Annotated in this window: 37 protein-coding genes and 1 pseudogene; 11 read left to right on the top strand and 27 right to left on the bottom strand. The window is 61.6% G+C overall.

What is annotated here, in order from left to right:
* Both QZ307_RS02930 and QZ307_RS02925 read right to left on the bottom strand, forming a co-directional pair.
* On the bottom strand, window positions 1–2,045 hold a 2,045-nt coding region (locus QZ307_RS02930; protein WP_295995596.1), incomplete at its 3' end, for an ABC transporter permease.
* A complete protein-coding gene (locus tag QZ307_RS02925; RefSeq protein WP_295995602.1) occupies window positions 2,035–2,793 on the bottom strand; it encodes an ABC transporter ATP-binding protein in 759 nt (252 codons plus the stop codon). The genes QZ307_RS02925 and QZ307_RS02930, both read right to left, overlap by 11 nt.
* Window positions 2,794–3,283: 490 nt before the next feature.
* Here QZ307_RS02925 and QZ307_RS02920 point away from each other — a divergent pair, with 490 nt between their 5' ends.
* Window positions 3,284–3,727 carry a GatB/YqeY domain-containing protein gene (locus tag QZ307_RS02920; RefSeq protein WP_295995590.1) on the top strand — a complete coding sequence of 148 codons (444 nt, stop codon included), beginning with the start codon at window positions 3,284–3,286 and terminating at the stop codon, window positions 3,725–3,727.
* 91 nt (window positions 3,728–3,818) lie between these two features.
* On the opposite strand, the gene QZ307_RS02915 is transcribed toward QZ307_RS02920, so the two are convergent.
* The 5 genes from QZ307_RS02915 to QZ307_RS02895 form a co-directional block, all read right to left on the bottom strand.
* Entirely contained in the window at window positions 3,819–4,691 is an 873-nt protein-coding gene (locus QZ307_RS02915; RefSeq protein ID WP_295995587.1) for a DmsC/YnfH family molybdoenzyme membrane anchor subunit, read from the bottom strand.
* Window positions 4,692–4,695: 4 nt separating this feature from the next.
* A complete protein-coding gene (locus QZ307_RS02910) occupies window positions 4,696–5,358 on the bottom strand; it encodes a 4Fe-4S dicluster domain-containing protein (RefSeq protein WP_295995584.1) in 663 nt (220 codons plus the stop codon).
* A 1-nt stretch (window position 5,359) separates the two neighbouring features.
* Window positions 5,360–8,878 carry a molybdopterin dinucleotide binding domain-containing protein gene (locus tag QZ307_RS02905; protein WP_295995582.1) on the bottom strand — a complete coding sequence of 1,173 codons (3,519 nt, stop codon included), beginning with the start codon at window positions 8,876–8,878 and terminating at the stop codon, window positions 5,360–5,362.
* Window positions 8,879–9,174: 296 nt separating this feature from the next.
* The gene (locus QZ307_RS02900) at window positions 9,175–10,911 is read right to left on the bottom strand and encodes a helix-turn-helix transcriptional regulator (protein ID WP_295995579.1); all 1,737 of its coding nucleotides are present in this window, start codon (window positions 10,909–10,911) and stop codon (window positions 9,175–9,177) included.
* 152 nt (window positions 10,912–11,063) lie between these two features.
* The gene (locus QZ307_RS02895; protein WP_295995576.1) at window positions 11,064–12,257 is read right to left on the bottom strand and encodes a 4Fe-4S binding protein; all 1,194 of its coding nucleotides are present in this window, start codon (window positions 12,255–12,257) and stop codon (window positions 11,064–11,066) included.
* Between the two features lie 146 nt (window positions 12,258–12,403).
* Between QZ307_RS02895 and QZ307_RS02890 the strand changes: the two genes are divergently transcribed.
* The 7 genes from QZ307_RS02890 to QZ307_RS02860 all read left to right on the top strand — a co-directional run bounded on the left by QZ307_RS02890 (window position 12,404) and on the right by QZ307_RS02860 (window position 19,062).
* Window positions 12,404–13,249 carry a hypothetical protein gene (locus QZ307_RS02890; RefSeq protein WP_295995573.1) on the top strand — a complete coding sequence of 282 codons (846 nt, stop codon included), beginning with the start codon at window positions 12,404–12,406 and terminating at the stop codon, window positions 13,247–13,249.
* A 10-nt stretch (window positions 13,250–13,259) separates the two neighbouring features.
* Window positions 13,260–13,901, top strand: coding sequence for a hypothetical protein (locus tag QZ307_RS02885; protein WP_295995570.1), 642 nt, complete (start codon window positions 13,260–13,262; stop codon window positions 13,899–13,901).
* Between the two features lie 12 nt (window positions 13,902–13,913).
* A complete protein-coding gene (locus tag QZ307_RS02880; protein ID WP_295995569.1) occupies window positions 13,914–14,825 on the top strand; it encodes a hypothetical protein in 912 nt (303 codons plus the stop codon).
* Between the two features lie 11 nt (window positions 14,826–14,836).
* Window positions 14,837–15,547: a molecular chaperone gene (locus QZ307_RS02875; protein WP_295995566.1), complete on the top strand. Its 711-nt coding sequence runs from the start codon at window positions 14,837–14,839 to the stop codon at window positions 15,545–15,547.
* A gap of 21 nt (window positions 15,548–15,568) precedes the next feature.
* A complete protein-coding gene (locus tag QZ307_RS02870; RefSeq protein WP_295995563.1) occupies window positions 15,569–16,207 on the top strand; it encodes a 4Fe-4S dicluster domain-containing protein in 639 nt (212 codons plus the stop codon).
* Window positions 16,208–16,210: 3 nt separating this feature from the next.
* The gene (locus QZ307_RS02865; RefSeq protein WP_295995557.1) at window positions 16,211–17,167 is read left to right on the top strand and encodes a 4Fe-4S binding protein; all 957 of its coding nucleotides are present in this window, start codon (window positions 16,211–16,213) and stop codon (window positions 17,165–17,167) included.
* 179 nt (window positions 17,168–17,346) lie between these two features.
* Window positions 17,347–19,062 carry a hypothetical protein gene (locus QZ307_RS02860; RefSeq protein ID WP_295995553.1) on the top strand — a complete coding sequence of 572 codons (1,716 nt, stop codon included), beginning with the start codon at window positions 17,347–17,349 and terminating at the stop codon, window positions 19,060–19,062.
* On the opposite strand, the gene QZ307_RS02855 is transcribed toward QZ307_RS02860, so the two are convergent.
* The 12 genes from QZ307_RS02855 to QZ307_RS02800 form a co-directional block, all read right to left on the bottom strand.
* Window positions 19,045–19,350, bottom strand: a complete 306-nt coding sequence (locus tag QZ307_RS02855) for a GIY-YIG nuclease family protein (RefSeq protein ID WP_295995550.1) — start codon at window positions 19,348–19,350, stop codon at window positions 19,045–19,047. The two genes, QZ307_RS02860 and QZ307_RS02855, sit on opposite strands and share 18 nt — an antisense overlap.
* 1 nt (window position 19,351) lies before the next feature.
* Window positions 19,352–20,374, bottom strand: coding sequence for an Rpn family recombination-promoting nuclease/putative transposase (locus QZ307_RS02850; RefSeq protein WP_295995546.1), 1,023 nt, complete (start codon window positions 20,372–20,374; stop codon window positions 19,352–19,354).
* A gap of 159 nt (window positions 20,375–20,533) precedes the next feature.
* Window positions 20,534–21,625 (bottom strand): hydrogenase formation protein HypD, encoded by a 1,092-nt coding sequence (gene hypD, locus QZ307_RS02845; RefSeq protein WP_295995543.1) that lies wholly within the window; start codon window positions 21,623–21,625, stop codon window positions 20,534–20,536.
* Between the two features lie 3 nt (window positions 21,626–21,628).
* The gene (locus tag QZ307_RS02840) at window positions 21,629–21,871 is read right to left on the bottom strand and encodes a HypC/HybG/HupF family hydrogenase formation chaperone (protein WP_295995542.1); all 243 of its coding nucleotides are present in this window, start codon (window positions 21,869–21,871) and stop codon (window positions 21,629–21,631) included.
* Between the two features lie 73 nt (window positions 21,872–21,944).
* Complete coding sequence (locus QZ307_RS02835) at window positions 21,945–24,560, bottom strand: carbamoyltransferase HypF (protein WP_295995539.1); 2,616 nt, start codon at window positions 24,558–24,560, stop codon at window positions 21,945–21,947.
* Window positions 24,561–24,976: 416 nt separating this feature from the next.
* Window positions 24,977–26,866, bottom strand: a complete 1,890-nt coding sequence (locus tag QZ307_RS02830; protein ID WP_295995535.1) for a glucose-6-phosphate isomerase — start codon at window positions 26,864–26,866, stop codon at window positions 24,977–24,979.
* Window positions 26,867–27,082: 216 nt separating this feature from the next.
* Complete coding sequence (locus QZ307_RS02825; protein WP_275205890.1) at window positions 27,083–27,796, bottom strand: LytTR family DNA-binding domain-containing protein; 714 nt, start codon at window positions 27,794–27,796, stop codon at window positions 27,083–27,085.
* 162 nt (window positions 27,797–27,958) lie between these two features.
* Entirely contained in the window at window positions 27,959–29,371 is a 1,413-nt protein-coding gene (locus QZ307_RS02820; protein ID WP_295995530.1) for a Sapep family Mn(2+)-dependent dipeptidase, read from the bottom strand.
* Window positions 29,372–29,539: 168 nt separating this feature from the next.
* Window positions 29,540–31,387 carry a transglutaminase domain-containing protein gene (locus tag QZ307_RS02815; RefSeq protein ID WP_295995527.1) on the bottom strand — a complete coding sequence of 616 codons (1,848 nt, stop codon included), beginning with the start codon at window positions 31,385–31,387 and terminating at the stop codon, window positions 29,540–29,542.
* A gap of 108 nt (window positions 31,388–31,495) precedes the next feature.
* Window positions 31,496–33,853 carry a YDG domain-containing protein gene (locus tag QZ307_RS02810; protein WP_295995524.1) on the bottom strand — a complete coding sequence of 786 codons (2,358 nt, stop codon included), beginning with the start codon at window positions 33,851–33,853 and terminating at the stop codon, window positions 31,496–31,498.
* Between the two features lie 180 nt (window positions 33,854–34,033).
* Window positions 34,034–35,443, bottom strand: a complete 1,410-nt coding sequence (locus QZ307_RS02805; RefSeq protein ID WP_295995521.1) for an O-antigen ligase family protein — start codon at window positions 35,441–35,443, stop codon at window positions 34,034–34,036.
* Between the two features lie 42 nt (window positions 35,444–35,485).
* Entirely contained in the window at window positions 35,486–37,492 is a 2,007-nt protein-coding gene (locus QZ307_RS02800; RefSeq protein WP_295995518.1) for a leucine-rich repeat domain-containing protein, read from the bottom strand.
* Window positions 37,493–37,717: 225 nt separating this feature from the next.
* On the opposite strand from QZ307_RS02800, the gene QZ307_RS02795 reads away from it, so the two are divergent.
* Window positions 37,718–38,044 (top strand): hypothetical protein, encoded by a 327-nt coding sequence (locus QZ307_RS02795; protein ID WP_295995515.1) that lies wholly within the window; start codon window positions 37,718–37,720, stop codon window positions 38,042–38,044.
* A gap of 221 nt (window positions 38,045–38,265) precedes the next feature.
* Entirely contained in the window at window positions 38,266–39,588 is a 1,323-nt protein-coding gene (locus tag QZ307_RS02790) for a dicarboxylate/amino acid:cation symporter (RefSeq protein ID WP_295995513.1), read from the top strand.
* 268 nt (window positions 39,589–39,856) lie between these two features.
* Here the strand turns inward: QZ307_RS02790 and QZ307_RS02785 are convergent, their stop codons facing one another.
* From QZ307_RS02785 to QZ307_RS02775, 3 genes are all read right to left on the bottom strand, one after another.
* Window positions 39,857–40,075, bottom strand: a complete 219-nt coding sequence (locus QZ307_RS02785) for a hypothetical protein (RefSeq protein ID WP_295995510.1) — start codon at window positions 40,073–40,075, stop codon at window positions 39,857–39,859.
* A gap of 74 nt (window positions 40,076–40,149) precedes the next feature.
* Entirely contained in the window at window positions 40,150–41,661 is a 1,512-nt protein-coding gene (locus QZ307_RS02780) for a SurA N-terminal domain-containing protein (protein ID WP_295995507.1), read from the bottom strand.
* Between the two features lie 10 nt (window positions 41,662–41,671).
* Window positions 41,672–43,015: an Ig-like domain-containing protein gene (locus QZ307_RS02775; RefSeq protein ID WP_295995503.1), complete on the bottom strand. Its 1,344-nt coding sequence runs from the start codon at window positions 43,013–43,015 to the stop codon at window positions 41,672–41,674.
* A gap of 131 nt (window positions 43,016–43,146) precedes the next feature.
* On the opposite strand from QZ307_RS02775, the gene QZ307_RS02770 reads away from it, so the two are divergent.
* The gene (locus QZ307_RS02770; RefSeq protein ID WP_295995500.1) at window positions 43,147–43,359 is read left to right on the top strand and encodes a helix-turn-helix transcriptional regulator; all 213 of its coding nucleotides are present in this window, start codon (window positions 43,147–43,149) and stop codon (window positions 43,357–43,359) included.
* Between the two features lie 814 nt (window positions 43,360–44,173).
* On the opposite strand, the pseudogene QZ307_RS02765 reads toward QZ307_RS02770, so the two are convergent.
* The 5 genes and pseudogenes from QZ307_RS02765 to QZ307_RS02745 form a co-directional block, all read right to left on the bottom strand.
* Window positions 44,174–46,774 (bottom strand): annotated as a pseudogene (locus QZ307_RS02765) (AAA family ATPase); the annotation flags it as partial.
* A gap of 61 nt (window positions 46,775–46,835) precedes the next feature.
* The gene (locus tag QZ307_RS02760) at window positions 46,836–47,213 is read right to left on the bottom strand and encodes a MerR family transcriptional regulator (RefSeq protein ID WP_295995494.1); all 378 of its coding nucleotides are present in this window, start codon (window positions 47,211–47,213) and stop codon (window positions 46,836–46,838) included.
* Window positions 47,204–48,163 carry a DnaJ C-terminal domain-containing protein gene (locus QZ307_RS02755; protein ID WP_295995599.1) on the bottom strand — a complete coding sequence of 320 codons (960 nt, stop codon included), beginning with the start codon at window positions 48,161–48,163 and terminating at the stop codon, window positions 47,204–47,206. The genes QZ307_RS02760 and QZ307_RS02755 overlap by 10 nt, the downstream gene beginning before the upstream one ends.
* 71 nt (window positions 48,164–48,234) lie before the next feature.
* Window positions 48,235–48,933 (bottom strand): nucleotide exchange factor GrpE, encoded by a 699-nt coding sequence (locus tag QZ307_RS02750; RefSeq protein WP_295995491.1) that lies wholly within the window; start codon window positions 48,931–48,933, stop codon window positions 48,235–48,237.
* A gap of 5 nt (window positions 48,934–48,938) precedes the next feature.
* A partial coding sequence (locus tag QZ307_RS02745; RefSeq protein ID WP_295995488.1) for an Hsp70 family protein occupies window positions 48,939–50,187 on the bottom strand: 1,249 nt, incomplete at its 5' end.

Raw genomic sequence — 50,187 nt, 5'->3', positions numbered from 1 at the left:
GCGCAGGTGACGTGGCACACCGCCAGCCCCAAAGGCACGAGGAAGTACACGAGCACCTGGGCCAGCAGCGAGCGGAACACCATGCGGCGATCGCAGCCCAACTTCCACAGGGTACGGTAGCGCTGGCTGGAATCGGAGGCCTGGGACAGCTGCTGGATAGCCAGGATGGCCGCCGTAGACACGAGAAAGATGAACCCGATGTAGAGCGCCAGATAGGTGATCATCAGGCGCAAGCCCGCAGCCTGAACAATCATCTCATTGGCGGTGATGATGCGGGTGACCGGCCACAACAGGCTGGCCCACTCGTCATCGGCGCCCGCAGCGCCCTGCTCGAAGCCACCCATGGAGGCCGGTTGAGCCGCCGCCACGATAGCGGCCAGCGCGGCGTCGTTCTCTTCCACCGTCTTGCCGTTGTCAGCGTAGTTCACGTTCAGCAGCGAACGCGAAGGGATAAGACCCTCGTCCACCAGCGAATCCACCACCGCATCGGGCACAACGAGGACGAGCCCCACGGCGGTCATGGCGTTGTCTTCCAACTGGGTGTCCAGCACCTCTCCCGTCGGCGTCAAGGTCTGCCCCAGCACGTCCACCGAAGGCGCGGCCTTCGCGACGGCGCGGGCCAACGCGGCCGAGAGCTCCATGTTGTTGGCCAGCGCATACTGATCCTCTCCCAGGGCAACGGGCTCCTGACCCTGCAGGGTGCGCGCGCCGTTGAAGTCCGACAGCCCCACGACGCCGATCTCGGTCGTGCGAATGCTCTCCAGGTCGTCCAGGCGCAGGTTGGCGTCCGGGGCCGCCTCCTCAGCCGGCACAATCAGCTCGTCGTAGGTCGAATCAGGCACTAGGTACTCGTCCACCTGGGCATACTTGCCGATCGTCTCGGCCCACAGCTCGGGCGCGGCCTCTTGCAGCGGCAACGCCATATCCCAGTTCGCCGCCTCGGCTGCCTCCAGCCGTTCGGGGGCCTCGGCCGCCATCTCGTCGTGGCGAGCCGCGCTGCCCGCCGAGGCCCGCGGGTCGCCGTCGGGCCCGTACCACACCGCCGCCGAAAGCGTAGCGGAATAGGGGTTCGCCTTCTCGATGCCGCCCACGAACACCTCCACGAAGCCCATGCCCGTAGAGAACACCGTGATAGAGAAGAACAGCAGCACGCATACCGCCCACAGCGACAGGAATGCCGTGTTGATCTTGCTGGCAATCTGGCGCACGGTGAACATACGCAGCCCCCGCAGGTACACGTTGCGCAACCGCGTAACCACCGCCACCACGAACCCAGCCAGCGACCAGAAGAACAGCAGCGACCCCACCAGCATAGCCACCGTGGCCCGGAAGAACCGCGGGTCGTCCAGCATGACCAGGCCGCTCTCAATGAGCTGCTGGTAGGCATAGGCCAGAACACCCAGCGACGCTACGAAGACCACGAGGCACACCCAGGGGTTGCGCACGCCCACGCGCTGGTTCTGCGCCTCGGCATGCAGTAGGTTGATCAGCTTCTGACGGCTGACCGTAAGGGTGTTGAACAGGGCCACCACCACGTAAATGGCGGCGAAGCAGGCCAGCGTCGTGAAGAACGCGTCCTGGGAGAACACGAACTGGTAGTTGCTCATGGTGGTACCGAACAGCATTGCTGTCAGGAAGCTGAGGCCCTGGGACAGCAGCACGCCCGTCACCAGGCCCACGGCCAGCGACACGAGGCCCACCATCACCGTCTCGTACAGCACGATGCGCGACACGCGCCCCGGGCTCATGCCCAGCACCAGGTAGGTGCCGAATTCCCGCTTGCGCCGACGGATGAGGAACTGATTCGCGTACAGAATGAGGAAGCCCAGCACAAAGGCCACCACCACCGAAAACATGCCGAGGAACTGAGCCGTTGTCTCGAACTGCCGCTCGGAGGTGGACGACTGCAGGTCGAACAGAATCTGCTGGCTGCCGATGGAGTTGAAGGCGTAGAACACGGCCACGCCGAACAGCAGCGTGACGAAGTAGATGGCGTAATCGCGCACCGAGCGGCGCACGTTGCGCAGGGCTAGCTTAAGATACATGGCCCGCCTCGCCTCCCAGGAAGGCCACCACTTCCATGATGCGACCGAAGAACGCGTCGCGGGTCTCGTCGCCGCGGCGCAGCTCGTTGAAGACGGCGCCGTCTTTGATGAACAGCACGCGGTTCGTGTAGCTGGCGGCGAAGGCGTCGTGGGTGACCATCATGATGGTGGCGCCCAGCTGCTGGTTCATCATTTCCATGATCTCTAACATGACAGCGGCACTACGCGAGTCGAGCGCGCCGGTGGGCTCGTCGGCCAAAATGAGCTTCGGATCGGTGACCATGGCGCGAGCCGCAGCGATGCGCTGGCGCTGACCGCCGGACATCTGGTAGGGGTACTTCTGCAACACGGCATCGACCCCCAAGCGCGCGGCCATGGCGTTCACCTTGCCGGGAATGGCGCGGGCCGGCTCGCCCTTGATGCTAAGCGCCAGCGAGATGTTCTCGAAGCCCGTAAGCGTGTCGAGCAGGTTCGAATCCTGAAAGATGAAGCCCAAATCGTCGCGGCGGAATTTCGCCAGTTGGCGGCGCGAGAGCGTGGTGATGTCGCGACCGCCCACAAGGATATGCCCGCTCGTGACGGTGTCGATGGTAGACACGCAGTTCAGCAACGTCGATTTGCCGGACCCGGATGGCCCCATGATGCCCACGAACTCGCCGGCCGCCACATCAAAGGACACACCCGCAAGCGCCCGAGTGACCGAATCGCGGCTGCCGAACATCTTCTCGACATTGCGCACCGAAAGCATGGGGGCACCGCCGGGGGCCGCACCAGCCGGCTGCGGCACGATACGCCCATGGGCGCCGTACTGTTCGCGCGCGAAGGCGTCGATCGGCGGTGTGCCTGTCGGAGAAGCTGCGGGGAACGGCTCGGTGTACACTTCGGCCATTAGTAGCTCCTCTCGATCTTTGGCAGCTGACCCAGCGCCACCACTCTCACAGCCCCCACCACCACTAACGCGATGATAACTTTACCCACAGTCTTCACAACAGTCCTTTCTCTCGACGGACAGGCTTTTCTTACCTATTCCATCCTAGAGAGGGGCCTGAACGCGTTCCATCGATTGAACTTACCGTTGCCTTACGAAGCTGAAAGGTTCAAAAGCATCATGCCGTTTCTAGGCACGCCGCCACGGCGCTCCCCCTGGTCCCCAAACCAAGAACGACCTTGCATCAGGGACAATAGCGGCGGTATTGGAGTATCATGAAAATCAAAAGGCCTACCACGAAAGGATCGCCATGGAATACCAGCAGCTGCAGGACGAGATCAAAAACGCTATGAAGGCGCGCGACAATGCACGCCGCGACATTTTGCGCCAGGTGCACACCGAGCTGAAGAGCATCGAGGTAAACGAGCGCCGCGAGGTCACCGAGGCTGATGTGGACGCCATGCTGAAGCGCACCATCAAGCAGACGAAGGAGACCCTGGACGGCTCCATCAAGGCCGGCAACAACCAGGAGCGCACCGACACGCTCACCGAGCAGGTGGCCATTCTGGAAGAGTACCTGCCAAAGCAAGTGGAGGGCGAAGAGCTGGTGGCCCTCATTGACGTGGTGCTGGCCGACACCGGTGCCTCCACGAAGAAGGACATGGGTCGCGTCATGGGCGAGCTCACCAAGCGCACCGGCGGCAACTTCGACAAGGCAGCCGCCGCGAAGGAACTGGGCGGGAAGCTAAGCTAACCTACCCCAACATCAAAACGTAAAGAAAGCCTCCCGCGGGAGGCTTTCTTTCTGTCATGATCCGCCCGTCCCGCAGGGCGGGCGGAACTCGTTAGAAGAACGGGTAGATGGACACGCCGGTCATGTAGAACACGGTGCGCAGGCACAGTGCGCTGATCAGGACGCACACCACGCCGATGGCACCCCACACTTTCCAGTCGCCCTTGGCTTTGCCGGCCAGGGCCGAACCCACGCCCGCGGCGGCCGCAATCATGGCCACCACCGACCACACCATCGAGGCACCGGCGAAGGGCTCGGTGGAGCCGTCGCCCGCGATATCCTGGGTGGGGCTCGTCGGGTCGAACCAGAACTCTACGGAGGTGTAGGCCGTCGCCGTCATCTGCATGGCAATGAGGTAAGCCACCACCAGTACCAGGTTCACGATCTGACCGATGAGGTTCACCTTGGCGTTGTAGTCGAGCGACTCGTCCTTCAGCGCCGTCAGGATGGCCATGGTAGCCGGGCCGAAGCCGCAGGCCGCGCCCAAAAGCGAGCCGATCTGCATGACGGAGTCCCATGCGGGCAGCGAGGCCATCATGTAGCTGTGGCCCATTACCGCCACCAGCACCACGGACAGCACGATACCGACAATCGCCAGCCATGCAGGCACCTTCGCCTCGTCACCCGAGCGGCGCAGGTAGACGAAGTACACCACCATCACGATGAACAGCACCACGATGGCAATCAGCTCCTGGGTGATACCCGAGGTCACATGGCCGAAGCCATTGAAGATGCGCTCCCAGTGCTCCAGGTGGAAGAACACCGCGATACCGCCCACGGCCAGCAGCACCACCGACACGATGAGCGCCGGCATCTGGGCCTTCTTGCCCTGGCCGCGCAGCAGGTAGAGGCACTGAGCGCCGAACACACCCGCCGACCACGCCAGCAGCGTCGTAAACAAAATAAGGGGCCATTGCAATTCCATAGTGCTACTCCTTTCCCTGCCACTTACGGTTACGCAGGATGTAGCAGTGCTTCGGATCGTTGCCGGCGTTGGTGAGGTGATAGACGTCGGCCTCGGTATAGGGCTCCACCCAATCCTTCAGCGTCGTGCGGCTGGCCAGCATATCCTCATAGGAGGTGGACAGGTCGTGAGTGGGTGCCGGGGCCATGAAGGAATCGATGCCCTCGTCAAGGTCGCCGAAGAAGCGAGCACGGGAACCGCACTGGGTGACGCACTGGGGCAGCTCGCCCTGGGCCGTCTTCTGCTGGCACAAGGTGCACTTCTCCACCACGCGCTCTTCCTCGTTCAGATAGCGCACACCGTAGGGGCAGGCCATGGCGCAGAACTGGCAGCCGATGCACTTCGACTTGTCGATCTGCACGGTGCCGTCCTCGGTCACGTGAGACGCCTGGGTCGGGCACACCTTCACGCACTCGGGGTTCTCGCAGTGCTGGCACTGGATGGGAAGGAAGTACATCTCCACGTCGGGCCAGTCGCCGGAGCCGCCCTCCTTGGGGGTCGGGCCGATACGCAGGGTCTTGATCCAGAAGTTGCCGGGCTGCACGCCGTTGACGGTCTTGCAAGCGGCCGAGCAGGCCTGGCAGCCCACGCAGCGGTTCAGGTCGGTCACAATTGCATAGCGGGCCATGCTACATCACACTCCCATCCCATTCGGGCTCGCCCTGGAAGCGGGCACGGACGCCCTTTCCGGTGGGAACCCATTCGCGCAAGCGCGGGTCGGAGGCGTCGTGGATGCACTCCACGCCATTCGGGTCGCAGGGAACCGGGTTGCCGAACGGGGAGTTCTCCGCCGTCGCCTTGTAAACAATCGTCGGGGTGGAGCGCATGGTGGCGCAGCCGCCGACGGTATCCTGTCCGTAGGGGTCGTTCACCACGTTGATGCCGACGAGCTCGAAGCCATGGGAGGCCGTGTCGAACTCGGGGAACCACCAGGCGTGGTTGGCGTTCACGACGCCCTGGGAAATGCCATAGTACAGGTCGAGCACCTCGCGGACCTTGCCCCAGGGGGTCTCGATCCACACCCAGTCGCCCTGCTTGAGGCCCAGACGCTCGGCGTCCTTGGGGTTCATCTCGATGCGGGGAGACGGCCACACCTCGCGGCACCAGGGCAGCTGGCGATGCTCGGAGTGGAAGTAGGTGGGCTGGCGGGAACCCGTGGTCATCAGGAAGATGTTGTCGGGCATGGCCTTCAGCGTGTCCTTGTACTTATGGTTCATGAAGTACGTGTCGTCGGCCTGATCGATAAGCTCAGGATCGTAGAGCTCCGGCTTCGCCACCGGCGAGTCGGTGGGCTCGCGGTAGATGGGGAAGCGGTCGTCGTCGCCCTGGAACTGCGGCAGGTCGGAGTGGGCCCACTTGTCGGAGTCCTCCGGCACCTCGCCCATGTTGCAGATGTAGGCCTCGCACACGAGCGACCAGATCTCCACCAGGCCGGAAGCGGTCATGAAGCCGGGGTGGAAGTCCACGAGCGGGAACAGGTTGAAGCCGCCCTGCTGACGACGCCAGCCCATCTCGTGACGACGGAAGGTGCCCCAGCGCTCGGGATGCCACTCGCGGCAGTCCATCCAACCGTGATCGGTGAACCACTGCTTGGCCTCGGCCCACGTCGGGCCCTCGGGGAACTCGGCCGTGCACCACTTGTCCACATTGTCCTTGAGCACGCGGTCATGGTCGGGCCACAGATAGCTCGGCGCACCGGAGGCGTCGTAGTCGGCGCCCAGCTGCTCGGACCATTTGTCGATGAAGGTCTGGCACTGCGGAGCGTAGTTGAGGTTCTCGGCGGGAGCGGCATCCGGGTCTTTCGTGTTCCACGGCACGCCCATGGCCTTGTACATGCCCACGTTCCAGTCGGGGTCGTAGATGGTCTCTCCCGGAGGCTCGATGGCCGCGCAGCAGCAGCCGAAGAAGCCGCCGGAACCCTGGGAGACGCGGGTGGAGTCGAGCTCCATCCAGTGCTGGCAGGGGAAGATGATGTCCGCGTTGCCGTTGTTCGGGCAGAACCACATGTTGATGTCGACGAAGAAGTCGAGCTGCGTGGTGGCGTCCCAGGCGCGGGCGATGTTGCCCATGTTCATGATATCGCCGGACTGGCACACGCCGCCGTGGAGGGCGTAGAGCGTCTCCTTGACGTTGTAGCCCACTTCCTTGTTCTCGTTCTCCATGCACAGCGACCAGTCCGGATCCTGCAGGCAGGCGTCCCAGATGGCGTTCGCGTCAGCCCAGCGCGCCCAGAAGCGGTTGAGCGGGAAGCGGTCGGCATCCACCTGACCGGCCTGGCGCATGAAGATGGTGTTCGGATTCGGCCAGTTCTGCGAGGGAAGCATAGCGCCGCCCATACGCTTGGCGATGATGATGGCCTCCTCGTCGCTGGGCACCTTGTTGCCGTAGCGCTCGGCCAGGGGAGAGTCCTCGTCGATGAGGTACTGGACGAAGTCCTGCATGTGCTTGGCCACTTCCTCCAGGGAGTAGTCGCGGCCGGCCCACACCTTGGCCTCGTCGCCGTAGGGCGCCGCCGCCTGCATGTTGGAACGACCGGGGTTGCCGTCGAACTGGCTCTTGCAGGAGCCGCGGTTGCCGGCGGGCTCGTCGGAGTTGCCCGTCACGCAGGAGAGCATCTGCAGCACGCGACAGTTCTGGATGGAGTTGCCGTTCTGGTCGGTGGCCAGCTGGAAGTGGATGCCGCCGTTGCCGTGGCGCGGGTCGACGCGGGTGGTCCAGGTGCGCACGGCCTCTTCGGCCTTGTCGCCGGGCACGCCGGTGATCTCCTCCACCTTGTCCCAGGTGTACTGGCACGTCAGATCATGGAAGCCGTCCCATACGGTGCGGCACTTATAGGTCTTGCCGTCCTTCAGCGTAACCTCGACCTCGCCGGGGAACAGCGCGGGCTTCTTGGGCAGGCCGGCGGGATTGGTGGTCTTGCCCTTCTCGTTGCCCTTGTCCCAGTAGGCGTCGAACTTCGCATCCGCCGGATCGCACCAGACCGAGGGATCAGGCAGCCAGCCGGCGGCCACCAGGCCCGTCAGCGGGTGGTCGATGAACGAGCCCGTGGTCGGGATCTTGTGCATCTCGCCTTCCCACTTGCCCTCCTGAGCGTCCCAGTAGGTGAGGCGGTTGTTGTTCTCGTCCCACACCATGAAGCGATGGTACTTGCCGCCCTCGATGATGTCGGCCTCAGTGATGAGCTTCGTGCGCATGTTGATGCCGCCATTGCCCTCGACGAGCCAGCCCTCGGTCTTCCAGGGCTTCTCCTCGCAGAACAAGAACGGCGCGTTGGACCAACGGCGCACCATGGTGTCGTCGTAGGCCTCGTTCTCGATGATCCAGTTGAACCAACCAAGCGCCAGGGCACCGTCAGTGCCGGGACGCAGGGGCAGCCAGATATCGGCCTCCTTGGACAGCGGCGTCACGCGCGGATCGACGCAGATGTGCGCCGTGGCATGCGGGGCTACGTCGGAAATGGTGCGGTTGGTGGTGTCGTAGTTGGAGTACTCGACAGCGGTGCCCCACTGCACGTAGACCTTCGGCTCGGCCTCCACTTCCATCCAGGGGGAGCCCATCTCGTCGGTCATAATGCCGGCCCAGTGGCGCGGGCCCTTGCACACCTGATAGGCCAAGTGCGCGTTCGGGGTGCCGAACAGCTGCTTCATGCCCTGATAGGGACCGAGCGACCACACGCGGGACGTGCCGCACATCACGAAGATGGACTGTCCGCCGTACTTGTCCACTACCTCGCCCAGGCCCTGGCCGGACAGCTCGAAGGCCTCGTCCAGCGTAATGCGCACCCAGCCCGGATCGTCCGAGCCCTTGGGGTTGGTGCGCTTCACCGGGTAGCGCAGGCGATCGGGATGGTAGGCCGCCTGCATGGAAGACTGCGATTTGGCGCAGCAATGGCCACGGCTCTGGGGAGCGGACTCGTCGCCCTCGACCTTGATGGCCTTGCCATCCTGAACCGTCACCCAAACGCCGCACTCCACCTTGCCGCAGGCACGGCAGCACGTGCGAACGTGCTTCACCTCACCCGCGGAGGCGTTGGCGTCTTCGGCCAGAGCTCGCAGGGGCGCGACCGCCGAGGAACTTACTGCTGCAGCTGCACCGGTAATAGCCATCGTCTTCATGAAGTTGCGACGCGACATGGTTAGCTGTGCCATAAAATCCCCACCTCTCTCTCTCTTTCTTTCTCCCTCTTGCATCTCCACCGTGCCTTGGGCGGCTTGTCCCCCGCGCGGCAGCTGCTCGGCTGCGGCGCGGTTTCCCCGGGACGCGGAAGACCGGTGCCTTACGGGCGCAATTCTACGGAGAGAACGCGGTTGAACCTTCATAGGGGGCATATGATTAGGGCTATTATTTCTGAATTTTCCCGTCATATGACCGGAATTGACCAGGGAAAACGCTGAGGCAATCCCCCAGAGGCGGCTCTGCAGAGCCGCCGTGCATCGGGCTTCGGTTAATCGAGCTCCATGGACTCGACTAGCTCGATAAGCTCGTGCTGCGAGTGCACGTCGAGCTTGCGATAGATATGACGCATATGGGTATTGGCGGTACCGGCCGAGATGTAGAGGCTCTCCTGGATGGCGGCGGAGTTGCGGCCCTTGGCCAGAAGGAACAGCACCTCGGTCTCCTTCCGCGACAGCAGAAACGTATCGGCCACCACGGCGCACTTGCGCTTGAAGCGACCCAGCTGCTGCGCCTGCTGCTCGGCCTGCTGCCCGGGTGTTGCGGGCGCGGAAAGCTCGACGGCCTTCACGGAAGCGTCTTCCTCGGCCGACGACTCGGGCGCCGACACGACGGCCTCTTCCGCCTCTTCGCCAAGCCGGGGCGCGCTCGGTTCCGCATCGGGAACGACGGCACCGGCTTGCGCTTCGGTCGTGGCGGGCGCGGGTGCATCGCCCACCAAATCGGCCAGATCCTCGAACACCGCCGGACACCGGCGACCGCGCAGAAGCGTGCTGCGAATTTCGGCGGCGTTGGGCAGCACCGCCACGCCCAGGGTCAACGTGATGAGGCCCACCACGACCAATCCCACAGGATTGAACAGCACCGGCTCCAAGATGCCGCCGGTCTGCAGGGCCAAGAATCCTACCAGGGAGCCAGCAGAGAGAAAGCCGTGGCCGAAGCCAAAGGTGGTGAAGGCACTCACGCGGTACGTTTGGGCCACGTCCGCGTACATCACCCAGAGGCACATTTCCAGCATGAAATAGCTGCCGAACAGGGCAAAGCAATGGAAGAAGGGATCCTCGCCCCAGTCAGAGCACAGCAGGGCCAGCAGCACGCCAATAAGCGGCACCAGAACACGGAAGGTGAAGTAGCGCGATTTGCGCAGGGCCAGCATGGCCACGATAAGCGAGAGGCAGGTCATCAGCGCCGCCGTGAACACAGCCGAGGAAAATAAATTCGCCGTCACGCCGTCGGCCGCAAAGGGATTGTCCAAGGTGCCGGCCAGGGCACAGGTGCGCAGCACCCCCAGCAGCAACCCGAACACCACACTCGGCACGCCGATACGACCGGCGAACATCGCGGTCCGCACCGGCATAGTGAGATAGGCGAACTCCAACTTGTCCACCAAGTCGGCAGAGCAGCGATTCAGACAGAACAGCTCGGCGAAGGGCAACACCAAAAACGCGAGCACCGCCAAGAGGGGAAGCACCAGGCCCACCATGATGATCCCCGAGAAAACCAACGCGCTTACCACCACGGAGAGGGCTGTGCACAGGGCGATCGTGGGCAAGTCGCACACGCTGAATGACACGCCGAAACTCATAAGAAGCACCGCCGACCCAATGCCGCTCACAGCTCCGGCGATGAAGAAGCACGCCCCGGCGATGAAGCTGCCCGCCAGGACGTTGCCGACCAGGCACAGCGCCGTGGCGGCGGCGATCATAATGGCGGCCGCGAGACGGTTGAAGCGGATGCGCTGCGGCGTGCCAAAAAGCAGGCGGGCTTGCTTGAGGAAAAGCGCGTAGGCCAGAAGCGCGAGCGCATGGAAAGCGCCCGACGTGGTCGACAGCACAAGCTGCATCGACCCCAAAGCAGGAAAGAGCACGTATTGGCCATTGAACATGAACAGGTACACCCAGGCCCAATGCAGCCCGAACCCGGCGATGAGCGCCGGTGACATTTTGCCCGGCGCGCCCGTGTCTTCCTCGCGATATTCGACTTCAACCTTAATGTGCGGCAGCTTCATGGGACCCCCACTTGGGGCGCACGTCTTCCAACGACCTGCGCCGACCCTCCGTTGTGTTATGACGCTGCTCCCCCATATGTCCGCAGCTGAAGTGTTCGGTTATTCTAACACGCCGTCAATGATGCTGAGGAAAATCACTGATATACAGGAGCTTAGCGCTCGTAGACCTGATCAGTCGCCATCATGGTCTGCGCCGTGCGCCAGATAGTGTGGGGGGTGCCGTGCTTGATGGGGCGCCCCTTCATGACGTAGCGATCGGTCACGCCGGCCATCAGGTCGCGGGCGAACACCTCTTCCGAGATCTCGATGGCGTCGGCGGGGCAGATGGCCTCGCACGTTCGGCATTTCACGCAGTCGGCGGGACGGTGATCCACGCCCATGGTGCCATCGGGCTCCTCGAACTTGGTCAGGGCCGCCGTGGGGCAGAATGTCGCGCACATCTGGCAGGAAAGGCACCGCTCCGTGTCGATGATCACATGGCCCCAAAGGCGCGTGTCCACCATCACGTCGGCAGGCTCGCCCAAGTCAGCAAGAAAGTCGAGAAGGCGCTCGCGGCGATCCGGAACGAAATGAGGCAGCGTTCCGTCATCCATCACCTTGGTATAGCGGGGCAACGGCGCTTCCTCGCCGCCCTGCTCTCCCAGAGCGTCGGCCACAGTCTCCTCCACAACCAGCGCGCCGGCCCGCGCCGCCCGGCGTCCCCCCTCGGCGAAGAGGGCGCGGCGCCCGGCGTCGTGGTCGGCCCCCTCCAAGCGCTTGGCGGCCGCCGGCAGCTTCGTCGTAAGGCGCAGCTCAAGAGGGGTGCGCCATGCCTCCATGAGCACCCGCTCGGTCGAGCACACCTCCTCGACGCACGCCCGACCCGTGCCGTAGGCACAGGAGGCGCAGTCGCCGTGAATAAGCGTCACTTCGCGGGCTCCCTGGGTGGCGCAGAACGTGAGCAGCGACTCGTCGACGCGGCCAAGGCACTCCACGCGGACGATCTTCTCCTCGTCGTAGCGGCCCGCAGCCTGATCGAGCAACTGTCCGCAGCCGATGGGCACCACGCCCTCCATTAAGGCCCCGGCCTGCTGGCAGGCGGCCAGCAGCGCGGCGTCGCCGGGGTGATGGGCCTCCAGGGCGCAGGTAGGGCACACCGTCGCGCAAGTGCCGCAGCCAATACAGCGCTCGGGGCTGACCGTAAGGCTCTCGCCGTCGTAGGCGATGCAGCCCGCGGTACATGCCTGGGCGCAGCGCAGGCAGTCGGCATTGCCGTTGCGTACCAGCACGCACCGTTCCTGGTGCACGGTAATCTTCGGGCTTTGAAGCTTAGAGATAAGCCCCAGCATATCGGTGAGACGTGCCATGATGATCCCCCTATTCGTCCTGATGGGCCCCATCATAGCGGCCTTTTCATAGGCGAAATCATAGGCATCATATTATTTGGCCTATGAAAGCCCTCCTATACTTCGCCGTGTACTGGGGAATCGAGAAAACGAAGAGGAGGGGACCTATGGCTCTTTTGAGACCATCTCTCACGCTGGTGCTCGACCTGGACGAGCGAGCCGCCAGCCAGCAAACGGTTCTGGAAATCAACCGCAGCTACGCCCACATCACCACACCGATCATTCGCACCCATGCCGCGGAGTCCGAGGACGCTCCCGTGCGCAACACCGCGCGCCTGTTGGTGAACATGGGCACCTACCAGTATCTTGACGCCGGGGCCGAGGGCGCCGACGAGCGCTGGAACACCATCGTCGCCCCCTGGATCGGCAACATCCTGCATAAGGTGGGCAACAACATGAAGGTCTTCAACGACCGCCAGCGCAAGATCGGCCTTCCCGAAGTGGCCTTCGACACGCTCGACATCGAACTGCAGGGGGGCGCCCTCGTGGTAGGCCTGCGCCCCGAACCCAACGGTTTCGTCGATCCGGCAACGGCTGAGATCGTCGACCGCGTTCGCCAGCTGAAAAACGAGGGGCCGTTCGCCGCCGTCGTGCGCGTCGAGGCCCCTACCGCTGCAACGTGGACTGCCCAGCGCAACGAGGCCTGGGACCAGTGGGTTGCCGAACATCCCGAGGCCCTGGAAGCCGTCGCCCCGAAAGTCGAAGAGACTTCGGAGGCCCCGGCGCCCGAGAAAACCCGCGAGCAGCAGCTGGCCGAGGACATCGAGGCGAAGAGCTACGAAAATACGGCCGTCCCTCCCACGGACGCCCCGGACCTTCCGCGTCCGGCCCGCCAAGAGGAAGACGAGCCCGATCCCTTCACCTTCCCCGTCGACTACCGCCTTTGGGCCGTCACGACGACCGAGGGCGCGGCCCGCACCTTCGATAGCGCCGCGGGCACCTTTGCGGACTAGGACGGCTCCCATGGCAAGCCGTCCCATCCCTTCGAGCTCCCCGACCGCTTCCCAGCGCGTTATCGCCCCGTGGCTTCCCGAGCATGCGGTGGTGAAGTGGGAAAGCCCCGCCAGCGAGCTGGTCGGGCTCGCCCGCATCGCCATGGCCCTCGTGCAGCGCGGACATACCCAGCCGCCGCGCATCGGCTTCGCGGTGCCCAACCGTACCTGGGGGCTGCAGCTCCACCGCGCCTGTACCGCCGAGAGCCTGCCGGCCCTTCTGACGACAACGCCCCTGGAGCGCGGTATGCGTCAGGCCACCATCATGGACTTTCGCACCGCGTGGCGTTCCTTCGAGGTGCTGCTCGTGGTGGGTTGTGTGGAGGGGCTCATTCCCACGGCCGCGGCCCTGGACGACCCCGAGGAGGCGCACCGCCAGGAAGAGGCCTTTCTTGCTCTGGCCCAGGCTCCCTGCACCGTGGTGCTCTCCACGTTCGCCGCTCTGGAGCAGGCCGTGGCCGATCGCATCCGCGTGCCCTACCGCCGCACCGCCGTCCGCAACGGCCAGCCGTGGGCCCGCGTGTCCCCCACCGCCTTCATCGACGCCCTGGGCGCTGCGCGCCCCAACAGCCTTTCCGGCCAGCAGCTCCTGCGCAATGCCGGCTTGAACTAGAGAGGAGATTCCATGAGCACCTTGGATCTTTCCACTTTTGATTTCAGCTTCGACCCAACCCTCGACACTTGGGCCGCCCAGGAACCCGACGAGCAGGACTCGTCGGAGATCTTCCTGCCCAACACCGAGGGTACTTCCGAGTTCCTGCCCCCGGACCCCGATAAAATTCCCGTGATCGAGGCCTCGGTCAACCAGGACGATCCCTCCTATGCCGCGCGCCCCGCCGAAGAGCGCACCCGCGAGCTGTTCGGCCAGATGCGCCCCCATCGCGCCACCATGCTCGGCATTCTCGAGGCCGCCCGCGAGCCGCTCAGCACGGCCGCTGTTCGCAAGGCCCTCGAAAGCAGCGGCCGCACGAAGTTCTCGGTATACACCCCTTCCAATTTCTGCACCATGCTGGAAGTGGCCGGCGCCCTGGAGCGCGTGACCGCCGAGGGCGCGCCCTACGGCGAAGCACGGCCCGAGCCTGCCATTGTCGTTGTCGACGGCCAGGAATTCTACGAGCCCACCGAGCCGCCTATCGTGTGCTGGAAAACCACCGAGGCGGGCAGCACCATCGTGGCCGAGGACGATCCGGCCGAACGCATCGCCCGTCTCTTCGAACGCGAGCCCGAGTACCTGCCCGTCTACAAGCGCGTGCTGCTCATGGGCCAGAACCCCGAGGGTACTTCCATGGGCCTTATGTCCGTGGCCGTGGATACCGACCCCTTCGTCGCCGAGAATCGCCGCTTCTATGTGCAGCACTTCGTCGAAAGCCTCGAGCGCGCCGGTGCCTTCGCCTGGGAAGACAAGGCCTGGCGCACAACGGAGGCCGGCGCGGCGGCCCTGGACGGGGCCCTGGCGGCCGTCGTTGATTCCTATGAAATTCCCGCTCTCGAGGACGTCGTTGAGATGCCGACGACCACCGATGGCGTTCGCTGGTAAAGGAGCCGATCATGACTGAGACCATCATTGCCGAGGATCTGGGCGCGACCGAGACGGTCAGCGCCGCCGAGCTCATCGCGTTGTTCAAGCAGCGGGCCACCACCTACGGCTTGCTAAGCCGCCTGTACGGCCGCGAGGTGGACGAGGCCCTTCTCCAAGAGCTTCACGACTCGCGCTACCCCGTGCACACGGGCAACGACTTGGCCGACGAAGGCAACCGCCTCATCGCCACGTACTTGAGCGGGCTCTGGGAGAACACCCTCACCGAGCTGGCCGCCGACTACATGCGCGTCTTCTTCGGCCACGGCTACTCGGGCCATGCGGCCGCCTACCCCTTCGAAAGCGTTTACACCTCGGAAAAGCGCCTGCTCATGCAGAGTGCCCGCGATGAGGTGCTGGCCCTGTACCGCGCCGCCGGCCTTTCCAAACAGGAGCGTTGGAAGGAAGGCGAAGACCACATCGCCCTTGAGCTCGAGTACCTGCAGATTCTCTCGACGCGCGTCGTCGAAGCGCTGTGCAAGGGCGACAGCGAGCAGGCACTCGCGTGGATCAAGAGCTCCTACAACTTCATCGACGTGCACCTGGCGGGCTGGGTGCCGCTGTTCACGGCCGAGGTGGACAAATTCGCCAAGACCGATTTCTACCGCGGACTCGCCTTCCTCACCGAAGGCTTTCTCGAGACCGACCGAGAGCTTCTGGAAGACCTGCTCTCGGAAGACTAGCAGCACAGAAGAGGAGAGAACATGGGAGACGAGAAGAAGAGGCCCGGCGCCGGCATGTCGCGCCGCACCTTCGCCCTGGGGGTGGGCGGCGGATGCGCCCTTTTGGCCCTGGGAGCCCTGAAGGCCGTACCGGCCGAAGCTCAAGTGCGGCCGCCGGGCGGTCAGGACGAGGCTGCCCTCATTGCCGCTTGCATCCGCTGCGAGCGCTGCGTGGAGGCCTGCCCGAAAAATGCCCTGCGGCCGGCCCATCTGGAAGACGGCATCGTCACGGTTCGCACCCCCACCGCCAACTTCAACGAGGGCTGGTGCGATTACTGCGAGGAGGCCAACAACGGCGTTCCGCTGTGCGTGGCCTCGTGCCCCACGGAAGCGCTGCGCCTGCCCCTGGACGCCACCCCCGAGACCGTCATCCTCGGCAAGGCGACGCTCATTCGCGACTGGTGCCTGGCCTGGGATAAAAACAACGGCTGCAAGTTCTGCTATGACGCCTGCCCCTACGAGGCCATCGAGCTGGACGAGTACGGGCGCCCCGTGGTGCTGCCCGAGAAATGCAACGGTTGCGGTGCCTGCCAGAACGTCTGCGTTTCCCAAAAAGAAGGCTCCTACGCCGTCGGCGCCACCTCGCGCGCCATCATCGTCGTTCCCGAGAGCGAGGCCTAGACCATGAAGAACCAGAAACTCCGCGTGATCATACCCTTGGGCCTGTTGGCCGTGGCGGGCGTTGCCTATGCGGCGCACGCCAGCGTCGGCACCCTGTCTGCCTTTGGTTGGGAATCCATCTCCCTCATCTGCCCCATCGGCGCCCTGGGCACCATGCTTGCCAGCAAAACCCTCGTGCCGCGCGCCGTCATCTCGGTGGTGCTGGCCATCGCCGCCATCCTAATTCTGGGTCGCGCCTTCTGCGGATGGCTGTGCCCGGTTCCCGTCTGGCAGAAGCTGCGCGGCCTGCTCAAAAAGCAGGACGCCGCGAAGGAGGCTGCACCGAACGGTAAAAGCCCGCAGGCCCCTCTGACGGCGGCCGAGAAGAAGGCCCTGTCCCAGGGCTGCGCCGGATCCTGCGCCTCCTGCGCCGATCGGAAGCCCGCCGACTCGCGGCACTTCATCTTGGGCGGTACCTTACTGTCGGCGGCCCTGTTCGGATTTCCCGTGTTCTGCCTGGTATGCCCCGTGGGACTTTCCTTCGCGCTGGTGTTTTTGCTCATCGCCTTGTTCGGCAATGGCGACGTTACCTGGTCGGTGGTGCTGATCCCCCTGTTGCTTCTGGCCGAGGTGGTGTTCTTCCGCAAGTGGTGCTCGCACCTCTGCCCTATCTCTTCGTTTATGAGCCTCGTGGCGAAGGCCAACCGCACCTTCCTGCCGGCCATCGACGACGAGCAGTGCCTGGAAACCGCCCACGGAGCCACCTGCGGCCGCTGTGCGGAGGTGTGCGAGGTGGCCATCAACCCGCGCCACCCCGAACTGGGCACCACGTGGAACGAGTGCACCCGCTGTCGCGCCTGCGTGGACGCCTGCCCGGGCAACGCCATCACGATGCCCTTCCGGGCGAAACAGCACGTTCCGGGCGCGCTTCCGCAGCTAAGCCCCGACGAGCTGGACGAGGCTACTGACGCCCTCTCCTAGTCCTTCCAGGAAGCGCTGGGCGAAGCTTCTCCTCTCCTTCGTCCAGCCTCCCCCTGATCGGCCTTTCACCCCCCTTCCCCCTCCCTCCTTCCAGAAAGGCCGATCAGGGGGAGCTCGATGGTCTCGATTCCCCAATGTCCTCGAACCGTCGGGCTTCCCCAATCCGAAAAGGAGCCGCCATGAACCACGATCCTCTCGCCGAGGCGCTCTGCATTGTCGGAGGACCGCGCTCGGGCAAAACCTCTGCTCTGATCGATCGAGCACGAGCCTGGTGCTCGCCGAGCCTGGGCCCCGATGCACCGAGCCCGAGCGGCACCGAGCCCTGCGCCCTTCTGTTCTGCGCAACGCCTGCCGCCGCCCAGTCCCTCGAGAAGCGGCGGGGTGGCGTCGGGGGCGCGGCCCTGAGGGTGACCACGCCGCTTGAGTGCGCCCTGAGCATCTTAGAGGACCCTCGGGCCGCTCGCGTGTCCGGCCGCGTACCGCGCGTGATGGACCGCGACGACGAGGCAGTGTTCTTCGAAGACCTCAAGACGAGCGGCCTGAAACAGCGACGGCTCCGAGAGCTGTGGGGCTTCCTCTTGTGTGGCCTCGCCAATCTCGATGACGATAATCTCGCTTGGATCCAAACCACCGAGGAGCGGGCCCAGTTGGCATTGGCCCACGACATTCTCGCCTTCGACGAAGCCCTGTTGGCAGGAGAGGCCGTGAACCTTGCCGTCCACGCCCTGCGCGCTGTCCCCTCCTTGAGAGCCTCGTTCGGGGCGGCCGTGGTGCTGGCCGACGACTATCCGCTTATGAGCCGCGCGAGCCAAGAGATGATCGCTCTTTTGGCCCGTGAGAGGCTGGCCGTGGCCGGCAGCGAGACGCTGTTGCCCGCTGCGTTCGAGCCGTGGCCCGCGCGCGACGGCCTTAAGCGCTTCGCCGCCGAGCATCGGCCCTGCGAGCGCGTGGTGCTTGATGAGCCCTTCCCAAGCCTGCAGACAACGTGGCATTCAACGGAAACGCCCTCCGAGGAGATGGCCGCTGTGGTTGACGAGGTTTCTCGCGCCCTAGCCGCGGGTATCCCTCCCGCGCGCATCGCCGTCGTCGCCACCAATGGCACCTGGCGCGCGAATGCGCTAAGAGCCTTGCAGAGCTGCGGGGTGGCCGCCACCCCCCTGAAGGCGCCAAGATGCAGCCCTCTGGGACACCGGCGCTGGACCGCGACGGAGGGAGACCGCCAGCGCCTTCTCGAGAGACTGGCTCGAAACCCTCACGACTCGCTTGCGTGGCGCCAGTGGCTTGCCCTCGGCGACCCGCTAGCCCGCAGCGCCGCGGTCTCGGAGCTGCGCACGGCATCCCCTGGCCTGCCCCTCGCCGAGGCGTTACGTCGTTTGGCAGATAACGCCCTCGAAGGCCTCCCCGCCGACAGTCCTTTCGCCCAAAGCCTTCTCGGCCCCTATCGCGAGGCCCTCGCCTTGATCGAGCAGGGGGACCGGGCGCCTGTTCGCGGTCGCAAGGAATGCGAGGCAGCTGCCGAAGCGGGCGAGCCTGCGGCTGTACGCGTGGGACACCCTGCCGACTTGGTCGATCATACCTTCGATCGGGTAATTTTCGGCGGCTTCGTCAATGGCTTCATCCCCACGCGATCAATGGTCGATGAAGGAACCTTGGTGGGATCAGCCCGCGAACGGGCGCTGAACGACGACCGCTCTCTCTTGCGCCTCGTGAGGGAGCGAACCGCCGAGCGCCTGGTGCTTACCGGCTTTGCAACCTGCCCCCTCGAAGCAGCCGAACAGCTTAAGCTGGCCATCGCCCGCATTCAGCTGAAAAACGGGCAGCGGCTGTGCACCATAGAGCCGAGTATCTACCTTCCCGAGATGCTAGGCCCCACTAGCTCAGCGACCATCGAGTAGAGGCCGCAGCGCTGCCTCAAAACTTGTGCGCGACGCCGCGGCGAGAAGCCCGTCTTTCTCGTCGCGGGTGAGCTGCTTGAATACATACTCCGCGTGCATGGCGTCGTGCTTGGTTTCGAACGAGGCGTAGGCCAAAAGACTGACGGGCAAGCGCGCCCGCGTGTACTTCGCCCCTTTGCCGGCGTTGTGCACGGCCAAGCGCGCATGAACATCCACCGCGTAGCCGGTGTAGAGCGAGCCATCAGCACACTCAAGAACGTACATGTAGTGAGACCGGGAAGAGCTCATGCTAACAGCGAGGCTCCTGAAGGCCCAGCTCATCGATAAGGGAAGCACGGTAGGCTTCATCTTGCGTTGCCCGTAGCAAATCTTCTTGACGGCCCGCCGTCAGAAGGGCCTCGACCAGGCGACCATAGAGCGCCTCGCCCTCAGCACGACCTTCCTCTCGCCCTTCGGCGAGTCCCAACTCACGGCCCAGTTCGCGGCCCTCGGCAAGGCCCTCTTCTCGGCCTTCGGCGAGTCCCAGCTCGCGGCCCTCTTCTCGGCCCTCTTCGCGACCTTCTTCGCGACCTTCCTCGCGACCCTCCTCGCGACCCTCCTCCAGGCCGAGCCGTCTCCCTTCTTCGGAGTAATACTGGCGGTAGTACCGCTTCGCCATCCGCACGCGACGTTCGGCGTTCTCTTCCACTGTGCTTACGGAGATCATCTTGCTCATCACCTTCTCGTCGGCATTGGCCTCTGACACCACTTGATCGATCATCGAAACGAGTGGATCGGACGCTGTCACCGTCCCCTCCTCGATATATTGTAGCAAGGAGCGCATTGGCCTGTCCCCCTCTCGTTCCCAAGATTCACCGTTCAAAACAATCCAGCGCATACGGCAGTTAGCGTCCACCTCGTCGCTCTCGTAGCAGCGAGGCTCCAGAGTGTAGACGGGCAGGCCTGCTTGGAAGGGATCATGAACACACAGAAAGATAATGAAGCACCAGGGAAGGTCATCGTAATCATCCCCCTTCTTGAGAAGATCAGTGTCGATGGCTGCCTGGTAGTACCGAAAACGCAGACCGAGCCAGTATTCGTCCTGTGATTGCATCTCCACATCGAAAGCCGTCGTTGAATTCTTGGCGTAAGCGTCAAGGCGGACCCCGCGACCCTCCCTATTAGGATCGATCTCATGTTCGACTGAGATATAGTCGATGCGCTCGATATCCATTTTCAGAACGCGCTCGAGAAGCGATCGACAGATCTCCTCTCGACTCATCACGTAATTGAACATCTGGGCATTGGAGAATTCGATTCGCTGAGCGCCCACGGCGCCTCCCTTCTCGCGGTACATTGGGGCGAGAAGGCTACACCTGCTGGTTCGCAGGTCGTTCGCGTTGGATTCTCTATTGTTTCACAACTTATTCTCAACCGGGGCGCCGTCTAATCGCAACGACGCCCCCGTTCGTTTCAATGTGCTGGTCAGTCCCTAGTAATATCGATAGTAGGCGGCGCAGCTGCCCTCGCTCGACACCATGCAGGGGCCCACGGGGTTTTCGGGGGTGCACACCGTGCGGAACAGCGGGCAGTCGCTGGGTGCCATGATGCCGCGCAGCACATCGCCGCAGCGGCAGCCCTTGGGCTCCACCGTGGGCTCGATGGGTGGGTCGAAGCGGCGCATGGCGTCGAACTCGGCGAATTCCTCGCGGATGCGGTAGCCCGAACCGGGAATTTCACCCAGGCCGCGCCAAGTGGCGGCACAGGTCTCAAAGACCTCATCGATAGCAGCCAGGGCTACGGGGTTGCCCTCGGGCATGACGCCGCGGGCATAGGCAATCTCGATGTCGGCGCGGCCCTCGTGCAGCTGCCGCATGATCATGGCGATGCCCTGCAGCACATCCACGGGCTCGAATCCGGTAATAACGCCAGGAATGCCATACTTCTCGGCCAAGAACCGATAGGGCTCGGCCCCGATGATGGTAGACACATGGCCTGGCAGAATGAGGGCGCTCACCTGCACACCAGGATCGTTGACGATAACCTCTAACGCACCGGGCATGTTCTTGTGCGCGCCGTACACGCTGAAGTTCTTCAGGCCCATGGCCTTCGCGCGCTTGATGGCCATGGCCACCAGCGGCGTGGTGGTCTCGAAGCCCACCCCTACGAACACAATCTGGCGATCGGGGTTTTCTGCGGCCAGCTTTAGGGCGTCGAGCGGCGAGTAGACGATCTCCACCGAGCGGCCTGCGGCCTGCTCGGCCAATAGGCTGGAGGAGGAACCGGGCACGCGGGTCATATCACCGAAGGTGGCAATCGTCACTTCGGGCACGCGGGCCAGAGCAATAACCTTGTCGATATCGTGGTTGCTAGTCACGCACACCGGGCAGCCCGGCCCCGAGGCCAGACGCGTGCCCTCGGGCATGAGGCCGCGAATGCCGTTGCGGGCGATGGCCACCGTATGGGTGCCGCACACCTCCATAAGCGTGGCTGATTCGGGGGCCAGCGCCTGGATAGACTCGATGAGGCCGCGGGCCAGCTTAGGGTCCTTGAAGGCCCGCAGCTCTTCTTGCATCTGATCCATGACCTAGGCCGCCGCAGTGTCGAGATCGGCCAGCTCGGGAAACTGTTTGATAAGGTCGATGGTTTCCTGGGCGAACCGCTCGTCCACCACCTCGATGGCAAAGCCAGCGTGCACCAGCACGTAATCGCCCACCTGGGCCTGAGGAGTCAGATCCACGGAAATCTCGCGGGTTACTCCCAGAATATCAACCGTGGCCAAGTTGCCCTCTTCGAGCTTCGCCACCTTAGCGGGAATTGCCAAGCACATAAGCTCCTCCGTTCAGCGAGCGTCTTTTCTCCTATTGTCTCAAGTTGTCCCGCGCGCGGAGGCGAGGATTCGGCTAGTCTACCTGCTCTGCAGAACGAGCGGAGCACACCACCGCCTGACCATAGGAAATACACCCGTCATTGGGGGGCAGATCGCGATTGATAGCCGCGGTGAAGCCCGCCTCGGCCAAAGCCGGCAAGACATGCTCAACCAGGTAGCGATTCATGAAGACGCCGCCAGAAAGCACCACGGTGGCAATGCCGTACATAGCGCGCACCAATTCGGCTCCCATAACCACGGCCGACACCAAGGCATCATGGAAGCGGCGCGCGATAACAGCGACGGGGACACCAGCCGCCATGTCGTCCAACAACGCGCGGAAGGTGCCCTCGGCGTCGAACAGCACCACCGAGGTATCTTCGGCCGTGCTCGTTTCGGTGGCCGTGTTCTTCACCACCGTGACGGCATAGCGCTCCTTGGCCGTCAGCTCATCTTCGGGAATGACGCCCGCGGCCTCTTCCTGAGCTGCGGCTGCCGGCGCGGCCGCCCCGGCAGCTTCCATAGCCGCCTCTAGCAAGATGGCCCCTTCCCCCTCATAGGACGGCTCAGTGCACACGCCCAGCAACGCGCTAGCGGCATCGAACAGCCGCCCAACCGAGGAGGTCATAGGGGTGTTCAACCCCCGATCGATCATCTTCTCGCACAGCGCGGCCTCCTCGCCCAAAGGAGCCAGGGCCCGCTGCGCGGCCGGATGATCGAGCAAATCGTAGGCCCACAGCACGCCATAGGCCATGCGCAGCGGATGCTTGATAGCAGCCGCGCCGCCCGGCATGGGAACGTAAGCGAAGTTGGCGAAGCGCTCGAAAGCCTGGCGGTTCGAAAGCAGCACCTCACCGCCCCAAATGGCCCCGTCGACGCCATAGCCCGTACCGTCGAAGGCAATGCCGCACACCGCATCGGCAAGACCGTGCTCGGCCATAACCGAGACGATGTGGGCGTGATGATGCTGCACCTCGGTTACGGGCAGCTCCTGATGGTGGGCCCACTTCGAAGTGAGGTATTCGGGATGCAAATCGCACACCACCTGGGTCGGCGTCATTTCGAAGAGACTCTCGAAGCGGTCTTTTGCTGCCAGCCATGCGTCGTAGGTCTCGGCATTCTCAACATCGCCGATATGCTGGGACACAAAAGCGTCGGTTCCGCGCAGCAGCGTGAAGGTGTTCTTCTGCTCAGGACCGGCGGCGAAGATGACGCCGTCCGAGGAAGGGTTGCTGGCCGCTTCGGGCTGAGCCTCGGCCTGCACCTGCGCCTCAGCCTCGGCTTCCGCTACCACGCCGGCCTCGTGCTCGGCCCCTTGGGCCGCTTCGTTCTCGACCACCGCTGCTGCGTTCGCAGCCGTGGAGATCGGCACCGGCGCAAAGCCGCGAGCGCGACGCAGGAACTGCACGGCATAGTCGGGACGCCCCTCAACCTCTCCCACACGCACCAAGCGGACGACGGTGTCGTCGAAACGCGTCAAAATGGGACGGTTATTGCCCAGGAAGGCATCGGCAATGCCGGCCAGTTTCTCCCGAGCCTCCTCATCGGTAATGCAAATGGGCTCGTCGTGGACGTTGCCCGATGTCATCACCAGCAGGGGCACGGCCTGGCCAGGAACCGCCTCGCACGACTCCGTATTCCCCGCCTGGCGCTGCCAGACTTCGGCGAAATCGTGCATGAGCAAATGCTGCACCGGCGTGTAGGGCAGCATGACACCCAGCTCCGTCAGCTTATCCGCTACACCGGCGCCAATGGCGCCATCGGGGCGTTTGCGCAGCAGCACGATAGGCCGCACCGACCCCGTCAGCACTGCTTCCTCTTCCTCGGACACGCTGCACAGGCAGCGCGCGTCCGCCACCGAGGAAGCCATGACCGCAAAAGCCTTGCCGTCGCGCCGCTTGCGACGGCGTAATTCGGCCACCGCTTCTGCGTTATTCGCATCGCACACTAAGTGGAAGCCACCCAGGCCCTTTACAGCCAGAATCTTGCCTGCCATCAGCATATCCACGGCGGCTGCAAAGATGGCGTCCGACTCCTCGCGCGTCTTGCCAATGGACTCTTCTCCGTCAGCACCCACACACCACGTCACCGAGGGGCCGCATTCGAAGCAGGCATCGGGCTGGGCGTGGAAACGGCGGTCGAGGGGATCGGCGTACTCGGCCGCGCAGCGCTGGCACATGGGGAAAGCCGCCATCGAGGTGGCCGCGCGGTCATAGGGCAAATGATCGATGATCGTGAAGCGCGGTCCGCAGTTCGTGCAGTTGATGAAGGGGTAGCGATAGCGGCGGTCGTTCGGGTTGAAGAGCTCCGTCACACAGTCCTCACAGGTGGCAAGGTCGGGCGAGACCAGCGTGGTCTCAGCCACGTCCTCGTCGTCGGAGAAGCGAATCTCGAAGGAGTCGAACTGCTCGAGCGGCACCTCCTTGATGTCGATTTCCTCCACCTTGGCGGCCGCCGGCGCGTGGTCCGAAAGCTCCATGATGAACTCGTCAACCAGCTTGCTTTCGCCCTCGGCATGAATGTGCACGCCGTCGGTAGCGTTCAGCACCCACCCGTTAATCAGGTACTTTTTCGCCATACGATAAACGAAGGGGCGGAATCCCACCCCTTGCACAATGCCCTTAACCCAAATATCAACCGCATCGATCATGATGGCTCCTTAAAACGCGTTTCGCTCATTGTAGACCATGCATGGCTCCATACCTTTGGAGCGTGACCAGTCGGTAATACGCTGCACGCGAGAAGGGGGACGAAGGTGAAACAGCCAGCTGGCTCGCCCCTGCGCGTAGCAGGTTCCAAGAACGACCCTTTTGGTATCTTGCGTAAAGCCAAACAAGGGGTATTTGGTTCCCTACCCCGACAAAACCCCAGGTGAAGAGAAATACACACAGGCACCGAGGGAACCAAACTATCCGTTTTGGGAACCTACCACCCCATGCCGGCCCTACGAAGCAGCATGGGAATGAGGGAGAATGAGACAAGCCAGACGGTCGGCTGTCTCAGTTGGCTCATCCCGATGTGAGCGGCCGGGCAGCGACACCGCCGCTCTTCCTCGCGAGTAGGCTGTTAGAGCTGCGCCCCTTCGAGCGAGTCCTGGGTGTTGGCTTCGGTCTCGCCCATGGGCTCGGCCGACCCGACGTCCTGGGTCTCGCTGGCCTCGACGCTCTCCACCACGGCGGTGGCCTCGGGGGCGTCCAGCTCGGCCTCGTCCTCGGCCAGGGACGCCGCTTCGGCCAGGGCGCGGTCGGTAAGGATGTCGGCGATGACGTCGTCCACCACCTGGGCCAGCAAGCGTAGCGTCACCCCGGAGTTGTCCGGCAGGTGCAGGTGCACGGCGCGCCGGCCGCGCTTGGCGAGCGTGACCAGGTCGCCGGCGGCCTGGGCCTTCGCCAGCGCGCCAAGACTCGGAGCCGTGGCGCCCTCGGGCAGCGGGATGTCCTTGAGCTCGTCGGCCGACAGGATGAGGAACACGCCCATGTTGGGGCCGCCCTTCTGCAGCTGGCCCGTGGAGTGCAGGTAGCGCGGGCCCACCTCCAGGCACGACACCACGCCGAAGGACTCGGCCACGCCGTGGCGCATCTGCTCGATGGCCTCGCGGCGCCCCTCGCCCGTGAACGGCAGGAACGCGTTCAGCGCGAAGAAGTCGCCGGGCTGGATGGACGACAGCAGCGCGTAGAGCGTCTCGTGCAGGTCCTCGCAGCCCTCGAACATGGGCGCGTACGTGACCTCCACGGTGCCCATGTCCACCTCGTCGGTGAACGCCTCGGTGAAGTTCGGCTCCGGCTGGCCGTTCTCCAGGATGTCCAGCACCTCGGCCTTGGCCGACGCCACGTCGGGCTGGTCGAAGGGGCTCACCTGCATAAGGTAGCCGCACATGGCGATGGCGTACTCCCACATGACGAAGTGCTCGGCCAGCTCCGCCACCGTGTCGATGCGGTAGTTCATGCGCGGGATGGCCGGGTCGATGTAGGCGAGCGACATCTCGAAGTTGCGGCGCTCGTCCCACAGGTCGGTCTGGGTCTGGTACATGACGATGGTGCGGTCGCCCGGGTCCTCGGTCAGGAGCAGCGAGTCGATCTCGATGTTCGGCAGGATGCCCTGGCCCTCCTTGCCGAGCGACTCCGCCACCAGCTGCTCGATCCACAGGCCCAGCACGCGACCGCGCTTCGGCGTGAGGAACGAGAACTTGTTGCGGCCCTTCAAGTAGTTGTCGTACAGGAACGCCGCCAAATTAATGGCGGGATTGTCGATGGCGTCTTCGCTGCAGATCTCCTCGGCCTGGCGGGCATGCTCCAGGAACTCCTCCATGTCGATGCCGGCCAGCGCCGCGGGCACCAGGCCGAACACCGAAAGGGCCGAGAAGCGACCTCCGACGGTAGGTTCGCCGGAGAACACCGCGCGCCAGCCCTCCTCGCGGGCCATCTTCTCCAGGTCGGAGCCCGGGTCGGTGATGGCCACCAGGTGCTTGACGGCGTGGGCGCCCAGCTCCTTCTCGAACGAGGCGCGCACCGCCTCCAGCAGCATGCGCGGCTCGATGGTGCCGCCGCTCTTCGAGGAGATGATGACGAGCGTGCGGCGCGGGTCGCAGATGGTGAGCATCTCGCGCACGCGCACCGGGGAGTCGGAGTCCAGCGTGCGGAACTTCACGCGCGCGGAGTCGTGCTTGTTGTACTTGGTGATGGTCATGGGCGCCTGGGTGGAGCCGCCCTGGCCGATGAGCAGGATGGTGTCGAGGCCGGCCTCCACCGCCTCGTCGGCGAAGGCCTGGATGCGGGCCAGGTCGCAGGGCGGGTTCGTGGCCAGATCGGCCCAGCCGAGGAACTCGGCCGCGCAGGCCTCGGCCTCGGGGGAAAAGTCGTACAGCGTGGCATCCTTCTGGTGGATGCGGCTGGCCGCATGGGCCTTCACCAGGGTCTTCGCCGCGGGGTACATCTTCTCGATATCTGCGGAGAGCATAGGCTTTCCTTCTCTTCAGGACAATGCCAGCCAAAAACGAAGCGGGCCGCGCCTTCTCGCTGCGGCCGCCTGTTCGTTAACTTGTTTGAAACATTCTACCAAAGGGGTATCTCTCCGTCAGAAAACGCCCTGAGGGTATGGCGGTTCTGTGAACGCAAGAAGCGCCCTGCCAAAGGCGAGGGCGCTTCCTTTCACTTTAAAGGGGCCGACGGAACCTTACAGATTCAGCGCCTTCTTCAGCGAGGACACGCGGCGACGGGAGACGGGAATCTTCTCCTCCACACCGTTGAGCGTGAGCAAAAGCGTGCCGCCAGACACGGACTCGATTTCCTCCACCATGGAAAGATTCACCAGGTAGCCGCGATGCACGCGGAAGAACCCGTGACCGTCGAGGCGCTTCTCCAGCTGGGCCAGGCTGACCGTGGAGAAGTAGCGGTCGGTGTCCGTCTGCAGGTAGGCGTAATCGTCGCGAGCCATGACGAAGCGGATCTTATCGATGCCGATGAGGATTTTCTTGCCGCCCTTTTCCACAGGAATGCGCTCGGACTTATGGGCCTGCATATGCAGGGCCACATGCTCGCGCACGCGGGCGATGGCCTGGGCCAAGCGCTCGGTTTCCACGGGCTTGACCAGGTAGTCGATAGCGCTGACCTTGAACGCATCAAGGGCATGCTCGCTGTAAGCGGTGACGAACACCACCGCCGGGGGGAACTTCAAATGCTGCAGGGCCTCGGCCAGCTGCAGGCCCGTTGCCTCGGGCATGTTCACGTCGAGGAACATCACGTCGCAGGGATATTCCTTGAGTTTCTCGATGGCCTCGCGCACGCTGGCGGCTTCAGCCGTTACCTCAACCCCGCCTACTTCATCAAGCAGGAAACGAAGTTCGGAACGCGCGGGCGCTTCGTCGTCAACGATGATAGCGTTAAGCACTTTATCCTCCAAAATACGCGGGTAAAACTTTTTCTATTCTATAGCACACAAAGGCCCCCGCCGTCCACGAAAAAGAATAACCACGGGTTTAACCCAGATCAGACTTTTCTATGGATGACGGGGGCTTTCTATAGTTCCCTGCGTCGAGGAGGCGTTCGATGACTACTCGTCAGCAAGATCGAGCTGCTGCAAGTCGTAGAGCCCCAGCACATAGATGATGAAGGACGTGCGCAGAAGATCGATGGCCACGCCCTCATCGGGACCGTGCTCGCCGCCCACCCAATCGGGGTTGGGAATCCAGGGCATATTCACACCGAAGGACGCGCCCTTCTTGAACTCGCGGGCGTAGGTGCCGCCGCCGATGGTGAAGGGCTGGTGGTCGTCGCCCGTTACCTCATGAAAGGCGTTCTGCAGGGCCTGAATTTCCGGATCGTCGGGCTTCACCAGGAACGGCACCATGAGCAGCGTGTTCTCGAAGGTGGCGCCAATGGCGTCGGTCTGCTTGGTCATGATGTCGATGATCTCGTCCGAGGTGATGGACGTGGGCCAACGACTGTCCATGGTCTGCACGAAGCGCCCGTCCTCAATGTGGATGGTGCCTCCCACCACGGTCAGTGGGCCGAAGTACTCGTCGGCCGTGGCAATGCCCACACCGGAGCCGTCGGTGTGGCTAACCAGCTTCTGGTCGAACTCCAGGAAGGCGCGCTCCTGCTCGTTGCACAAGTTATTGGCCAGCAGGTAGTCGACGATGAGCTTGATGGCGCTGATGCCGCGCTCGGGCCACGCGGCGTGGGCGTTCACGCCCTCGGCATCGATGCGCACCAGGCCGTCGCCCTCGTCGGTGATGGTCAGGCGCTCGGCCGCGGGCAGATTGGCGGCATGGGCCTTCACCAAAGCCGTGGCCACACCAGGCACCGCGTTGGTGACCACGCCACCGTCGAACTCGAGGATGACGGGGTCGTCGATTTTCGCGCTGGTGATACGGCCGTCAAAGCCACCCTTCTCGCCGTAGCAGGTGGGGAAATCGGCGTCGGGCGTGAAGATGAAGGCCGGATCATCGTAGTGCTCGTGGTAGTACACCACATCGGCCATGGAGGTTTCCTCGTTGGCGCCGAATAGGAAGCGCATGGTGTAACGGCGATCCATGGGCAGCTCGCCCAGGCACTTCATGGCATGCAGAGCCACCACCGAGGGGCCCTTGTCGTCCAGGGTGCCGCGACCGATGAGATAGCCGTCCTTCTCCGTTACCTCGAAGGGCGGGAAGGTCCAGCCGGGGCCGGCGGGCACCACGTCCATATGGCCGATGATGCCCAGCTGCGTGGGCGTATCGCCCGCCAGGTCAGCGAAGCCGATATGGCCGTCGCAGTTGGTGGTTTCAAAGCCCATGCCAGCGGCAATATCCAGCGCCGCTGCCAGCGCCTTGGCGGGGCCAGGGCCATAGGGCTCACCGGGGCCGGCGGCGTCCAGGTCTTCTGTGCTGGGAATTTCCACCAGCGTGGCGATGTCGCCCTTAATAGCAGGCCAATTCTTGTCCCAATACTCCTCGGCCGCCTTTACGACGTCATTTCGATCCATAGTGCGTCCTTTCCAAGAGAGACGCGAACGGCATGTTGCGGTTTGCCAACAGGCAGACAACAACATGCCTCTTTCGCTCCATACTTGCTTTCATTATGGCATGGGAAGAACGTCTTATTCCAGCCTTCGGCCGTTTGTAAGAGGCTCGTTTTCTGACAGGATCCTTTTTTAGCGAACACGTACTTCACGCGCTTTTGACCAGGAAGAATAGAATGTCTCGCCGCCGATCTTGTAGTAGGTGCGTATACGGACGTAGTAGGTCTTCTTCGTTTTCAGCTTCTTGACTGTCTTGGAGAGCGTCTTTTTCTTGGCGAGCTTCGTCGTCAGCTTCACCGTCGTTGTCTTGGTTTTCTTCTTCGTGAACTTCTTGCTTGTACTGTACTGAATCTGATATCCCGACACTTTTCCCGCGGCCTTTTTCCAGGTGGCTACCAGGCGCTTCTTCCCTGCCTTCACTTTGAGACTAGTCGTCTTAGAAACCTTGGGCTTTGCGATTTTGAAGGTGGCCGTGAGCGTGCCCGTGTAGCCGCCTTTGCCTGTTACTGTTACTTTATAGGTGCCCGTCTTCTTGCAGCCGCTGCTGTACTTCACCGTATAGGAGCTGGCAGCCAAGGTGCGACCGTTCACCTTCACCGTCACGGTGGGGCGCTGCACCTTTCCGTTGGCAGTGAAAGACTTCTTGGACAGTGTCAGCGATGACAGGCGCGGCTTTTGCGGCTCGGGCGCAGCGGCAGGCAGCTTGATGGACACCGGGCTTGAGGGCGACGACGCCTCGACGTAGTCCGTCGCACTCAGAGCAGGGCTGTTCGTAAAGGCCACGCATCCGGCGTAGACCATATTGGCCACCGGGTGCGTCCATCCAAAGGTATAGCTGCCCACCACCGCGGCATTCTTGCCACGCAGCAGCCAGGTTTCGCTCTCGTCACCCGACCGCTTGACCGTGCCCGCTCCTGGGTCGTTCCAGGTAACGTCGACCCCATACCAGGCACCCGCCAGCTTTACGTTGTTCCACATGTGCGGACCGCCCACCGTCGAGCCAGGAGAAACCGCATCCCCGTCCTCAAGCACACAGGGAATGCCCGATTGATCGCAGAGCACCTTGAAGGCGCGCGCGTAGCCCTCGCACACCGGCCCCTGGGCGCCCGCACGGCCCTCAAGAGCGCTGATGCACTCGTAGGGATCGTTGCCGTTGGCGCCGCCTAACGTGTTGTAGCCGTTATTCTGGGTAAGCCACTGGTTGAAGTATTTCACCGCCTGGTATTGCGTGGCGGAACTGCCCACCCCTTGGAGAATGCTGCGCACGGAGCTGTCGCGACTCCAAATGCCGTGCTTGATGGCATACTCGCTTGCATAAGCGGCCGTGCGCGGATCCATGCCGCCGTTCTTTTCGTTGGTCAAGAGTACGTAATAGAGGCGGACCTGGGAGCCCGCGCCAATCGCGGTCGTCCCCACCGAGCCCGTGAGCCAGAACACTTCGGGGTGATCGCGATCAAAGGCAGCTCGAGCGGTCACAATGGCTGCCTGAGCAGCGGCCAGCTGTTGCTGGGTCGGCCGGGTGAGAGTAGCCGCCAACAAAGCCGCTCCTTCCGGGAACCGGGTATAGGTGCCGTCATCCGACGCTGTGCTGTCGAAGTAGCGGTCTTCGATGAGGTAATCCCGAGAACCGTCGTTGTCGCACGCCTCAACAAGCGTGTCATAGAACTGCCGCGCATAGTCGGGCAATGCGACGCGATCGATCCACCGCTCTTGCGTGCTTGAGACCAGGGGCACTTGGCTCGTATCGAGCGAGAACAGCGCAATCGCCTCTTGCACCGCAGCGGAGGTTTCCAGAGAGGTAACTTCAATGGCGCTGGGGTCGAACACAGCAGGAACATCGGCGACGTCTTCGAGAGACGATCCCTCGAAAGCCGCCTCTTCCGCAGAGGGCTCTTCGGCAAAGGCCGTGGCAGGGATAAGCGAAAAGGCAAGCGCCAGCGAGCACAGCGTGCTTACAGCGCGACGAAAGGACAACGACACGAGCTTCCTCCAAAACAAACGGGGCCGACGGAACGCACCGTCGGCCCCGTCGGCCTTATTGTATCGCCCTCATCCGTGAGGCAGCATCGCGATTTCCTTCGAAGGAGGCTACTTGACCTTTACTTTCTTCGTCGCCGTCCAAGGCCCGTTGTAGGTTTTGCCCGCGATGCTGTACTTGGCCCGAACGCGCACGTAGTACGTCTTCTTCGACTTCAGCTTCTTGACGGTGGTCGACAGTGAGCTCTTGCGAGACAGCTTCTTAGTCACCTTTATGGTGGCGGTTTTCACACCCTTTTTGAACTTCTTGTCCGTGCTGTACTGAACCTGGTACTTCACAGGGCTCTTGGTTGCCTTCTTCCAGGTCACCGCCAGCGTCTTCTTCTTGGAAGACTTCAGCTTCAAGATTTTCGTCTTCTTGAAGGTAGGCGCTTTCGCGGCGGGTTTGGCCGTCGGCTTTGCCGGCGTGGAGGGCGACGTCGCCGGCTTGCTCGGCGCCGGCGCGGGGGCCGGTGCCGGCTTCGTCGTCGTGGACGACCCCGAAGAAGGAGGCGCGGGGGTCGAGGGCTTCACAGTAGGAGCCGTCGTCGAGCCCGTGGAGGGGTTGGAGGGCGCAGTCGGCTGCGCAGGCGTTGAGGGAGTTTCGGGCTTTTCGGGGGCAGTGATATTGGCAGTAGCGATGACCGAGGTCTGACTCAACCGGTAATTGCCCGCATCGGCGCCAGAAAGAGCATAGGTAATGGTCACCTTCTTCGCATTCCCCGCGGCAGCATCCGCAAATGACGCCGTCGCGGTCAGCTTCACGTCGTCCCCAGAGACAACTCCTTCAAGCCGAGGAGCGCTGCTAAATGACGCTTTGACTGTTCCGTCATAAGTCTTTGAGGCAACCACGCCCGGAATCACCGCCAACTCTTTTTCTGACACGAGAACCGGGACTTCGACCACCTGTTGAACCGAAGTCTCTCCATCCCTTATCGTGCAAATGGCCCTATACCGCTCGCTTCCGACCCGATTGATTTGCTCATTTTCGTTTTCCCAGCGCGCTGCCACGGAAAGCTCAGAACCGTCCTCCTTAGAGACAGCTGTGGGAGCACCGAGCGCCACCTCTTTAAGATGCTGCCCATACACCGCGCTACTACAGGGGAAATCTACCTGATAAGAGGAAGGGGGAATATATGCCCCTTTATTCAACTGGGGACCATTGGTGTAACTTTGCTGATATATGACTAGACCGCTATTTGTCGCCCCATCGCTAAACACTCTATTCACTACTGGATGCGATTCCGAAAACGGCATATCCGACACAACGGTGGCCGAACCTACAAGCAGCCACTTTGTGTTTTCGTAGCCAGAGACGGGAGTATTGCCCGGATTCGGATCATTCCACGTCACATCAACGGCATACCAGTTTCCATCGTCAGCCTGAGCGTAATTCCACATATGCGCTCCACCAGCAGCGTTAGGCTGGCTTTTTGCCTTACCATCGACCAATACGCAGGGAATATCGCTCTTGTCGCACAGCACTTTAAATGCCCGCGCGTATCCCTCGCAAACCGGCCCCAGAGAACCAGTGCGACCCTCGAGGGCGCTTATGCACCTCCAGCCTTCAGGATAGGTCTTGCTGGCAGCGTTTAAATCCCTGCTCGTGTTGTACGCATTGATTTTTGTCAGCTCGTCGTTGAACACGGTCATTTTCTCTGCGCTCGTTTCGCAGCCGATCGCCTTATCGAGAATTCGTTGCGCATCTGCATCGCGCTTTGAAATCGCTGTCTTGATTTGCTGCTGCGAAGAGAAGCTAGCAAGCCTACGATCACTCTTGATAACATAACCAAGATAGAGATTTGATCCTATACCCCACCCCGTAAACGAAGCGCCCCCTTCTAGCCAGAATACCTCGGGGTGATCGCGATCGAAAGCGGCCACTGCTGCATAAGCGTAAATTAGCTCTTCGTAAAATGCGTCGTTAAAGTCCCCTGAATAGCTAATGGGTCCAATGACGATGCAGTCTCTCCCATCTGCTTCGTCATACCCTCCCGTCTGACCTTTGGCGACCGATGAAGCAGTCTGATCAAAGTAGGCGTCCTCGATTAGGTAGTCCTTGACGCCATCATTATCCGTGGCTTCCACCAGCACGTCATAGAAGTCACGGGCTGACTGATGACCCGTGAAATCAATTCTGTCAATCCACTCTATCTCATGGGAGGATTTCAGCGGCACCGGACCAACGCTCTCGAGAGAAAATAGCGAAATGCCTGAAAGGACGTCAGCGGAGGTTTCTGCATCAATGGTGACAGGCTCCGCTATCTCAAAGACCGCGTCCTCCCCTTGAGCCACCCCCTCCTGCAAGCTTGCATCAGGCAATGATTCATTCGGAGAGCTTTCCTCCGCCAAGGCCGATACGGGCACGAGGGAGGTTGCGAGGGTGAGGGCGCAGCAGATGCTGACGGCTTTGCGCTTGAGTGAAACCATGATGCCTCTCTCACTTTGTTTCCGCGACGCAGCCAATTCCCCTCTGGAAGCGCCGTGCTCTGATTCTTTTTAGTGAGCTATTCTATCATGGTCAATAGATGTTTTGCCTAGTCAAAGGCTATAAATTGACTCCATTCTTCTTTGAGGGTCAACTGTATGGAACCAACGAACAATCTAATGTCACAAGCGCACGGACTGACGCGACTGGCCGGAACGCAAGGCCTCACATTCTGAAGCTTCGCTCACCAGCAAAACTGCCAAAAATTGCAATGCGAAAAAGTGGAGGTCGAAGTCGAAGACACTGTGCACGAGTAGCGTCGCCACCGCAAGAGCCCAGGGCCAGTGCCCTCGCCTCGCGCAATTAACTACCGCTGCGCCCATCGCCCCAACGTAGAGAATCGGCACGAAGACTCCCCCGTCCAACGCCAGCTGCAAGTAGGAACAGTGGTTCACTGCAGCCGTATACTCGACGGTCTGAATTCCTGGATAAAGCTGCGCCCACTGCTCGGGCCCGACGCCCAGCAAGGGACTCGCCGCAAGCAAGGCGAGGCCATCCTGCATCATCACGAAACGCTCGGCGAACGTCCCCTGAGCTTCCACCCATCGGGCCGGCTCAAGGAGCAGAACAGCCGCGGCGGCACCCACGGTTACGATCGCCGCCACCACAATGCAGACCAAGGCGCGAGGGCGTCGCGCCCCCTCCTGAGTCGAGACGCCTTGTCGCTCCTGGGCGTCTCTCCGCGCCTTCGCGTCCTGCTGCTTTTCCGTCGCTTTCCGCTCCTTACTTGCAGCACCCTTACGACGTTGCTTCGCACGATCGCCGACCTGGTGCCCGTCCTGGAGCTTTTCACCCCAGACCCAAAGACCCACGGTTGTCGCCAGAGCACCCACAAGACCCGCAGCGGGGAAAACCAACTGCAGGGCAAAAGAAACGAGGGCCGCGATCCAGGAAAGCGCGAGGCTCTCAGCCTCGGCAAAGCGTCCCATCCGCATAAACACAACCGCTGCCACCGTCAGCGCAAGGCCCGTGACCGCCACCGCGCCTACCGATTGCGTGGCAAACAGCGCAACGAGCCCGAGAGGCGCCAACGCACGAATGCGGCTGTTGTCGGCCGCGGACATAAGCAAGACGCCCAGGCCAAACCAGATACCCGTCGCATTGGAGTACTCGAACAGCAGACACAGACGCCCTGCCGCCATCGTGCCTCCAGCGGGCAACAGGCCAGCCACCGCCAACAGCCCAAATACCGCCGTAACGGCCACAAACCAGCACAGGCCCTCAAGAGCCGTGGCTTTTTCGGGAAGAGGAACGCTGCCGCAGAAAAGCGCGAAAGCCGCCAACGCTACCCAGCACAGCACGACACCCGTCGCCTCGGAGGGCCATCCATGGGCCACAGCGCTCGCAGCATTAAGGAGCGCAATGGCGATAAAGGCACCGGAAAGCGCCCACCTACGCAAACTGCCGCCCTGAGCGCGGGCGGCAGCACGGTTGACGAAAATCGCCGCTGCGACTCCCGCCAAAGAAACGGCCCCGGCAACGATGACGGGGGTGGGGTAAAACCCGCCCTGGGCAAGTGCCAGGGCGGCCACGATTACCGCCCCCAGCATCGCGATGCCGGAGCCAAAAGACATTTACTTCGTCACCTTCATGGTCTTCTTAAAGCCCGTCGAGGACTTGAACAGTTTCTTGTAGGCCTTCACCTTGGAAGAAGGCACCTTTATTTTAGCCTTCTTATATACGTTCTTGAGAGCGCTCTTGCCCACCGATTTCAGCACCTTGGACTTGATCGTGATCGTCTTGAGCTTTTTGCAGCCGGAGAAGGCGCTCTTACCCAGCGACTTCACCTTCTTACCCAACGTTGCCTTGGTGAGCTTCTTGCAGCTGGAGAAGGCGCTGGCGCCCACCTTGGTCACATAGGCACCCACCGTTACCGACGTGATGGCCGAACCCTTGAAGGCCGACGCTCCCACCTCGGTAACCTTGAACTTCTGGCCGCCAATCTTCACGGTACTGGGAATGCTCAGTTTGCCTTTGGCTTTCGTGCCGCTCACGTGACCCACCACCATGACGGTGCGGTTCTTGGAGGAAGTGCTGGTCACCTTGTACTTCAGCTTACCAACCGTATAGGTGATACCCTTAACGGCCTTGCCCGAAGCGAACTGCGACACCTTGACGAACTGCCACCCCTTGGAGGCCTTCATCATAATGTAGTCGCCACCGCCCACATTGGCATAGTCGCTGTAAGAGAACGGCACCAACACGTTGCCCGCAGTGTCGATCACGCCATACTTGCCCTTAGAGTTCTTGGCGATAACGACGCTGCGCCCGTTCGAGAAGGTGTGAATGGGAGTGTTGCGATAGTTGGCCTCGAGCGCGTAGCCGGCAACTTTCACCTGCTTGGCTGAGCCGTCGATGACGATATAGCGCTCCCAGTCCTTCGAAGAGTCGGCTATCGTTGTATAGACTGCCTTTCCGTTCAGCTTTCCCGCTTCCTGAGCGTACAGATACCACGATGCGTTAGCACGCGTTATCTCATTGAGGGAGGAATTGTAGGCCGCATAAGGGCTTCCGTCGCAAATAAGCACCCAGGCACCAGGAATCGCACTCTTCTCCCAAGACGTATGGGTATTCTTCTGGCCAGTATTGATGGTCTTGATAACCTTGCCCTGCTTGTTGTAGACCGTCGTAGAGCCGTTGCCGTTCCCAATGCTAACGCCCAGGTCTTTGACGACATCGTAAGACTCCATGCCATTGGTGGAGGGTAGTTCTATCTTCGTCCCATTGGGCTGCTTGAGATACGCGCGCTCGGTGTCGTCATCGTCCCAAGAGGTTTCAAGAGAGACGCCCCCGCCGATAACGTAGGCGCTGTCGGTAAAGCTTTCTGCGGGAGCGGCACTCTTCTCAAACTTACCGTTCTTGAGCAGATAATAGGCGTTCCAAGCCTCACCCTCGTCTTCCGAGTAGGCAGAAGCCACGCAGTAGACTTTGCCGTTGAGATCATAGGCGTAAACGCCCGCATCCTCATACCCTGCAGGCACGGGGATGGATAGCGTCTGGATCTTCTTGCCAGCATCACTATAGAGATCCGCAATCAGCGTCCCTCCATCTAAGCGCGAGAACAGGGCGCCGCCGCCTCCGCTCAACTGCGAGCTCTGGAAATAATCGACGGAGCGGTACGTAGTGTTAGAAAGCTTCTTGCCAGCAAGGGTGTAGGGCTGATAGGCCTGGCTTCCTCCCACCTTCACGGGCACTCCCACCGTACCCGGAAGCTTCGACCCTGCTTCGCCATAGGCATACATAAGCTGATACACCCACGAATCAAGATCTCCCTCGTACGCCAAAGCCGACGACTTCACCTTCAGCGTTACACCACCGGTGGCGCTGAGGATGTCAACTTCTTTGAGTTGATCGCCCTTGTAGGGGTTAACGTCTCCCTTAACGTTCCAAGTGAATCCCAATGCGTACTGCCCCGAGTACGTGCCATACACATGGTTGTACACATAGGATTTCGCTGTGCTGGCCGCCTGCGCTTCAAGGGCGCCAACGGGGGTCATGCACAGCGCAAGGGCGGCTGCGAGCACGATACACAAAAACGCTCGCCATCCTCCCGTCGCTCTTTTCTGGTTGGCTGATCCCATAGCTTCTCCTTTCTCATCAGCCCTTATCTTCTCCCTGTCAACATTATAAAAAGAACCTTTTCTCTTTTAAGGAAAGTCGACCCTTGTCCTTATATTCGTTGTCACAACTCATTACTTTGTTGATATGAACCAATAATTGTTGTGGGGCGACGGCAACGATGCGACCTCCCGCAACGCGCTCTGCGTTACACTACGGGCAGGCAAAACCTATGCAAAGGAGCAGTCATGACTGACGAGTTGGAAAACATCGACGAGAACGAGATCGACCTCGAGCGTTTTATGGTGGTGGAAGACGACGGCGTCATCGCCATCTACGAGACGGTCGCCACCTTCCATGTTGACGAGACTGGCGAGGACTTCATCATCTTCGCCGAAGAGGACGCCGAGGAGGGCGACGAAATCGAAGTGATGGCCGCGCTGTACAACCCGGCTGAGATTGTCGAGGGCGAGGCGGGCCTGCCGTTGGTCACCCTGGGTCAGCTGGAGTCCGAAGAGCAGATGGAGCTCGTGCAGGCCGTACTCGAGGACATGATGGAAGAGGACGACGAATAGCGGGCGTTCGGCTACTACGGTTCGCACCTCTCGACAGCTCGAGATTCGTATACAGCCGAGTGCGCACCCCGTGCGTCTCCGCTTAGCACGCGCAACCACATCAGTAGAGCTTACCAAGCGCCTTGCCTCTCTGGGCGAGGCGCTTCTGCTTTTGCCCTTCCCTCACACGGGATCCCTTCCTTATAATGGGCTCATCACACCGCATAGCGAAAGGGAACCCCATGGAGCACGTCGACGATCTCGTCGCTCAGTCCAGCGACGCCACCGTCTCTAGCGACACCCCGACCGCCCCGAAGCAGAAGCCATGGTTTAAGCGGCTCTCGCTTACCACCTGGATTTTCATTGCGCTTATTCTGGGCGTCCTGGTAGGTCTGGCTCTCCAAGGGTCGCCGGAAATTGCCGACACGTACATCAAGCCCTTCGGCACCATCTTCCTGAACCTGATCAAGATGATCGTCGTGCCCCTGGTGCTGTTCTCTATCATCGCCGGCGTGGTATCGCTCGACGACGTGAAGAAAGTGGGCGCTATCGGCGGCAAGACCATCTTGTTCTACCTGTGCACCACCGCCTGCGCCGTCACGCTGGGCTTGGTGTTCGCCAACCTCATGAACGTGGGCGCCGGCTACCAAATGCCCACCGAGGACCTGTCCTACGAGGCCACCGACCCGCCGTCGCTCATCGACACGCTGGTGAACATCTTCCCCAGCAACTTCTTCCAACCCATGGCCGACGCCACTATGCTCCAGGTCATCGTCATTGCCGTGGTGTTCGGCTTCGGCATGATTGCCGCGGGCAAGAAAGCTAAGCCCGTCATCGACATCTGCAACTCACTATCGGACGTGTGCATCGCCATCATGCGCGGCATCATCCTCGTAGCACCTTTCGGCGTATTCGGCCTGATCTGCCCCGTCATTGCCAACAACGGCATCGACGTGCTGCGCCCCCTGCTGTGGCTCATCGTGGTGGCCTACGTGGCCATGGCGTGTCAGATCATCTTCGTGTACTCGGGCATCATCAAGCTGTTTGCCCGCATGAGCCCGCTGAAGTTCCTCAAGGGAGAGATGCCCGTTATCGGCTTCGCCTTCGCCTCGGCCTCCTCGGTGGGCACGCTGCCCATCAATATGGAGTGCACCGAGAAGATGGGGGTCTCCAAGGAGGTGACCTCCTTCGTTCTGCCCCTGGGCGCCACCATCAACATGGACGGTACCGCCATCTACCAGGGTGTTTGCGCTATCTTCATCGCCCAGGTGTTCGGCATCGACCTGAGCATTGGCCAGCAGTTCACCATCGTGATGACCAGCGTGCTGGCCTCCATCGGCACCGCCGGCGTGCCGGGCTCGGGCATGATCATGCTGGCCATGGTGCTGCAGTCAGTGGGGCTGCCCGTTGAGGGCGTAGCCCTGGTGGCCGGCGTAGACCGCATCCTGGACATGGCCCGCACGACCGTGAACGTCACCGGCGACGCCGCCGTAGCCACCTGCGTCGACGCCATGCAGAAACGCGCAGCCGCCCGCCGCGCGAAGAAAGCGGCAGCGGCGCAGTAGCAAGCAACGGCACCCTTATTTGCCGAACGAGCGGCCGTGCCCCGAACCGGGCACGGCCGCTTTGCGTATTAGCAACACTACCTCAACTGATCTCTGAGGTATTCCTTAAACAGGGGGATGGCGATTCGCAGATTACCCTGTCCGCGATCAAGAAGCACTCCCTGCTCGATAAGCCGTCGCTTGTACTGAGAGGCGTAATTGCTCCTTTTGCCCATCCGCTCGGCAATATCCAAGAGTTTGCTGTCGCCCTCGTCAACAAGCATAGCTTCTAAAAAGCGTACGTCCCCTGCCGACAGCTCGCAAAAATAAGATGGCGCGCTGCGCGGGACAGCTCCTCGACAACGTCTTCACGACCCGCCATATAGGCAGGAATAACGCCAAATGTAGGCGTAAAGGGGTTTGCTTCCATGCCATCTCCTGTTTCCTTTGCAATTTTTGCATCTCTCGCATCTGAAGAGAAAAGATCCTGAGCAAAAGGCATGGTCACGCAAAAGCGCCCCTTCGACCAAGATGAAGTCGGAGGGGCGCTCTCAACCGTTCGCACTAACCCTTTAGCGAAGCTTACACGTCGTAGGGCAGGCCCAAAGGCATATCGCTAATAGCAATTTGCTTGCTTGCTCGATAAGCCTCCATCCAGCTTTGATAGGCCTCGTTGAGCTCCTCCTCGGTTGCGTACTTTTCCCCTTCGACCGCTTCCATGAGTTTTTCAATTCTGAGATTAGGCTCAAGCACAGTTTCGACATAGCTATCTTCGGTTATATTACTTTCAGCCAATGCGTCCTCGTATGCTTCTTCACTTTCAAAGAGAGACCGGGTGTTGGCAAGCTCGCTTTGCAACTCTTCCTCTGTGATGGTAACGCTGTTTTCCTCGCAGGCTAAATTGAGAAGATATTCCCCGATGTAGAATTCAATAACTTCGTCACGGACACTTTCCGCTGTATAGCCATTCTCCTCAAGCCACTCCGTCCATAGATCATCATCCTGCAAATCAGCGGTCTTTCTAAAATCGCTAATGTAATCGGAAACTGTTTGCTCAGACAACTCTGCCCCATCTATGCTTGCTGCAATCCCTTCCGCAGACTCCTGCGCTGTCGAGCTGTCATCAACTCCCGAAGCTTGACCAGCTCGTTCGCCACTGTTTAGCTGACTTTCACTCTGAGCAATAGGGGCTCCTTGGTTAAAAGAAGGACCCAGAAGCATCGCCATTCCTAGAGCAATCGCCACTGCGACGATAGCTCCGCCAACAAGGGCAACGGTCACAACTGCTCTTGAGCCCTTGCGAATAGGATTGAACTTGACATCCTCTCTGCCTTTTGAGTCGCTTGCCAAGTCCAGCGGCGCGGCTTCCGGCAAAATGCCGGGAGAGGCCGACTCGACCATCTTGCTTTTCTCCGATACGCCCGCGAAACGGCTCGAAATCCCTAGGCTTACCACAGATCCGATACAAAAAATCATACAAAGGACGGCATTGAGAGCATGTCCTGCTACAACGGAGTCTGCCCCCTCAGCTGCCACAAAAAGAAGATTGTAGCCGATTGTCCACGCACCCGAGAGCGCTAGCAAAAGCGACAGGCCCACAATCGCAACCGCTTTTTTGCGAGCATGGGTGACAAAATAGCGCACAAGACCAACAGTCGAAGTCACAAGCGCGATCGCCCAAATCGCAACAATTGCATAAAGAACTATCACGATTGCGCCAACAGCCTTTGAGGCTTCTTGGGCTTGAGAGAAATACTCGGTTCCTGCCTCAAATGCCTTAAGCCAAACATTTACCTGATCAAGTGCTTGTGCCAAGTCAATAAATTGCGGAACCGAATAAGCCGGAGCTATGGACGGAAGGGAATAGGATCCATCTCCAAAAGCCGACAGCAATCCCGATAGCATAGCGAGTCCAGCCTGGATCGAGGGACTCACTTCCAGCCAGGGCAGCACCGCAAACAAAACTGCCACACCTGCGAGAACTCCCGAAGCAGCCATCCAGCCAACTCTCGATGAGGAGAGTTTGCTATGGTGAGGCTCCTGTGAATTAGCCTGAATGGCTGTGGGGCTTGGCGTTACTTCTATGGATTCCATAACGGTCTTCCTACTCGACAACGGTCACTAGGCACGTTGCAGAAGCGCCGTGGGCTGAGGCGGTAATAGTGGCAGTGCCTTTTGATTTGGGAACCAGATCGCCATATTCGTCTACCTCAACCACAGCAGGATTGCTGCTCTTCCATTTCGCTTTTTCGCACCAGTACCCGCAAATGCCACACTCAGCTCCGATACTTGTTGCATCCCACTCATATTCGTACCTCTCGAGGCTGAGAGTTAGCGCACTGTTGGACATAGTGAAAGGAGTAAGTTTCACGTTAACTGTTCGGCTGGCAGTGGCTCCATGCACGCGAGCAGTAATCGTTGCGGTTCCGACTTTAAGGGGAGTCAGGTAACCATTGCGATCAACCTGAACGACAGAAGGATTGCTTGAGGAGTATACCGTTGAATTGTCGTATCGACTCTCGCAAACACTGCACCAGGCGTTGACCTCCCCTTCTTCTCCCCCATAATACAAATCGGGAATGGGGTCCATCGAAATCGAAGGTCGCTTCACTACAACCGTTTGAGAAGCGCTTTGTCCGTGGGCTTTAACCGTAATGACTGTCTGCCCAACTTGTTTTGGGGTGATCGTCCCCTCGTCATCTACTGTAGCCACACTTGGATTACTGCTCGAAATGCTTTCTACACACCACATAAAGATAGGACCATGTACTTGGCATTGAGCATCAACGTAATCGTGCTCTTCCTCAGGATAACACCCCAGGTACAACGTCGGAATCTTCTTGAGGGCAAACCCGTTCTTCCGCACGATCACCTTTTGTTTGACAGTGGCTCCATGGGCCTTCACTTTGATGGTAGCCGCACCAACGCCGCGGGCTTCGAGCCAACCATCTTGATCCACTTTGACGATCTTCTTGTTGCTGGAATAGTACTTAAGATCGGGGCACCTTTTCCCGTGCTTGTAGCACTTAACGACAATCTGACCATAGCTGCCGCCTTCGGCTTTGCTGATGAAATATTGCGTCCCTATCTTTGACATAGAAAGCTTCACGACCGTCACCTTGCATTTGTACTTTTTGCCTTTGTATTTAGCCGTAATAGTGGTGGTACCACCTTTCTTGGTCTTCACCTTACCGTTTTTCACGGTGGCTACGGACTTCTTCGACGAGGACCATTTCACTTTAGAAGCTTTCGCGCCCTTGAGTTTGAGGGTTAACGATTTCCCCTGCATCACGGTTGCCTTGCTCTTGCTAAGTGCAATCTTCGTCTTCGCGTGCGCCTGCTGAGGTGCCGAAAGTTCCAAGATTGCAGCCACGCTCAGCGTCAAAGCAAGCGCCACGACGAAAGCCATAACCCTTACACCAAGTTGCTTTGCTCCTGTGTGCTCCATAGTCCTCGCTCCTTCTCGCCCATAAGAGATTATTAGCCAGCAGCTAAGATCGTGTCGTTGTTCTTCTATTCCCCGTAGTGGTCATAAATTTAGTACCACACTGGCAGTGTAGCAAAATAGCCTGACAAGATATGGGTACAGTCGACAGAAAAAAGCAGCTTGGGGAGAGAATTCGCGCAGAGCGCGAAGCTCAAAATATTTCGCTGCGCCGTTTTGCCACTATGGTTGGCCTAGGTCACTCGTATCTCATCGATGTCGAGAACGGGCGCCGCAACATCGGATACGACAACCTCTGCAAAATCGCCGAAGGCCTTGGAGTATCCATAGGCAACCTCACAGACTGAATCGCGCTACACACCTGGCAAGCTGAAAGGGCCGTCCTGGCGATAGCTTAACGCGTTTGGCAAACTTGTTTTTTGCGTTTTGTTAGCAGCCTTTCGGGGAGAGCAGGGACGGGCAGTCTATCTTCACCCGCCGGGATTTCAGCGACCTGCGAAAACAGCAAGTTCCAGCTCGCCCGACAAGTCGAATAGGGCTCAATGCCCTCTCAGACTGCTAACACATCGAAAGAAATATGCCGAAATCGGGCAACGAGCTTCGAAAACGGCGGAAGCCGCAAGTGACCAGCCCTCGTCCAGCAAGCCAGCGTACCTCTTCGCATTTGCAGGATCGAGAACGCCTCATTCTCAAGAGAGTAGCGGGCTGCGGGCGGCATCCCCGGAGGGCACCGTCTGAACACTAACTCTTAAAGCGGCCGAAGGCCGCCCCGTCAGAGCATGAAGGAGCGCAGCGCCCGAGCGAAGCGAGTCAGCGGAGCGGCGCGTGCCCGGAGCGGGATGCCGCCCGCAGCCCGCGGAGGAGCCCGAGCGTAACCCGCGGGCACCAATCGCAGCCCGCGAAGGAGCCAGATCCCCCGACGCAAAAGCGCCCGGGCTTGGCTCCCGGGCGCTTGCTGTGAAAGTGAGTATGTCAGGTGATGGCTAACTAGGCGATGGGATCCTCTCCCAAATCGCCGTTGCTGAGAGTGTCGAGATCCTCCAGGAGGTCATGGCCGTTCGGGCTCTGACCCTCGTGAGGGGCGCCGTTCAGCAGCGCATCGTAGTCGGCATCGTCCAGACCCATGGAGTTCTCAATGCGGGCAGTGTAGTTGCCCTCCGCATCCAGGTCGATGAGCACGTGGCTGCGGTCATGCAGCTGGCCGTTGATGACCTTCTCGGCAATGCGATCCACCACTTCGCGCTGAATAAGGCGCTTGAGCGGACGGGCGCCGTAGACCGGATCGTAGCCGTCGATGGCCAAGTGCTCCATGGCCGCCGGGGTAACGTCCAGCGTGATGCGACGAGCCTGCAGGCGGTCGCGCACTTCCTCGAGCTGCAGGTCCACGATAGGCTCGATAGCCGAGATGGACAGCTCGTTGAAGGTGATCACGTCGTCGATACGGTTCAGGAACTCGGGGCGGAACGTGGCGGACAGGGCGTCCTGAATCTTGTTCGCGAACTCCTGCATGCGCTTGGCAGCCTGCTCGGGCGTCATCTTCATCATGGCTTCGGCCATGTCGCCCATGGTCTCGCCGCCCGTGGCCTCGGCTTCGTCGAAGGCACGGCCCTCGGCGGCGTGCTCGCGGATGATCTGCGAGCCCACGTTCGAGGTCATGATGATGATGGTGTTCTTGAAGTTCACCACACGGCCCTGGCCATCGGTCAGACGACCGTCATCGAGCACCTGCAGCAAGATGTTGAAGACATCGGGGTGAGCCTTCTCCATCTCGTCGAGCAGCACCACGCAGTAGGGGTTGCGGCGCACGGCCTCGGTCAGCTGACCGCCCTCGTCGTAGCCCACGTATCCCGGAGGCGCTCCAATCAGGCGCTGCACGGAGAACTTCTCCATGTACTCCGACATGTCGATGCGCACCATGGCCTTCTCGGAGTCGAACAAGTACTCGGCCAGCGTTTTCGCCAGCTCGGTCTTGCCCACGCCCGTGGGACCCAGGAACAGGAAGGAACCGATGGGACGGTTCGGATCGGACAGACCCGCACGGTTGCGGCGAATGGCGCCGGCCACCACACCCACGGCCTCGTCCTGGCCGATGACGCGACCCTTCAGGACTTCCTCCAGGTCGACGAGCTTTTCCATCTCGCCCTGCATCATCTTCGCCACGGGGATGCCGGTCCAGGCAGCCACCACGGAGGCAATCTCTTCCTCGGAGACTTCCTCCTTCAGGATGGCGCCGTCCTGCTGCTTCAGCTTCACGGCTTCCTCAGCGGCGTGCAGCTGCTGCTGCAGGCCCGGGATGCGCGAGTAGCGAATCTCGGAGGCCAGCTGCAGGTTGCCCTCGCGGGTGGCGCGCTCCTCGTCAAGCTGAGCGCTTTCCAGCTCGGCCTTGAGGTTCTGCACGTCGACGATGGCGTCCTTCTCGTTCTGCCACTCGGCCTTCTGGGCGTCGAGGGATTCCTGAGCCGCGGCAATGTCGTGGCGCAGTTTCTCCAAGCGCTCCTTCGAGGCGTCATCGGATTCCTTCATGAGCGCCTGCTCCTCGATTTGCATCTGGATGAGCTTGCGCTCGGCGGCGTCCACCTCTTCCGGCATGGAGTCGATCTCGATGCGCAGGCGGCTGGCCGCCTCGTCCATGAGGTCGATGGCCTTGTCGGGCAGGAAGCGGTCGGTGATGTAGCGGTCGGACAGCTCGGCCGCGCTGACGATGGCGCCATCGGTGATGCGCACGCCGTGGTGAATCTCGTACTTTTCCTTCAGGCCACGCAGAATGGCGATAGTGTCCTCAACGGTGGGCTCGCTGACCATAACCGTCTGGAAGCGGCGCTCGAGGGCGGCGTCCTTCTCGATGTACTTGCGGTACTCGTCCAGCGTGGTGGCGCCAATGGCGCGCAGCTCGCCACGGGCCAGGGCGGGCTTCAGCATGTTGCCCGCATCGAGCGACGAATCGCCGCCAGCACCGGCGCCCACGATGGTGTGCAGCTCGTCGATGAACAGAATGATGTTGCCATCGGCTTCCTTCACCTCGCGCAGCACGTTCTTCAAGCGGTCCTCGAACTCGCCGCGGTACTTCGCGCCGGCCATCATGGCGCCCAGATCCAGCGAGACAATCTCGCGGTCCTTCAGCGATGAGGGCACGTCGCCGGCCACGATACGCTGGGCCAGGCCCTCGACGATAGCCGTCTTGCCGGTGCCGGGCTCGCCGATGAGCACCGGGTTGTTCTTGGTGCGGCGCGACAGCACCTGGATGGTGCGGCGAATTTCCTCGTTACGGCCGATGACCGGATCGAGCTTGCCCTCGCGGGCCTTCTGGGTGAGGTTCTCGCCGTACTGCTCCAGAGCCTCGAACTGCGTCTTGTCGGTCTGCGAGGTGACGCGGGTGTCGCCGCGCAGGCTCTCGTAGGCCGCCTCGATGTTCTTGCGGGTAACGCCGGCCGTGGTGAGAATGCGGCCCGCGGCGCCCTTGTCCTCGGACAGGGCAATGAGCAAATGCTCGCTGGTGGCGTAGGAATCGCCCAGCTTCTCGGCGATCTTCACCGAGTTATCGATGACCTTGATGAGGTCTTGACCGGGGATGGCCATGGGGGTGGCGCCGGTCTGCTTCGGCATCTTGGCAATCTCGTCGCTGACGTTCTGCGCCAGCCAGACCGGATCGGCGCCGATGCGCTTGATGATGGCGGCAAGATTATTCTCGTCGGAATCGAGCAGCGCCTTCAGCAAGTGAATGGGCTCGATGACGGCGGCGTCGGCATCGCCGGCCACGCCCATGGCGGCCTGAAATGCCTCTTGCGCCGTCACCGCCAACTTGTCTAGTCTCATATATGTCTCCTTATGGTAAGCGACGGGTGGGGGCTACGTGGACGATGGCCCCGATGGTCGCGCGGGTTTCCAGTTCTCGGACGCGATCAGCCAAGCGGCGCACGCGAGCGTGCAAATCTTCCACTTCAGCCTCTCGATCGTTCAGTCGGCCCTGCAGATCAAGGATACGGGTGACACCGGCAAGGTTGATGCCCTCGCTGGTAAGCTCGTTGATCAGGTTGAGCCGGTCGATGTCGGCCTGGGAGTACATGCGGGTGTTGCCGCCGGTGCGCTGGGGCGTGACCAGGCCCTTTTGCTCGTAGGAGCGCAGGGTCTGCGGATGCACGCCGGCCAGCTCCGCGGCAATGCTGATCATGTACAGCGGCCGGTTCCTGTCGTCTACTGCCATGGGCGCTTCTCCTCCTCACTGGCTGCGAGGAAGTCCTCCATGGCCTTCTTTTGCTCGTCGTTCATATCGGTGGGCACTTCGACCTTGACGATGATCTTCAAGTTGCCGTTCTGCCCCTTGTTCTTCAGGTCGGGCGCGCCCTTGCCCTTGATGGTAAGCACCTTGCCATCTTGGGTGCCGGCGGGCACCTTCACCTTGATTTTCTTGCCGTCGGGCGTGGGCACCACTACCGAGGCGCCCAGGGCGGCCTCGGCCACGTTCACCGGCAGCTCCACCACCACATCGGCCTTTTCGCGGCTGAAGTAGGGGTGGGCGTCGATCTTCGTGGTGATGAGCAGATCGCCCGCAGCACCGCCGTTGTCGCCCGGGGCACCCTGGCCCTTCAGGCGCACGCGGCCGCCGTCCACGGCACCGGCGGGTACCTTCACCGTATGGGTGTCGGCCTCGCTCTTGCCGGGAATGCGCACGGTGATCTTCTTCTCCGTGCCGTTGAAGGCCTCGTCGAACGTGACGTTGAGCGTGACGTTCATATCCTGGCCCTTGCGGGGCTGGGGCTGACCGCCGAAGCCGCCGCCGAAGTCCCAGTTGCTTCCAAACGCACCTTCGCCGTGGCGAATGCTCTCCAGAATGTCGGCCCAGCTACCGCCGAAGCCGCCACCGCCGTAGCCACCGCCTCCGCCGAAGATGTCCTCGACGTTGAAGCCCTGGCCACCGCCCCATCCATGGGGAATCTGGTTTTCGTTCGCGGTGCCGTACTGGTCGTAAAGCTCGCGCTTCTTGTCGTCGCTCAACACCTCGTAGGCTTCGTTGAGCTCCTTGAACTTGGCCTCATCACCGCCGGCGTCGGGGTGATGCTTGCGGGCCAACTTACGAAACGCCTTTTTGATCTCGTCGGCCGTGGCGGTGCGCGGAACGCCTAGCGTTTTGTAATAATCAGGCGTGGACGCCATTCGTTCCACCTCCGTTACTTTTCATCTATCGAATACAAGGGCGCACCATGAAAGTGCGCCCCCGATCAGTCTTACTCTTCCGTGTCCTCAGGCTTCTCCCGCTTCGGGCCGCCCGTGGTAATGGTTACCATGGCGGGCCTGAGCACCTTGTCGCCCATGCGGTATCCCAGCTGGTATACCTGGGAGACCGTCTCGTCGGGAACGCTCGGGTCGTCCACGGTTCCCACGGCTTGGCAGGCCAAGGCGTCGAAGGCCTCGCCGGCCGGATCGATGACCTGAAGGCCGCCCTTGGCCAGCGTGTCGACCAGCTTCGTCTGCACGGCCTTCACGCCGCCCAGCAAACCGGTCTCGCCGTTCTGCTCGGCGTAATCCACCGTGCGAACGAAATCGTCCAGCACCGGCAGCAGGCTCTCCATGAGCTTCTCGGTGGCGCGGGCCTTCTCGGCCTCGCGCTGCTCGCCCATGCGGCGGCGGTAGGTGTCCCACTCGGCATGGAGACGCACGTACTTGTCCTGCCAGTCAGCGGCCTCGGCTTTCGCGGCGGCTACTACTTCGGACTCCTCGATGACGCCGGCCACCGCGTCGGCGGCAGCGCGCTCGAGCTCGTCGTCAAGCTGGCCGGCCTCGTTGGCCTCGATGACCTCGGCGTCGGCGACCACTTCAGCGTCGTGCGCGCCTTCGCTGGCGGCCACGGAGGCCGCCGCCTCAGCGGCAGCCTCCATATCGGCGGGGGTAGAAGAGGCGACTTTGTCCTTATCGGGCGTCGTCATCGTTCTTACTTCCCTTCGTTCTCGTCGTCGACTACCTCGTAGTCGGCCTCGATGGTGTCATCGGCCGGAGCCGTCTCGGCAGCGGCGGCCTGAGCACCCGCGGCGGCACCCTCGGTGGAGTACACAACCTCGGCGAGCTTGTAGCCAGCCTGCTGGATCTTCTCGGTAGCCGCCTTGATGGCGTCGAGATCGGTGCCCTCAAGAGCGCTCTTGGTCTCGGCGATGGCCTCCTCGGCCTGGGTCTTGGCGTCGGCCGGCACCTTGTCGCCCAGCTCGTCCAGCGTCTGCTGGGTGGCGTTCACCAGAGCGTCGGCGTTGTTGCGCACCTCGGCCTCTTCCTTGCGAGCGGCATCCTCTTCGGCGTGCTGCTCGGCGTCCTTCACCATGCGATCGACTTCGTCGTCGGACAGGGCGGTGGAGCCGGAAATGGTGATCTGCTGCTGCTTGCCCGTGCCCAGATCCTTAGCGGACACGTTCACGATGCCGTTGGCATCGATGTCGAAGGTAACCTCGATCTGCGGCACACCGCGGCGAGCAGCCGGAATGCCGGTGAGCTGGAAACGGCCGAGCGTCTTGTTGCCCGCGGCCATCTCGCGCTCGCCCTGCAGGACGTGCACCTCAACGGAGGTCTGGTTGTCGGCCGCCGTGGAGTAGATTTCCGTCTTGCGGGTAGGAATGGTGGTGTTGCGCTCGATCATCTTGGTCATCACGCCGCCCATGGTCTCAACGCCCAGGGACAACGGAGTAACGTCGAGCAGCAGGATGCCCTGCACGTCGCCGGCAAGCACGCCGCCCTGAACGGCAGCGCCCATGGCCACCACCTCGTCCGGGTTCACGGACATGTTCGGGGCCTTGCCCGTGAGCTGCTTCACCAGCTCCTGCACGGCCGGCATACGGGTGGAGCCGCCGACCAGGATAACCTCGTCGACCTCGCCCATCTTCAGGCCAGCGTCCTTCAGCGCCTGCTCGACCGGCTTCTTGCAGCGGTCCAGCAGATCCTTCGTGATACGCTCGAACTCGGCGCGGGTGAGCGTGAGGTCCAGATGCTTCGGGCCGGAGGCGTCAGCAGTGATGAAGGGCAGGTTGATGTTGGTCTGGGTGGTGGAGGACAGCTCCATCTTGGCCTTCTCAGCCGCTTCCTTCAAACGCTGCAGGGCCATGGGGTCCTTGCGCAAGTCGATGCCGTTCTCGGCCTGGAACTTGTCAGCCATCCAGTCGATGATGCGCTGATCCCAGTCGTCGCCGCCCAGGTGG

Origin of the sequence: uncultured Adlercreutzia sp., from assembly GCA_910585575.1 — a bacterium.
In the GTDB taxonomy this organism is placed as follows: Bacteria; Actinomycetota; Coriobacteriia; order Coriobacteriales; family Eggerthellaceae; genus Adlercreutzia.
The sequence above is the reverse complement of the archived record's forward strand: the minus strand, read 5'-3'. Positions and strand labels throughout refer to the sequence as shown.

Excerpts from the sequence above, each read along its gene's own strand:
- QZ307_RS02835 (WP_295995539.1), bottom strand. The coding sequence starts at position 24,560 with ATGATCGATGCGGTTGATATTTGGGTTAAGGGCATTGTGCAAGGGGTG.
- QZ307_RS02885 (WP_295995570.1), top strand. The coding sequence starts at position 13,260 with ATGGCAAGCCGTCCCATCCCTTCGAGCTCCCCGACCGCTTCCCAGCGC.
- QZ307_RS02925 (WP_295995602.1), bottom strand. The coding sequence starts at position 2,793 with ATGCTTTCGGTGCGCAATGTCGAGAAGATGTTCGGCAGCCGCGATTCG.
- QZ307_RS02750 (WP_295995491.1), bottom strand. The coding sequence starts at position 48,933 with ATGACGACGCCCGATAAGGACAAAGTCGCCTCTTCTACCCCCGCCGAT.
- QZ307_RS02865 (WP_295995557.1), top strand. The coding sequence starts at position 16,211 with ATGAAGAACCAGAAACTCCGCGTGATCATACCCTTGGGCCTGTTGGCC.
- QZ307_RS02910 (WP_295995584.1), bottom strand. The coding sequence starts at position 5,358 with ATGGCCCGCTATGCAATTGTGACCGACCTGAACCGCTGCGTGGGCTGC.
- QZ307_RS02830 (WP_295995535.1), bottom strand. The coding sequence starts at position 26,866 with ATGCTCTCCGCAGATATCGAGAAGATGTACCCCGCGGCGAAGACCCTG.
- QZ307_RS02915 (WP_295995587.1), bottom strand. The coding sequence starts at position 4,691 with ATGGAATTGCAATGGCCCCTTATTTTGTTTACGACGCTGCTGGCGTGG.
- QZ307_RS02800 (WP_295995518.1), bottom strand. The coding sequence starts at position 37,492 with ATGGGATCAGCCAACCAGAAAAGAGCGACGGGAGGATGGCGAGCGTTT.
- QZ307_RS02860 (WP_295995553.1), top strand. The coding sequence starts at position 17,347 with ATGAACCACGATCCTCTCGCCGAGGCGCTCTGCATTGTCGGAGGACCG.
- QZ307_RS02905 (WP_295995582.1), bottom strand. The coding sequence starts at position 8,878 with ATGGCACAGCTAACCATGTCGCGTCGCAACTTCATGAAGACGATGGCT.
- QZ307_RS02870 (WP_295995563.1), top strand. The coding sequence starts at position 15,569 with ATGGGAGACGAGAAGAAGAGGCCCGGCGCCGGCATGTCGCGCCGCACC.
- QZ307_RS02820 (WP_295995530.1), bottom strand. The coding sequence starts at position 29,371 with ATGGATCGAAATGACGTCGTAAAGGCGGCCGAGGAGTATTGGGACAAG.
- QZ307_RS02780 (WP_295995507.1), bottom strand. The coding sequence starts at position 41,661 with ATGGAATCCATAGAAGTAACGCCAAGCCCCACAGCCATTCAGGCTAAT.
- QZ307_RS02775 (WP_295995503.1), bottom strand. The coding sequence starts at position 43,015 with ATGGAGCACACAGGAGCAAAGCAACTTGGTGTAAGGGTTATGGCTTTC.
- QZ307_RS02875 (WP_295995566.1), top strand. The coding sequence starts at position 14,837 with ATGACTGAGACCATCATTGCCGAGGATCTGGGCGCGACCGAGACGGTC.
- QZ307_RS02770 (WP_295995500.1), top strand. The coding sequence starts at position 43,147 with ATGGGTACAGTCGACAGAAAAAAGCAGCTTGGGGAGAGAATTCGCGCA.
- QZ307_RS02795 (WP_295995515.1), top strand. The coding sequence starts at position 37,718 with ATGACTGACGAGTTGGAAAACATCGACGAGAACGAGATCGACCTCGAG.
- QZ307_RS02920 (WP_295995590.1), top strand. The coding sequence starts at position 3,284 with ATGGAATACCAGCAGCTGCAGGACGAGATCAAAAACGCTATGAAGGCG.
- QZ307_RS02880 (WP_295995569.1), top strand. The coding sequence starts at position 13,914 with ATGAGCACCTTGGATCTTTCCACTTTTGATTTCAGCTTCGACCCAACC.
- QZ307_RS02790 (WP_295995513.1), top strand. The coding sequence starts at position 38,266 with ATGGAGCACGTCGACGATCTCGTCGCTCAGTCCAGCGACGCCACCGTC.
- hypD (WP_295995543.1), bottom strand. The coding sequence starts at position 21,625 with ATGGATCAGATGCAAGAAGAGCTGCGGGCCTTCAAGGACCCTAAGCTG.
- QZ307_RS02855 (WP_295995550.1), bottom strand. The coding sequence starts at position 19,350 with ATGAGCTCTTCCCGGTCTCACTACATGTACGTTCTTGAGTGTGCTGAT.
- QZ307_RS02760 (WP_295995494.1), bottom strand. The coding sequence starts at position 47,213 with ATGGCAGTAGACGACAGGAACCGGCCGCTGTACATGATCAGCATTGCC.
- QZ307_RS02900 (WP_295995579.1), bottom strand. The coding sequence starts at position 10,911 with ATGAAGCTGCCGCACATTAAGGTTGAAGTCGAATATCGCGAGGAAGAC.
- QZ307_RS02840 (WP_295995542.1), bottom strand. The coding sequence starts at position 21,871 with ATGTGCTTGGCAATTCCCGCTAAGGTGGCGAAGCTCGAAGAGGGCAAC.
- QZ307_RS02895 (WP_295995576.1), bottom strand. The coding sequence starts at position 12,257 with ATGGCACGTCTCACCGATATGCTGGGGCTTATCTCTAAGCTTCAAAGC.
- QZ307_RS02755 (WP_295995599.1), bottom strand. The coding sequence starts at position 48,163 with ATGGCGTCCACGCCTGATTATTACAAAACGCTAGGCGTTCCGCGCACC.
- QZ307_RS02890 (WP_295995573.1), top strand. The coding sequence starts at position 12,404 with ATGGCTCTTTTGAGACCATCTCTCACGCTGGTGCTCGACCTGGACGAG.
- QZ307_RS02810 (WP_295995524.1), bottom strand. The coding sequence starts at position 33,853 with ATGGTTTCACTCAAGCGCAAAGCCGTCAGCATCTGCTGCGCCCTCACC.